Source organism: Streptomyces candidus (assembly GCF_014207445.1).
GTDB lineage: Bacteria > Actinomycetota > Actinomycetes > Streptomycetales > Streptomycetaceae > Streptomyces > Streptomyces candidus.
The window spans coordinates 57,672-115,342 of record NZ_JACHEM010000006.1 but is presented as its reverse complement, the minus strand read 5'-3'; the positions used below and the strand labels follow the sequence as shown (position 1 = coordinate 115,342).

Here is a 57,671-nt window from a genome sequence, read left to right as displayed (position 1 = left end):
TTGAGGCGGGACGGATGCCGTGCCCCACGCGCGTCACACCCGTCGCCTCGCGGCTCTAGGGGACCGATGACTGAGTATGGCCGGGGTCAGGGCTCCGAACCGTGGCACCCCCAGTACCCCGATCAGCAGCAGTACGGGGACCAGGGCGACCAGGGTTGGGGCGGGCAGCAGGCCGGACAGGGGCAGGTCCCGTACGACCAGACCTACGCCGGCCAGCAGCAGTACGGACACCAGGGGCAGCCCCAGCAGCCGTACTACGACAGCGGTCAGCATCCGCAGGCTCAGCAGAACGGGCAGTACCCCCAGGGCCACGACGGCGGCCGGCACCCGCAGGCGCACGACAGTGGTCAGTACCCGCAGACGCACGACGACAGCGGTCAGTACGCGCGGGTGCACGACGGCGGCCAGTACCAGCAGGCTCAGCAGCATCAGCAGTACCCGCAGCAGAATGGTTACGGCCAGCAGCACGACGACTGGGACACCGGCCAGGGCCAGGCGATTCCGTACGGCATGAACCCGGCCGACCCCTACAGCGGTCAGCAGCCCGGTTACGGCACCGGCGGCCAGGACCACTACGGCACCCCCGAGGCCTACCCGCCGCCGCAGCCCCCCGGCCAGCGGAAGGCGCCGCCGGAACCCGCCCCCGACTGGGACCCGGACGCGCCCGTCGAGGAGGAACACCCCTTCTTCACGGGCACCGACGACGGCCGTACCCCTCCCCGTGGCGACGGTGGCGACGAGGACTACGACGACGACCCGCGTGCCTCGCGGCGCGGCAAGGGCGGCAAGCCCGGCAAGGGCAAGAAGAAGAACCGCAACGGCTGCGCGTGCCTGGTGGTGGCGCTGGTCCTGGCCGGGGGACTCGGCGGGGTCGCCTACGTCGGCTACGACTTCTGGAAGGAGCGTTTCGGCCCCGCGGAGGACTACTCGGGCGCGGGCACCGGCTCGGTGGAGATCGAGGTCAAAAAGGGTGCCGGCGGCAACGAGATCGCCAACACGCTGAAGAAGGCGGGCGTGGTCAAGAGCGTCTCGGCGTTCACGGCCGCCTTGAAGAAGGACAAGCGGGGCGACAAGCTTCAGGTGGGCTTCTACACCTTGAAGAAGGAGATGTCCGCGAAGGCCGCTCTGGAGATGATGCTCGACCCCGCGAGCCGCAACGCTCTGATCATTCCCGAGGGCACGCGCAACGCGGCGGTCTACGCCAAGATCGACGACCGTCTGGGTCTCGACAAGGGCAGCACGGCGAAGGCGGCAAAGGAGCGGCTCGCCGCTCTCGGACTGCCGAAGTGGGCCACCGGGCACCCGAACCTCAAGGACCCCCTCGAAGGTTTCCTGTACCCGGCGAGCTACCCGGTGGCCAAGGGCTCCAAGCCGGAAGAAGTCCTCAAGCGGATGGTGGCCAGGGCCAACGAGGAGTACGAGAAGAAGGACCTCGCGGGAGAGGCGGCCAAGCTCAACCTCAAGTCGCCCTTCGAACTGCTCACCGTCGCCAGCCTCGTACAGGCCGAGGGCAAGACGCATACGGACTTCCGCCAGATGTCCGAGGTGGTCTACAACCGCCTCAAGAAGGACAACAAGGAGTCGTACGGAAAGCTGCAGTTCGACTCGACGTACAACTACGCCAAGGGTCAGAGCAAGATCCGCATCAGTCTCGCCGAGATCTACAAGGACCCGCACCCGTACAACACGTACTACCACACGGATCTGCCGCCGGGGCCGATCGGCAACCCGGGGGACGAGGCGCTGAGCGCAGCGGCGAGCCCGACGACGGACGGGTGGTACTACTTCGTGGCGACCGACGGCATGCACAAGACGGAGTTCGCCAAGACGCACGCCGAGTTCGAAAAGCTGAGGGACAAGTTCAATGCCAGTCAGCAAGGCCGCTGAATCGCGCCGGGCCGCCGTCCTCGGCAAGCCCATCGCCCATTCCCTCTCCCCGGTCCTGCACCGCGCCGCCTACGCGGAACTGGGTTTGGACGACTGGACATACGACAGGTTCGAGGTCGACGAGGCCCAGCTCCCCGCCTTCATCGGGGAGCTGGGGGAGGACTGGGCGGGCCTCTCGCTGACCATGCCGCTCAAGCGGGCGGTCATCCCGCTGCTCGACGAGGTCACCGACACGGCGGCCTCGGTGGAGGCGGTGAACACCGTCGTCCTCACCGACGACGGGCGCAGGCTCGGCGACAACACCGACATCCCGGGCATGGTCTCCGCCCTGCGCGAGCGCGGGGTCGAGAAGGTCGAGTCCGCCGCGATCCTCGGAGCCGGCGCCACGGCGTCCTCCGCGCTCGCCGCCCTGGCGCGGATCTGCGCCGGCCCGGTCACCGCCTACGTACGCAGCGAAGCACGCGCCGACGAGATGCGGACCTGGGGCGAGCGTCTCGGCGTCGACGTGCGGACCGTCGACTGGGCCGACGCCCGGGAGGCCTTCGCAGCGCCGCTGGTGATCGCGACCACGCCCGCCGGAACCACCGACGCGCTGGCCGAGGACGTGCCCGACACCACGGGAACGCTCTTCGACGTGCTGTACGACCCCTGGCCGACCGCTCTCGCCGCCGCCTGGTCCGCGCACGGGGGCTCGGTGGTCGGAGGGCTCGATCTCCTCGTCCACCAGGCGGTGTTGCAGGTCCAGCAGATGACGGGAGCGGCCGTCGCGCCGCTCGCGGTCATGCGCGCCGCGGGCGAACGTGCGTTGTCCGGCGGGTAGCCCGGCCTGTCCGGCGGGCGGGCGGGCGGTCCGAGTGCTGGACCGGGGGCAAGGTGGTGCGTCCGGACGTGGGAGGATCGGGGTTGGCGGGTCCGGGCCGCGCATCCGGGCTGCGTCGTTGCAGTTCAGGGCGCGAGCATGAGGAGCACCGTTGAGCAGGTTGCGCTGGCTGACCGCGGGGGAGTCCCACGGCCCCGCACTCGTCGCGACGCTGGAGGGTCTTCCCGCCGGCGTGCCGATCACCACGGAGATGGTGGCGGACGCGCTGGCGCGACGGCGGCTCGGTTACGGGCGCGGCGCCCGGATGAAGTTCGAGCAGGACGAGGTCACCTTTCTCGGCGGCGTACGGCACGGCCTGACCATGGGCGGGCCCGTCGCGATCATGGTGGGCAACACCGAGTGGCCCAAGTGGGAGAAGGTCATGTCGGCCGACCCCGTGGACCCCGAGGAACTGGCCAAGCTGGCGCGCAACGCGCCGCTGACCCGCCCCCGTCCCGGCCACGCGGACCTCGCGGGCATGCAGAAGTACGCACTGGACGAGGCCCGTCCGGTTCTCGAGCGGGCCAGTGCGCGGGAAACCGCGGCGCGTGTCGCCCTGGGCACGGTCGCCCGTTCGTACCTGAAGCAGACGACCGGCATCGAGATCGTCTCGCACGTCGTCGAACTGGCCGCCGCCAAGGCCCCGTACGGGGTGCTGCCCCAGCCCTCCGACGAGGCGAAGCTGGACGAGGACCCGGTGCGCTGCCTGGACGCGGACGCGTCGAAGGCGATGATCGCGGAGATCGACCAGGCCCACAAGGACGGCGACACCCTCGGCGGTGTGGTCGAGGTGCTGGCATACAACGTTCCCGTCGGTCTCGGCTCGTTCACCCACTGGGACCGCCGTCTCGACTCCCGTCTCGCGGGGGCGCTCATGGGCATCCAGGCCATCAAGGGCGTCGAGGTCGGCGATGGCTTCGATCTGGCGCGGGTGCCGGGCTCCCAGGCGCACGACGAGATCGTGCCGACGGCGGACGGAGTGAAGCGCACCACCGGACGGGCGGGCGGTACCGAGGGCGGCATGTCCACGGGCGAGCTGCTGCGTGTGCGGGCGGCGATGAAGCCGATCGCGACGGTGCCGCGTGCGCTGGCGACGATCGACGTGGCCACCGGCGAGGTCGCCGCGGCCCACCACCAGCGCTCCGACGTGTGCGCCGTCCCGGCGGCGGGCATCGTGGCCGAGGCCATGGTGGCGCTGGTGCTCGCGGACGCCGTCGCGGAAAAGTTCGGCGGGGACAGCGTCGGCGAGACGCGGCGCAACGTGCAGTCCTACCTCGACAACCTCCAGATCCGGTGACCGGCACACCGGACGGGCCCAGGATCGTCCTGATCGGCCCGATGGGGGTCGGCAAGACCACAGTCGGCGCGCTGCTCGCCGAGCGGCTCGGCGTGGCGCACCGCGACACCGACGCGGACATCGTCGCGGCTCAGGGGCGCGAGATCGCCGACATCTTCGTGGACGAGGGCGAGGCGTACTTCCGTGAGCTGGAGCGGGAGGCCGTGCGTGCGGCCGTCGCGCAGCACACGGGCGTGCTCGCGCTCGGCGGCGGCGCGATCCTCGACGCGTCCACCCGCGAGCTGCTCGCCGCGCACCCGGTCGTCTATTTGTCGATGGACGTCGAAGAGGCGGTCAGGCGCACCGGGCTCAACCAGGCCCGCCCGCTGCTCGCCGTCAACCCGCGCAAGCAGTGGCGCGAGCTGATGGACGCCCGCCGCAGTCTGTACACCGAAGTCGCCCGGGTGGTCGTCGCCACCGACGGGCGCACCCCCGATGAGGTCGCCCAGGCGGTCCTCGACGCACTGGAGTTGAAGGACGCATGACGGAGCAGGCAACAGCGCCCACCCGGATCACCGTCGGCGGCACGGACGGCACGGACGCCTACGACGTGCTGGTGGGACGGCAGCTGCTCGGCGAACTCCCCGGACTGATCGGGAAGAAGGCCAAGCGGGTCGCCGTACTGCACCCCGAGGCGCTCGCCGAGACCGGTGAGGCCGTACGGGAGGATCTCGCGTCCCAGGGCTACGACGTCATCGCCGTCCAGCTGCCCAACGCCGAGGAGTCCAAGACCGTCGAGGTCGCGGCGTACTGCTGGAAGGCGCTCGGACAGACCAACTTCACCCGCACCGACGTGATCGTCGGCGTCGGCGGAGGGGCCACCACCGACGTGGCCGGATTCGTGGCGGCGACCTGGCTGCGCGGGGTGCGCTGGATCGCCGTGCCGACGACCGTGCTGGGCATGGTGGACGCAGCGGTCGGCGGCAAGACCGGCATCAACACCGCCGAGGGCAAGAACCTGGTCGGCGCGTTCCACCCGCCGGCCGGGGTGCTGTGCGACCTGGCCGCGCTCGACTCGCTGCCCGTCAACGACTACGTCTCCGGGCTCGCCGAGGTCATCAAGGCCGGTTTCATCGCCGACCCGGTGATCCTCGACCTCATCGAGGAGGACCCGCAGGCAGCCCGCACGCCCGCCGGACCGCACACGGCCGAGCTGATCGTACGGTCGATCCGCGTCAAGGCCGACGTGGTGACCGGCGACCTCAAGGAGGCCGGCCGCCGGGAGATCCTCAACTACGGCCACACCCTCGGTCACGCCATCGAGAAGAACGAGCGCTACAACTGGCGGCACGGGGCGGCCGTCTCCGTGGGCATGGTCTTCGCCGCCGAACTCGGCCGGATCGCCGGGCGCCTGGACGACGCCACCGCCGACCGGCACCGTACCGTCCTGGAATCGGTCGGGCTGCCGCTCACCTACCGCGGCGACCAGTGGCCGAAGCTGGTGGAGAACATGAAGGTCGACAAGAAGTCCCGTGGCGACCTGCTGCGCTTCATCGTCCTGGACGGCCTCGGCAAGCCGACCGTGCTGGAGGGCCCCGACCCGGCGATGCTGCTGGCCGCCCACGCGGAGATCGCCGCGTGAGCGCCGTGAGCCGGGTGTTCGTCCTGAACGGGCCCAACCTCGGGCGGCTCGGCTCGCGCGAGCCCGACGTGTACGGAGCGACCTCGTACGCCGGACTCGTCCAGGCCTGCCAGGAACTCGGCAAGGAGCTCGGCTTCGACGTCGAGGTCCGCGAGACCAACGACGAGGGCGAGCTGATCCGCTGGCTCCACGAGGCGGCGGACGGGTCGATCCCGGTCGTTCTCAACCCCGGTGCCTTCACGCACTACTCCTACGGGATGCGGGACGCCGCGGCCCAGCGCACCGCCCCGCTGATCGAGGTGCACATCTCGAACCCGTACACCCGGGAGGAGTTCCGGCACACCTCGGTGGTGGCCGCCGTCGCCAGCGGCACGATCGCGGGCTTCGGTATCGGCTCGTACCTGTTGGCGCTTCGCGCGCTCGCGGAGGAACGGGACGCCTGACAAAGACGTCTGTCAGGACAGGGCACTTAGGATCGCTTCCGTCCGTTCATCGGGTGAACGGACGGAAGCGGTACCGTGCGAGGGTTCGAGAGGGCCCCCGCGGGTCAGGTACCTCACGGTTCGGTTCTGCCGCCGGGTGGGACCGACGGGCCCGGCAACAGTCGCCTGTACGAGACGGAGTGGCACCGGATGCAGCACGTAGTGGGGGCTCCGCTGCCGCTTCCCCACGGGACCGGCGCGGCGGGCCGGACGGGAGACGGCGCCGCGTACCTGCCGCAGGGCGCTCCGCCGCCGCCGGCGTCCGGCCTCCCGCCGGCACATCTGCCCGCGGGACCGCCGGCACCCCGGACCCTTCCCCCGGCGCCGCACGCGCCGCAGTCCCCGCCCCCGGTCCATGCCCAGCAGGAGCACGCGCGCCAGGACCCGGCGCCGCGACCGCCCGCCGCCGGCCGCGAAGGGCCGCAGGCGCCCCAGCCGCACACCCCCGAGGCCCAGCAGGGATCCGCCCCACAGCCTCCTGTTTCTCTGCCGTCCGCCGTCCCCGAGCCGCCGCACGCCCGCCAGGACCCGGCGCCGCAGCCGCCGTCCCACGCACCCCGCACGCACGCCCCCGGTTTCGCGACGCCCGCGCAGCACACCGGCAACGGCAACAGCGGTCACGCTCCCGTCGCCCCTGCCCACGCGACCCCGCCGCAGCAACCTCATCAGCCCCCGGCGCACCCGCAGCAGCCCCAAGCCCAGCACCCCCAGCTCCACCCACCACAGCACCACCAGCCCCCGTCGCCCCACCACGCGCCCGTTCCGCCCGGCGCGCGGGACACCACCGGGCACATCCAGTTGCCACCGGGCGGCCCCGTTGCCCTGCCCGCGCCTCCGCCCTCCGCGGCGCACGCCGGCACCGGCAGCACCACCCTCGCCGTGCTGCTCATAGGGCCCGCAGGGGCGGGCAAGACGACGGTCGCCAAGTACTGGGCGCAGAGTCGCCAAGTGCCGACCGCCCACATCAGCCTCGACGACGTCCGCGAGTGGGTCTGCTCCGGCTTCGCCGACCCGCAGGCCGGGTGGAACGACCACTCCGAGGCGCAGTACCGGCTCGCCCGCCGCACGTGCGGCTTCGCCGCGCGCAACTTCCTCGCCAACAACATCTCCTGCATCGTCGACGACGCCGTCTTCCCCGACCGCCCCGTGGTCGGTCTCGGTGGCTGGAAGCGGCACGTGGGCCCCGGGCTGCTCCCCGTGGTTCTGCTGCCCGGCCTGGAGGTCGTCCTGGAACGCAACGCCAAGCGCAGCGGCAACAGGCGGCTCAGCGACGAGGAAGTGGCCCGCATCCACGGGCGGATGGCCGGCTGGTACGGGTCCGGACTGCCGATCATCGACAACTCGCAGTACGACGTGGCCACCACCGCCCAGCTGCTCGACGAGACCCTCGCGCGGGCGGTCGCGAGCCCGCCCACCTGGTAGTCCCTGGCGCCGGCCGGCCCACCGTCCGTCGGCCGACCCCCGGTCGGACGCGCAGAAACGGCACGCGACCGCCCCGGTACCTACGCTCGGGGCATGTCCGATGCCCATGGAATCCGCCGCGGGCGGCTGCGCGACCGCGTCGCCGCCGCGGGCAGCGAGGCCGTGCTGGTCTCCCGGCCCGCCAACGTCCGCTACCTCGCGGGCAGCGCCCCGTCCGGCGCCGTACTGCTCATCGGCCCCGGCGGCCCGGAGAGCGACGCGCTGCTGTGCCCCCGTACCCCCGAGGGCGCGCCCGGCGAGGGGCGTTGCGACGAAGCCCTGCGCGTGCACGTCCTGCCCGCCCCGGGCGCGGACGCGGCCGTGGCGGCCGCGGGGATGGCGCAGGCCCAGGGGGCGCGTTCGCTGGCCGTCGAGGAGCACCACCTGACCGTCGCCCGCCACCGGGCACTCGGTTCGGTCGCACCGCGGCTGCGGCTCACCGGGCTCGGCTCCGCCGTCGAGCAGCAGCGCATCGTCAAGGACCAGGAGGAGATCTCCTGCCTGCGCACCGCCGCCGAGATCGCCGACCAGGCACTCGGTGAACTCCTCGAATCCATCCTCGTGGGACGTACCGAGCGGCACCTCGCGCTGGAACTGGAGCGCCGCCTCGTCGACCATGGCGCCGACGCCCCCGCCTTCGCGACGTCCGTCGGTACGGGACCCGATTCGGGCCGTGCGGGTCACCGGCCCACCGACCGCCGGGTCGAGGAGGGCGACTTCCTGTCCGTCTGCCTCGGCGCGGACTACCGGGGCTACCGCTGCGAGATCGGCCGCACCTTCGTCATCGGCTCCAGCCCCGCGGACTGGCAGATCGAGCTGTACGACCTGGTGTTCGCCGCTCAGCGGGCGGGCCGGGAGGCGCTCGCACCAGGCGTGGAGTACCGCGAAGTCGACCGCACCGCACGGCAGCCACTGGAGGCGGCAGGGTACGGCGAGGGCCTCCCCGCGTCCACCGGACACGGCGTCGGGCTCGAAATCGTGGAGGACCCGCAGTTCGCACCGTCGGCCATGGGTAAACTGGACGCTTGTGTGCCGGTCACCGTCGAACCGGGGGTTCACCTCCCTGGCCGGGGCGGAGTCCGGATCGATGACACTCTCGTCGTGCGCCCCGAGGCGGACGGCGGACCCGAGCTACTCACCATTACGACCAAGGAACTGCTCGCGCTGTAGCTTCCTGCTCGCCGAGGGCGTTCTTTCGGTCGTTCCACCAGTCCAGGAGATTCCGCAACCGTGGCTTCCACGAACGACCTCAAGAACGGCATGGTGCTCAAGCTCGACGGAGGCCAGCTCTGGTCCGTCGTCGAGTTCCAGCACGTCAAGCCCGGCAAGGGCCCCGCCTTCGTGCGCACCAAGCTCAAGAGCGTGATGTCCGGCAAGGTCGTCGACAAGACGTTCAACGCCGGCACGAAGGTCGAGACGGCCACCATCGACCGCCGCGACATGCAGTTCTCGTACATGGACGGCGACTACTTCGTCTTCATGGACATGGACACGTACGACCAGCTCATGGTCGACCGCAAGGCCGTCGGCAACACCGCCAATTTCCTGATCGAGGGCTTCACCGCCTCCGTCGCCCAGCACGAGGGCGAGGTGCTCTACGTCGAGCTGCCGGCCGCCGTCGAGCTGACGATCCAGCACACCGACCCCGGTGTCCAGGGTGACCGCTCCACCGGTGGCACCAAGCCCGCCACCCTGGAGACCGGTTACGAGATCGGCGTCCCGCTGTTCATCACGACCGGCGAGAAGATCAAGGTCGACACCCGCACGGGCGACTACCTCGGCCGGGTGAACAGCTAACCGTGGCTGCTCGCAACAACGCCCGCAAGCGCGCGTTCCAGATCCTCTTCGAGGCCGATCAGCGCGGCACGTCCGTGCAGAATGTCCTCGCGGACTGGGTCCGGCACTCGCGGAGCGACGAGCGCCAGCCGCCGGTGACCGAATACACGATGGAACTCGTCGAGGGGTACGCGCAGTACGCGCCGCGCATCGACGAGCTCATCGAGACCTATGCCGAGGGCTGGGACCTCGACCGCATGCCGGTCGTGGACCGCAACATCGTCCGGCTCAGTACGTACGAGCTGGTGTGGGTGGACGGGACCCCGGACGCGGTGGTGATCGACGAGGCGGTACAGCTCGCCAAGGAGTTCTCCACCGACGACTCCCCGTCGTTCGTGAACGGCCTGCTGGGCCGGTTCAAGGACCTGAAGCCGAAGCTCCGCCGCGAGGAGAGCTGACGCTCGCCGCCGGTGGGCTCTGATGCCACCGAAGGGCCCGCGGTGCGGATCATCCGTACCGCGGGCCCTTCGTCGTACCACGGACCGTTCACCCCGGAACGGAAAAACCGCCGGGGGCGGTGGGAACCAGCTGGTTCCCACCGCCCCCGGCGGGACGTTTCTTCTCTTGCGGCGCACGGGCCGAGAGCCGTGGATCAGACCTCTTCGTGGCCCACGGCGCGACGCGCGTCCGCGTCCAGTACGCCCCAGCTGATGAGCTGTTCGGTCAGGACCGAGGGGGACTGGTCGTAGATCACGGCGAGGGTGCGCAGGTCGTCCTGACGGATCGACAGCACCTTGCCGTTGTAGTCGCCGCGCTGCGACTGGATGGTGGCCGCGTACCGCTGGAGCGGGCCGGCCTTCTCCGCCGGAACGTGCGCGAGACGCTCCAGGTCGAGACGGAGCTTGGGCGGCGGCTCGGCGGCACCGCCGGGCGTGGTCCCCGGCAGCAGCTCCTGCACCGGAACCCCGTAGAAGTCCGCCAGCTCGGCAAGACGCTGCACGGTCACTGCGCGGTCGCCGCGCTCGTACGAACCCACCACGACCGCCTTCCAGCGGCCCTGGGACTTCTCCTCGACACCGTGGAGGGAAAGGCCCTGCTGGGTGCGGATCGCACGGAGCTTGGCTCCGAGCTGCTTGGCGTATTCGCTGGACATAAAGCTCCCCGGACGCTGGAACATTGCGGCTCCGCCGCGTGGCTGGTAACTCACTGTGAGGTTACGCAGCGTTACTTGGTTGCGTCAAGCCGAACGGGTGGGACCCCCGGGAATGAAGGGATCCGGGGCCCCTGCTACCGTGGAACGCGTACATCCGACGTCCTTTAAGAACCGTCCCGTGAGGCGGAGAAGGAGGTCCGTTTCATTATGGACACCAGCAGTACAGGCGTTACCGGCAGCAAAAGCGATGCAGATGCCGCGCGGGCCGTTCTCGAAGGCCCCGACATCGCCCGCATGCTGACCCGTATCGCGCACGAAATCGTCGAACGCGCCAAGGGCGCCGACGACTGCGTCCTTCTCGGCATTCCGACCCGCGGTGTCTTCCTCGCCCGCCGGCTCGGCGCCAAGCTCGAAGAGATCACCGGCCGCCCGGTGCCGGTCGGCTCCCTCGACATCACCATGTACCGCGACGACCTGCGGATGCGGCCCGCCCGCGCCCTCGCCCGGACCGAGATCCCCGGCGACGGCCTCGACGGCCGCCTCGTGGTCCTCGTCGACGACGTGCTCTTCTCCGGCCGGACCATCCGCGCCGCCCTCGACGCCCTCGGCGACCTGGGCCGCCCGCGCGCCGTCCAGCTGGCCGTCCTCGTCGACCGCGGCCACCGCGAACTGCCGATCCGCGCCGACTACGTCGGCAAGAACCTCCCCACGTCGCTGCGGGAGACGGTCAAGGTCCAGCTCGCCGAGGAGGACGGCCGCGACACCGTGCTGCTCGGCGTCAAGCAGACCTCCCCGGCCGACAAGTAGCAGTCCGCCTCCCCGTACGGCCCGCGATCCGGGTCGTACGGACGCTGCTGCCTGCTCGTACGCCTCCTCCCCGCCTCCGTACACCTGGAGAGAACCCAAGATGATGCGCCACCTCATCTCGGCCGCCGACCTCACCCGCGACGACGCCGTCCTGATCCTCGACACGGCCGAGGAGATGGCCCGGGTCGCCGACCGGCCGATCAAGAAGCTGCCCACCCTGCGCGGGCGCACCGTCGTCAACCTCTTCTTCGAGGACTCGACGCGCACCCGGATCTCCTTCGAGGCCGCCGAGAAGCGCCTGTCGGCGGACGTCATCAACTTCACCGCCAAGGGCTCGTCGGTCTCCAAGGGCGAATCGCTGAAGGACACCGCGCAGACCCTGGAGGCGATGGGCGTCGACGCCGTCGTCATCCGGCACGGCGCGAGCGGGGCCCCCTACCGCCTCGCGACCTCCGACTGGATCGACGCGACCGTCATCAACGCCGGCGACGGCACGCACCAGCACCCCACGCAGGCCCTGCTCGACGCCTTCACCATGCGCCGCCGCCTGGTCGGCCGGGACGCCGGACTCGGCCAGGACCTGGAGGGCAAGCGGATCACGCTCGTCGGCGACGTCCTGCACAGCCGGGTCGCCCGCTCCAACGTGGACCTGCTGCACACCCTGGGCGCCGAGGTCACCCTCGTAGCGCCGCCCACCCTGCTGCCGATCGGCGTCGAGCACTGGCCCGCGCACGTCTCGTACGACATCGACAGCGTCCTCGCGAAGTCCGACGCGGTGATGATGCTGCGCGTCCAGCGCGAGCGCATGAACGCCGCCTTCTTCCCGACCGAGCGCGAGTACTCGCGGCGGTACGGGCTCAACGGCGAGCGCATGGCGAAGATGCCCGAGCACGCCATCGTCATGCACCCCGGCCCCATGGTCCGTGGCATGGAGATCACCGCCGACGTCGCCGACTCCGACCGCTGCACGGTCGTCGAGCAGGTCGCCAACGGGGTGTCCGTCCGCATGGCCGTCCTCTATCTGCTCCTGGGCGGCAACGAGTCCGCCACCCCCGCCCCTGCCGCCCGTACCGAGGAGAGCAAGTAATCATGAGCAAGACCCTGATCCGTGGTGCGAAGGTGCTGGGCGGCGAGGCCCAGGACGTACTGATCGACGGCGAGACGATCGCTCAGGTCGGTACCGGGCTCGAAGCCGGGGACGCGACCGTCGTCGAGGCCGAGGGCAAGATCCTGCTGCCGGGCCTCGTCGACCTGCACACCCATCTGCGCGAGCCGGGCCGCGAGGACTCCGAGACCGTCCTCACCGGCACCCGCGCCGCCGCCTCCGGCGGCTACACCGCCGTGTTCGCCATGGCCAACACCTTCCCCGTCGCCGACACCGCCGGCGTCGTCGAGCAGGTCTGGCGGCTCGGCCAGGAGTCCGGCTACTGCGACGTGCAGCCCATCGGCGCGGTTACCGTCGGCCTGGAGGGCAAGCAGCTCGCCGAGCTCGGCGCGATGCACGACTCCGCCGCCGGCGTGAAGGTCTTCTCCGACGACGGCAAGTGCGTCGACGACGCCGTGATCATGCGCCGTGCCCTGGAGTACGTGAAGGCCTTCGGCGGCGTCGTCGCCCAGCACGCCCAGGAGCCCCGCCTCACTGAGGGCGCCCAGATGAACGAGGGCGTCGTCTCCGCGGAACTCGGACTCGGCGGCTGGCCCGCCGTCGCCGAGGAGTCGATCATCGCGCGCGACGTGCTGCTCGCCGAGCACGTCGGCTCGCGGGTGCACATCTGCCACCTGTCGACCGCCGGTTCGGTCGAGATCGTCCGGTGGGCGAAGTCGCGCGGTATCGACGTGACGGCCGAGGTCACCCCGCACCACCTGCTGCTCACCGACGAGCTGGTCCGCTCGTACAACCCCGTCTACAAGGTCAACCCGCCGCTGCGCACCGAGAAGGACGTCATGGCGCTGCGCGAGGCGCTGGCCGACGGCACGATCGACATCGTCGCCACCGACCACGCCCCGCACCCGCACGAGGACAAGGACTGCGAGTGGGCCGCCGCCGCCATGGGCATGGTGGGCCTGGAGACCGCGCTGTCCGTCGTCCAGCAGACGATGGTGGAGACCGGGCTGCTCGACTGGGCCGGTGTCGCCGAGCGCATGTCGTACGCCCCGGCCGTCATCGGACGGCTGGAGGGCCACGGCCGCCCCGTCGCGGCGGGCGAACCCGCGAACCTCACCCTCGTCGACGCCGCTTACCGTGGACAGGTGGACCCCGCGGGCTTCGCCTCCCGCAGCCGCAACACCCCCTACCAGGGGCGCGAGCTGCCGGGACGCGTCACCCACACCTTCCTGCGGGGCCGGGCAACGGTCGTGGACGGGAAACTCGCGTGACAACTCTCACTGTGCTGGCAATCGAAGCCGAGAAGAAGTCGGCGGAGGTGACCGACTGGGGCGCACGCATCGCCTGGGTGGTCGGCCTGCTGCTCTTCGTGGCCTTCGTGTACTGGCTGATGCGCCAGGGCTGGAAGTGGCGGGGCACCCTCCAGTCGGACCTGCCGCCCCTCCCCGAATCGCCGACCGGGCCCGGTGCGGCGAAGCTGAGCACAAGTGGCCGGTACCACGGGTCCACGACCGCCGGGCAGTGGCTCGACCGGATCGTGGCACGGGGTCTGGGCACCCGCAGCAGGGTCGAGCTGACGCTCACCGACCAGGGCATGGACGTCGTACGGCCCGGGGCGGACGACTTCTTCGTACCCCGCGCCCAGCTCGTCGGGGCCCGCCTCGACAAGGGCATCGCCGGAAAGGTCCTGGCGGAGGGCGGCCTCCTGGTCGTCACCTGGGAACACGGCGGCAGGCAGATCGACTCCGGCTTCCGCTCCGACAGGGCCGCCGAGCACAGGGCCTGGGTCGAGGCCATCAACTCCATGACCGTCAGCTCCACGACAGACAGTTCCACGACAGACAGCTCCATGAAGACCGCAGGCACTACGGAAGGCACCGCACGATGACGATCTCCACCCGGGGAGCCGGCCAGGCTCCCGCCGTACTCGTCCTGGAGGACGGCCGCAGCTTCCGCGGCCGCGCCTACGGGGCCGTGGGGGAGACCTTCGGCGAGGCGGTGTTCAACACCGGCATGACCGGCTACCAGGAAACCCTCACCGACCCCTCCTACCACCGTCAGGTCGTCGTGATGACCGCCCCGCACGTGGGCAACACCGGCGTCAACGACGAGGACGACGAGTCGAAGAAGATCTGGGTCGCGGGCTACGTCGTACGGGACCCCGCCCGCGTCCCGTCCAACTGGCGCGCGCGACGCACCCTGGACGACGAGCTGAGCGCCCAGGGCGTCGTCGGGATCTCCGGCATCGACACCCGCGCCCTCACCCGCCACCTGCGCGAGCGCGGCGCCATGCGCGTCGGCATCTTCTCCGGCGAGGCGCTGGCCGACGAGGCCACGCTCCTCGCGCGGGTCCAGCAGGCCCCGCAGATGAAGGGCGCCGACCTCTCCGCGGAGGTCGCCACCGAGGAGACCTACGTCGTCCCCGCGATCGGTGAGAAGCGCTTCACCGTCGCCGCCATCGACCTCGGCATCAAGGGCATGACCCCGCACCGGATGGCCGAGCGCGGCATCGAGGTGCACGTGATGCCCGCGAGCGCCACGGCCGAGGAGCTGTACGCCGTCGACCCCGACGGCGTCTTCCTCTCCAACGGCCCCGGCGACCCGTCGACCGTCGACCTCACCGTCATCAAGGCGGCGCTGGCGAGGAAGACCCCGCTGTTCGGCATCTGCTTCGGCAACCAGATCCTCGGCCGGGCGCTCGGCTTCGGCACGTACAAGCTCAAGTACGGCCACCGCGGCATCAACCAGCCGGTCCAGGACCGCACCACCGGCAAGGTGGAGATCACCGCGCACAACCACGGGTTCGCCGTCGACGCACCCCTCGACAAGGTCTCCGACACCCCCTACGGCCGGGCGGAGGTCTCCCACGTCTGCCTGAACGACAACGTGGTGGAGGGCCTGCGGCTCCTCGACCAGCCGGCCTTCAGCGTCCAGTACCACCCCGAGGCAGCAGCGGGTCCGCACGACGCCGCGTACCTGTTCGACCGCTTCGTAGAGCTCATGGAGGGCCAGCGTGCCTAAGCGCACCGATATCCAGTCCGTCCTGGTCATCGGCTCCGGCCCGATCGTCATCGGCCAGGCCGCGGAGTTCGACTACTCCGGCACCCAGGCCTGCCGCATCCTCAAGGCCGAGGGCCTGCGGGTCGTCCTGGTCAACTCGAACCCCGCGACGATCATGACCGACCCGGAGATCGCCGACGCCACGTACGTCGAGCCGATCACCCCGGAGTACGTCGAGAAGATCATCGCCAAGGAGCGCCCCGACGCCCTCCTGCCGACCCTCGGCGGCCAGACCGCGCTCAACACCGCGATCTCCATGCACGAGCAGGGCGTGCTGGAGAAGTACGGCGTGGAGCTGATCGGCGCCAACGTCGAGGCCATCAACAAGGGCGAGGACCGCGACCTCTTCAAGGGCGTCGTCGAGGCCGTCAAGGCGAAGATCGGGTACGGCGAGTCCGCCCGCTCGGTCATCTGCCACACCATGGACGAGGTCGTCGCGGGCGTCGACACGCTCGGCGGCTACCCCGTCGTCGTCCGCCCCTCCTTCACCATGGGCGGCGCCGGCTCCGGCTTCGCCCACAACGAGGAGGAACTGCGCCGCATCGCAGGACAGGGCCTGACGCTCTCCCCGACCACCGAGGTGCTCCTGGAGGAGTCCATCCTCGGCTGGAAGGAGTACGAGCTGGAGCTGATGCGCGACAAGAACGACAACGTCGTGGTCGTCTGCTCCATCGAGAACTTCGACCCGATGGGCGTGCACACCGGCGACTCCATCACCGTCGCCCCGGCGATGACGCTGACCGACCGCGAGTACCAGCGGCTGCGCGACATCGGCATCGCCATCATCCGCGAGGTCGGCGTCGACACCGGCGGCTGCAACATCCAGTTCGCGGTCAACCCCGACGACGGCCGCATCATCGTCATCGAGATGAACCCGCGCGTCTCCCGCTCCTCGGCGCTCGCCTCCAAGGCCACCGGCTTCCCGATCGCCAAGATCGCCGCCCGCCTGGCCGTCGGCTACACGCTGGACGAGATCCCCAACGACATCACCGAGAAGACCCCGGCCTCCTTCGAGCCGACCCTCGACTACGTCGTCGTCAAGGTCCCGCGGTTCGCGTTCGAGAAGTTCCCGGCCGCCGACGCCACCCTCACCACCACCATGAAGTCGGTGGGCGAGGCCATGGCCATCGGCCGCAACTTCACCGAGGCGCTCAACAAGGCGCTGCGCTCCCTGGAGAAGAAGGGCAGCCAGTTCAGCTTCGTCGGCGAGCCCGGCGACAAGGCCGAACTGCTCGAAATCTCCAAGGTCCCCACCGACGGCCGCATCAACACCGTCATGCAGGCCATCCGGGCCGGCGCCACCCAGGAGGAGGTCTTCGACGCCACGAAGATCGACCCCTGGTTCGTCGACCAGCTGTTCCTGATCAACGAGTACGCGGTCGAGCTCGCCGCCGCCGACAAGCTCGACCCCGAGCTGCTCGCCGACGCCAAGCGGCACGGCTTCTCCGACGTCCAGATCGCCGAGATCCGCGGCCTGCGCGAGGACGTCGTCCGCGAGGTCCGCCACGCGCTGGGCGTGCGCCCGGTCTACAAGACGGTCGACACCTGCGCCGCCGAGTTCGCCGCGAAGACGCCGTACTTCTACTCCTCGTACGACGAGGAGTCCGAGGTCGCGCCCCGCGAGAAGCCCGCCGTGATCATCCTGGGCTCCGGCCCGAACCGCATCGGCCAGGGCATCGAGTTCGACTACTCCTGCGTCCACGCCTCCTTCGCGCTCAGCGACGCGGGGTACGAGACCGTGATGGTCAACTGCAACCCGGAGACCGTCTCCACCGACTACGACACCTCCGACCGCCTGTACTTCGAGCCGCTCACCCTCGAAGACGTGCTGGAGATCGTCCACGCGGAGTCCCTCGCGGGCCCGATCGCCGGCGTCATCGTCCAGCTCGGCGGCCAGACCCCCCTCGGCCTCGCCCAGGCGCTCAAGGACAACGGCGTCCCCGTCGTCGGCACCCCGCCGGAGGCCATCCACGCCGCCGAGGACCGCGGCGCGTTCGGCCGCGTGCTCGCCGAGGCCGGTCTGCCCGCCCCCAAGCACGGCACCGCGACCACGTTCGACGAGGCCAAGGCCATCGCCGACGAGATCGGCTACCCCGTGCTGGTGCGCCCGTCGTACGTGCTCGGCGGCCGCGGCATGGAGATCGTCTACGACGAGACCCGGCTCTCCTCGTACATCGAGGAGTCCACCGAGATCGGCCCGGACCGCCCGGTCCTGGTCGACCGCTTCCTCGACGACGCCATCGAGATCGACGTCGACGCCCTCTACGACGGCCACGAGCTCTACCTCGGCGGCGTCATGGAGCACATCGAGGAAGCCGGCATCCACTCCGGCGACTCGGCCTGCGCACTGCCCCCGATCACCCTCGGCGGCTTCGACATCAAGCGGCTGCGGATCTCCACGGAGGCCATCGCCAAGGGCGTCGGGGTGCGCGGGCTGATCAACATCCAGTTCGCCATGGCCGGGGACATCCTCTACGTCCTGGAAGCCAACCCGCGCGCCTCCCGCACCGTCCCCTTCACCTCGAAGGCGACCGCGGTGCCGCTGGCGAAGGCCGCCGCCCGCATCTCGCTGGGCGCCACCGTCGCCGAGCTGCGCGCCGAGGGCATGCTGCCGAAGACCGGCGACGGCGGCACGCTGCCGCCCGACGCGCCGATCTCCGTCAAGGAGGCCGTGATGCCGTGGAGCCGCTTCCGCGACATGCACGGACGCGGCGTCGACACCGTGCTCGGCCCGGAGATGCGCTCCACCGGCGAGGTCATGGGCATCGACTCCGTCTTCGGCACCGCCTACGCCAAGTCGCAGGCCGGCGCGTACGGCCCGCTGCCCACCAAGGGCCGCACCTTCATCTCGGTCGCCAACCGGGACAAGCGCTCGATGATCTTCCCGGCGCGCGAACTCGTCGCCCACGGCTTCGAGCTGCTCGCCACCTCCGGCACCGCCGAGGTCCTCAAGCGCAACGGCATCAACGCCACCGTCGTGCGCAAGCAGTCCGAGGGCGAGGGCCCGAACGGCGAGAAGACCATCGTCCAGCTCATCCACGACGGCGAGGTCGACCTCATCATCAACACCCCGTACGGCACGGGCGGCCGACTCGACGGCTACGAGATCCGCACTGCCGCCGTGGCCCGCTCCGTGCCCTGCCTCACCACGGTCCAGGCGCTCGCCGCCGCCGTGCAGGGCATCGACGCGCTCAACCGCGGCGACGTGGGGGTCCGCTCCCTCCAGGAACACGCGGAACGGCTGACCGCGGCCCGCGAGGACTGAGTCGCTGGCGAGGGGGACACCGGGAGCATCCGGTGTCCCCCTCTTCGCGAGCCCTCTTCTCCCCACCACGCGCCCGGAGGCGTCCCGTGTACAAGTTCTTCTTCCAGCTCGTCTTCCAGCGGATGGACCCCGAGAAGGCCCACTACCTGGCCTTCCGCTGGATCCGCCTGGCGGCCCGCGTCCCGGTCCTGCGCACCTTCGTCGCCGCAGCCCTCGCGCCCCGGTACAAGGAGCTGCGCACCGAGGCCCTGGGCCTGCGCATGCACGGCCCCTTCGGCCTGGCCGCCGGCTTCGACAAGAACGCCGTCGCCATCGACGGCATGACGATGCTCGGCTTCGACCACATCGAGATCGGCACCGTCACCGCCCAGCCGCAGCCCGGCAACCCCAGGAAGCGTCTCTTCCGTCTGGTCGCCGACCGCGCGCTGATCAACCGCATGGGCTTCAACAACGAGGGCTCCGAGGCGGTCGCCGCCCGCCTGGCCGCCCGCAACCCCGTCTTCAGGGCCACCGTGGGCGTCAACATCGGCAAGACGAAGGCCGTACCGGAGAAGGAGACGGTCGCCGACTACGTGACCTCCACCGAGCGCCTCGCGGCCCACGCCGACTACCTCGTCGTGAACGTGTCGTCCCCGAACACCCCCGGCCTGCGCAACCTCCAGGCCGCCGAGTCGCTGCGCCCGCTGCTGACCGCCGTACGGGAGGCAGCCGACCGCACCGTCACCGACCGCCGCGTCCCGCTCCTGGTCAAGATCGCCCCCGACCTCGCGGACGAGGACGTCGACGCCGTCGCCGACCTGGCCCTGGAGCTCGGCCTGGACGGAATCATCGCCACCAACACCACCATCGCCCGCGAAACCCTCGGCCTGAAGTCCTCCCCGGAGCTGTACCAGGAGACCGGCGGTCTCTCGGGGGCGCCCGTCAAGGCCCGCTCCCTGGAGGTCCTGCGCCGCCTGTACGCCCGCGTGGGCGACGACCTCGTGCTCGTCGGGGTGGGCGGCATCGAGGACGCCGAGGACGCCTGGCAGCGCATCCTCGCGGGCGCGACCCTCGTCCAGGGCTACAGCGCCTTCGTCTACGAGGGTCCGTTCTACGCCCGCGCGATCCACAAGGGCCTGGCCGCGCGCCTGGCCAACAGCCCGTACACGACCCTCGCCGAGGCCGTCGGCGCCGATGTGAAGAAGGCCGCCGCATGATTCCCTTCGGTACCCGTCTGCGCGCCGCCATGGACACCCGTGGCCCCCTCTGCGTCGGCATCGACCCGCACGCCTCCCTCCTGGACGCCTGGGGCCTGGCCGACGACATCAAGGGCCTGGAGACCTTCACCCGCAGCGCCGTGGAGGCGCTCGCCGACCGGGTCGCCGTCCTCAAGCCGCAGTCCGCGTTCTTCGAGCGGTTCGGTTCGCGCGGCATCGCCGTCCTGGAGAAGGCCGTCGAAGAGGCCCGCGCGGCCGGGGCACTGGTCCTGATGGACGCCAAACGCGGCGACATCGGCTCCACGATGGGCGCGTACGCCGCCACCTACCTCGACCCCGGGTCCCCGCTGTTCTCGGACGCGGTCACCGTCTCCCCGTACCTGGGCTTCGGTTCGCTGCGTCCGGCGCTCGACCTGGCCGCCGCGAACGGCGCGGGCGTCTTCGTCCTCGCCCTCACCTCCAATCCGGAGGGCGCCGAGGTGCAGCGCGCCACCGCGGCCGACGGCCGCTCGCTGGCCCAGCTGATGCTGGACCACATGGCCGCCGAGAACGCGGGCGCCGACCCGATGGGCTCCGTCGGCGCGGTCGTCGGCGCGACGCTGGGCGACGCGGGCGCGAACCTCGCGATCAACGGCCCGCTGCTCGCCCCGGGCATCGGCGCGCAGGGCGCGACCCCCGCCGATCTGCCCGGAGTCTTCGGTTCCGCGGTCGGCAACGTCGTGCCGAGTGTGAGCCGGGGGGTTCTGCGCCACGGACCCGGCGCGAGCGGACTGCGGGACGCCGCCCAGCGGTTCGCGGACGAGGTGCGCGAGGCCGTTTCGGCGGCCTGACCACCCGGCCGGGAGTGCTTCGAGTGCCAAGTTGACGAATTCATAGGCAAAAACTCGGTCGGTATCGGCGGAAATGTCCAGCTCGTCTGAGGCTGACCAGGACTTTTGGTCCGTTCTCACTGACGGGAGCGGCCATCCCCGCTAGTCTCCGACGAGAGCAAACACACAGCTCCACCGTGTGTTTGGTCACCGAGTGCGGGGTTACTAGCTCCACACCGGTCCGTATCCGACAGTTCGACATCCGAGGTGACGTAGGCGTGGCTCTTCCGCCCCTTACCCCTGAACAGCGCGCAGCCGCGCTCGAAAAGGCCGCCGCGGCTCGCCGGGAGCGGGCCGAGGTCAAGAATCGACTCAAGCACTCCGGCGCTTCCCTCCACGAGGTCATCAAGCAGGGCCAGGAGAACGACGTCATCGGGAAGATGAAGGTCTCCGCGCTCCTGGAGTCCCTGCCCGGCGTCGGCAAGGTCCGCGCGAAGCAGATCATGGAGCGGCTCGGCATCTCCGAGAGCCGCCGGGTGCGCGGTCTGGGCTCCAATCAGATCGCATCCCTGGAGCGGGAGTTCGGCGGCAGCGCCGCCTGAGCGTCCCCCGTGGACGCCCCGGCGGTTCTCCCCGTCCTCGCGCAAGGCGGTTGACTCGCGGTCCGGGCATGCCCGGGAAGCTGGAATAATCGCTCCATGGCTGCAACATCCCGGGGGACGACCCCCGCACCCCCGGACGCACGTCCGCGGCTGACCGTGCTCTCCGGCCCCTCCGGGGTCGGCAAGAGCACGGTCGTCGCGCACATGCGCAAGGTCCACCCCGAGGTCTGGCTCTCCGTCTCGGCCACGACCCGCAAGCCGCGTCCCGGCGAGCGGCACGGCGTCCAGTACTTCTTCGTCTCCGACGAGGAGTTCGACAAGCTGGTCGCCAACGGGGAACTGCTGGAGTGGGCCGAGTTCGCGGGCAATCGTTACGGCACCCCGCGCGCCGCCGTCTCCGAGCGCCTGGAGGCCGGCGAGCCCGTACTCCTGGAGATCGACCTCCAGGGGGCACGCCAGGTCAAGGAGTCGCTCGCCGACTCCCAGCTGGTCTTCCTCGCTCCGCCGAGCTGGGACGAACTGGTCCGCCGCCTGACCGGCCGCGGCACCGAGTCGTCCGAGGTCATCGAGCGCCGACTGGCCGCCGCCAAGATCGAACTCGCCGCCGAGGCGGAGTTCGACACCACCCTTGTCAACACCTCCGTCGAGGACGTAGCACGTGAGCTGCTAGCCTTGATGGAAGTTGTTTGATCTTTGTCCACTTTTTTCGGGCGGCCCAGAAGACCGGTTCTCCGGAAGCCGGGTGTCCCGGAAGTTTTCGGAAGGTAGAGCGTGTCCTCTTCCATCACCACGCCCGAGGGCATCATCAACCCGCCGATCGATGAGCTGCTTGAGGCCACGGACTCCAAGTACAGCCTCGTGATCTACGCGGCCAAGCGCGCGCGCCAGATCAACGCGTACTACTCCCAGCTCGGCGAAGGCCTGCTGGAGTACGTCGGTCCGCTGGTGGACACCCACGTCCACGAGAAGCCCCTCTCGATCGCCCTGCGTGAGATCAACGCGGGTCTGCTGACGTCCGAGGCCATCGAGGGCCCCGCGCAGTAGGCATAACAGAGCGTCTTCACCACAGGCCCGACGGCACGCCCGTCGGGCCTGTGGTGTGTGATGGGTCCAGTACGTACGTGTGCCGATGCGGGGAGCTGTGACTGTGGAGAAGCCGAAGGTCGTCCTGGGGGTCAGCGGGGGCATCGCCGCCTACAAGGCGTGCGAGCTGCTGCGCCGGCTGACGGAGTCGGGCCACGACGTACGGGTCGTGCCGACGGAGGCCTCCCTGCACTTCGTGGGCGCGGCCACCTGGTCGGCGCTGTCCGGCAACCCGGTCTCCGCCGAGGTCTGGGACTCCGTCCACGAGGTCCCGCACGTCCGCATCGGCCAGCACGCGGACCTCGTCGTCGTCGCCCCCGCCACCGCGGACATGCTCGCCAAGGCCGCCCACGGCCTCGCCGACGACCTCCTCACCAACACCCTCCTCACCGCCCGCTGCCCGGTCCTCTTCGCCCCGGCCATGCACACCGAGATGTGGGAGCACCCAGCGACCCAGGAGAACGTGGCGACGCTGCGCCGCCGCGGCGCGGTCGTCCTGGAACCGGCCGTCGGCCGACTGACCGGCGTCGACACCGGCAAGGGGCGCTTCCCGGACCCGGCCGAGATCTTCGAGACGTGTCGCCGGGTACTGGCCCGCGGGGTCGCCGCGCCCGACCTCTCCGGCCGTCACGTCGTCGTCAGCGCGGGCGGCACCCGCGAGCCCCTGGACCCGGTGCGCTTTCTGGGGAACCGTTCCTCCGGCAAGCAGGGGTACGCCCTCGCGCGCACCGCCCTCGCCCGTGGTGCCCGGGTCACGCTCATCGAGGCGAACACCGGGCTGCCCGACCCGGCCGGCGCCGACATCGTCCGCGTAGGAACGGCGGTGCAGCTCCGCGAGGCGGTTCTGAAGGCCGCGGCGGACGCCGACGCGGTGGTGATGGCCGCGGCCGTCGCCGACTTCCGTCCCGAGACCTACGCCACGGGCAAGATCAAGAAGCGGGACGGCCACGAGCCCGAGCCGATCGCCCTGGTCCGCAACCCGGACATCCTCGCCGAGATCGCCGGTGGCGGCACCGGAGAGCGGCCGCGTCCCGGACAGGTCGTCGTCGGATTCGCCGCCGAGACCGACGACGTCCTCGCCAACGGGCGCAGGAAGCTCCGGCGCAAGGGCTGCGATCTGCTCGTCGTCAATGAGGTGGGGGAGCGCAAGACCTTCGGCTCGGAGGAGAACGAGGCCGTGGTGCTCGGAGCGGACGGGACCCAGACCCCGGTGCCGCACGGCCCCAAGGACACTCTCGCGGACCTCGTGTGGGACTTGGTCGTCCCTCGGCTCGACCCGAGCCGCCGGTAGAGCCGCGAGATCTCCGCTCACCCCGGACGCCCCAAAACCCGTAATAGCGGGATTTTCGGCCCCTGGCGGAGATCGCTCGCCGTGCTGCACAATGCAGTGCCGCCGATCACATGACTCCCATTCGGTGAGACACGTGGTCCGGCGGGCAGGCACGACCGATAAAGTGATGGCGGACCGATGCCGGGCGCAGCTCCCGTGCCGGTCCGCCAATGATCAGCCAGCAGCCGCTGCAACCCCAGGGAGCGTTGTGTCCCGTCGTCTGTTCACCTCGGAGTCTGTGACCGAGGGCCACCCCGACAAGATCGCTGACCAGATCAGCGACACGATCCTCGACGCGCTCCTGCGGGAGGACCCGACATCCCGGGTCGCCGTGGAGACCCTGATCACGACGGGCCTCGTGCACGTCGCCGGCGAGGTCACCACGAAGGCGTACGCGCCGATCGCACAGCTCGTGCGCGAGAAGATCCTCGACATCGGCTACGACTCCTCGAAGAAGGGCTTCGACGGCGCCTCCTGCGGCGTGTCGGTGTCCATCGGCGCCCAGTCCCCGGACATCGCGCAGGGCGTCGACACCGCGTACGAGAAGCGGGTCGAGGGCGACGAGGACGAGCTCGACAAGCAGGGCGCGGGCGACCAGGGCCTGATGTTCGGCTACGCCTGCGACGAGACCCCGGAGCTGATGCCGCTCCCGATCCACCTCGCGCACCGGCTGTCGCGCCGCCTCTCGGAGGTCCGCAAGAACGGGACGATCCCCTACCTGCGCCCCGACGGCAAGACCCAGGTCACCATCGAGTACGACGGTGACAAGGCCGTCCGCCTCGACACGGTCGTCGTCTCCTCGCAGCACGCCTCGGACATCGACCTGGAGTCCCTGCTCGCCCCGGACATCCGCGAGTTCGTCGTCGAGCACGTCCTCAAGCAGCTCGTCGAGGACGGCATCAAGCTCGACACCGAGGGCTACCGCCTCCTGGTCAACCCGACCGGCCGCTTCGAGATCGGCGGCCCGATGGGTGACGCCGGCCTGACCGGCCGCAAGATCATCATCGACACGTACGGCGGCATGGCCCGCCACGGCGGCGGCGCCTTCTCGGGCAAGGACCCGTCCAAGGTCGACCGCTCGGCCGCGTACGCGATGCGCTGGGTCGCCAAGAACGTCGTCGCGGCCGGCCTCGCAGCCCGCTGCGAGGTCCAGGTCGCGTACGCGATCGGCAAGGCCGAGCCGGTCGGTCTGTTCGTCGAGACCTTCGGCACCGCCACCGTCGACACCGACAAGATCGAGCACGCCATCGCGGAGGTCTTCGACCTGCGCCCGGCCGCGATCATCCGCGACCTGGACCTGCTGCGCCCGATCTACTCCCAGACCGCCGCCTACGGCCACTTCGGCCGCGAGCTGCCGGACTTCACCTGGGAGCGCACCGACCGCGTGGACGCGCTGAAGCAGGCCGCGGGCGTCTGAGTCCCGCCCGGCCCGGTCACTTCCCGGGCTTGCGGGTCCCGTACGGCTGAGGGTCGCCGCCGGTTCCGTTTCGCGAGGGCCCCGGACCGCTGGATGCGGTCCGGGGCCCTCGCGTCTTCCCGTACGGTGCGGAGAATGCCACCGCCGGGCCCCGCCGCCCGTCGTCCGGGGCCGGTGCGGCCGGGGGCCTGCCGCGGTCCGAGCATGCGTCGGGTGCCGACGGCGCCCCCGGCCCGGGGCGCCGTTCCGGGCCCCCGGCGCGGCGGGTCTCGCCGCGCTGGACGACGATCACCGCCGCGAGACCCATCGCCAGTCCGGCGGCGGTCTGCGGACCGAAGTGATCACCGAAGGCGGCGGCTCCCCAGAGCGCGGTGACCGGAGCCATCAGAAACATCAGAGTGTTGACCCGGGTGATGCCGGAGCGCCGCAGGATCAGCCAGTACAGGCCGTAGCCGCCGAAGGTGGAGAGCAGGACGAGCCAGGCGGTCGCCAGCCAGAACGACGATTCCGCGGGCGGCACGGCCGCACCCGTTGCCACCGCGAGCGTCGTGAAGACGACGGCGCTCACGGTGCAGTGGACCGTCATCGACACCAGCGCAGACACCGTGCGCCGGGAGCGGCCCTGCAGGAAGGTGGCCGCCACCAGCGAGAGCATGCCGAGGAACGGGATGCCGTAGGCCCACCAGACGACGGTGCCGCCCGTCGCGTCGGCGTCGGCGAGGGTGACCAGCACGACGCCGCCCGCCCCCAGCGCGAGCCCCAGCCACTGGCTGCGGGAGACGTACGCCCCGAGCAGCGGGCCCGCGAGTGCGCCGGCCACGAGGGGCTGCACCCCGTCGATGAGGGCGGTGGCCCCACTGGAGACTCCCAGCTGGATCGCGTAGTACACGGTGAGGAGGTACCCGCTCTGGGAGAGGACGCCGATGAGCGCCTGCCGGGCGAGGGTGCGGGCGTCCAGGCCGCGCCAGGCCCTTCCGGTGACGGCGGCGGCGCACAGCAGCACCACCGCCAGCGGCAGGAAGCGCCACATCAGGACGGTGACCGCCGATGCGCTGCCCGCGTCGAGCGCGGCACCGATGAACCCCGAACTCCAGCAGAGCACGAAGGCGGCCGAGAGCAGGAGGTTCGCTCCAGGGCCTCGCAGTAAACCGATCGGTATAGTCATGTGAGACGACTATACCGATCGGTTTAAAGTGGGGGCATGGGCGCTGACGCTGCGGGAACACCGCGCCGGATCGTGATGACACCCGCCTCCCGGCGCGTACTGGAGGCCGCGGGGCGGCTCTTCTACGCGCACGGGATCCACGCGGTGGGGGTGGACCGGATCGCCGCCGAGGCGGGAGTCACCAAGAAGACGCTGTACGACAGGTACGGCTCCAAGGAACAGCTGGTCGTGGAGTACCTCGCGGACCGGGACGAGCGCTGGCGGGACTTCCTGGGCCGGCGGCTGGAAGCGGTGGGCGAGGAACCCGCGGCGCGCGTCCTGGCGGTGTTCGACGCCTCGCACGCCTGGGCCCTGGAACGCGGGGGCAAGGGGTGCGGCATGGTCAACGCGCATGCCGAGCTCAGCGGTCCCGATCACCTCGCGCACCCGGTCGTGACCGGTCAGAAGGCGTGGATGCTCGACCTGTTCACCACGCTCGCCGCCGGACTCGCCCCCGAGCGGCGTGAGGAACTCGGCCGGGCCCTCCTGCTGCTGCACGAGGGAGGGCTCGTCGCACACGGAATGGGCGTGTTCCCTGAGCCGTTGCTGTGTGCGCGGGAGCAGGCACGCGCACTGCTCGCGAGCGTCTGAGCGGCAGGACGCCGACGGTGGCGACGGAGGCCGACTGTCAGTGGCGTCTGGTAGGTATGGGGCTGTGAGCAGCGAGAACGAGGGGCAGCGTGGTGGGCAGGGCGGTCCGCAGGACGGGCCGCCCGAGCAGCTCGCGCTGATGCGGGAGTTCCTGCGGCACGAGAAGCAGGTGCCGAAGGCGAAGCCGCGGACCTGGCGGGGAGCGCCGCTGGCCAAGGAGCTGCCCGTCGCGCGGGTCATGGTCAACAAGGGCGTGCTGCATCTCGACCGGTACTTCGACTACGCGGTGACCGAGGAACTCGACGCGGACGCGCAGCCGGGGGTGCGGGTGCGCGTGCGGTTCGGGGCGGGCGCGCACCGGGTGCGGGACGGGAGGCGGGAGGGCGGCGGGCTGATCGACGGGTTCCTGGTCGAGCGGGTCGCCGAGTCGGACTACCACGGGCCGCTGGCGGCGCTGGCCCAGGTGGTGTCGCCGGAGCCGGTGCTGAGCCCCGAGTTGCTGGGGCTGGCCCGGTCGGTGGCCGACCGGTACGCGGGCAGCCTGGCGGACGTGCTGCAACTCGCGATCCCGCCGCGGAACGCGAAGGCGGAGAAGAAGGAGTTCCCGGCCGCCCTCCCCGCCCCGGAGCCTCCCGGCACGGGGAGCTGGGGCCGGTACGAGCAGGGGGCGGCGTTCCTGGAATCGCTGGCCCGGGGCGGGGCTCCGCGTGCCGTGTGGACCGCGCTGCCGGGGCCTTCCTGGGCCGAGGAGATCGCGCGGGCGGTCACGGCGACGCTCGCGTCCGGGCGGGGGGCGCTCGTCGTGGTGCCCGACGGGCGGAGCGTGGAGCGGGTGCACTCGGCGCTCGGCGAGGTTCTGGGGGAGGGACGGCACGCGGTGCTGACCGCCGACGCCGGGCCCGAGAAACGCTACCGGGAGTGGCTGGCCGTGCGGCGGGGGGCGGTGCGCGCCGTGGTGGGGACCAGGTCGGCGATGTTCGCGCCGGTCAGGGACCTCGGTCTGGTCGTGGTGTGGGACGACGGGGACGGGAACCTCAGCGAACAGCACGCCCCGCTGCCGCATGCGCGGGAGGTGCTGGAACTGCGGGCCACGCAGGACAGGTGCGCCTTCCTGCTGGGAAGCACGAGCTGCACGGTCGAGGCCGCGCAACTGGTGGCGAGCGGCTGGGCCCGGCCGTTGACGGCCTCGCGCGAGGTGGTTCGGCAGACGGCCCCGCTGGTACGGACCGTGGGGGACCTGGAGCTGGCCCGGGACGGTGCGGCGCGGGCCGCACGGCTGCCGAGCCTCGCCTGGCAGGCCGTACGGGACGGGCTGAAGTCCGGGCCGGTGCTGGTGCAGGTGCCGCGCCGGGGGTACGTGCCGCGGCTGGCGTGCGAGCGGTGCCGGACGCCCGCTCGGTGCACGCACTGTGCGGGGCCGCTGGAAGCGGCCGACGCGCGGGAACTGCACTGCGGCTGGTGCGGACAGGGGGAGGCGGAGTGGCGGTGCGCGGAGTGCGCGTTCCAACGGCTGCGGGCGCAGATCGTGGGAGCGCGGCGGACCGCCGAGGAGCTGGGGCGGGCGTTCCCGGCCGTGCCGGTGCGGACCTCGGGGCGGGACCATGTGCTCGACGTGGTGCCGGGGGTGCCCGCGCTGGTGGTGAGTACGCCGGGGGCCGAGCCGGTCGCCGAGGGCGGATACGCGGCGGCGCTGCTGCTGGACGGATGGGCCATGCTCGGACGGCCCGACCTGCGTGCCGGGGAGGAGGCGCTGCGGCGGTGGATCGCGGCGGCCTCGCTCGTCCGCGGACAGGCCCAGGGCGGCACGGTCGTGATCATGGCGGAGCCGACGTTGCGGCCCGTCCAGGCGCTGGTGCGCTGGGACCCGGTGGGCAGTGCCCAGCGCGAGCTGGCCGAGCGCGCGGAGCTGGGCTTCCCGCCGGTGTCGCGGATGGCGGCGGTGAGCGGAAAGCCCGAGGAGGTCGCGGAGTTCCTGCGGGTCGCCGAACTCCCGCAGGACGCCGAGGTGCTGGGGCCCATTCCGCTGCCGGTGACCGACGCGGGACGGCCCCGCCGTCCGCAGGACCCACCGGTGGGGGAGCGGTGGGACCGGGCGCTGGTACGGGTGCCGCCCGGGCGGGGAGCGGGGCTGGCGGCGGCGCTGAAGGCGGCACAGGCGGCACGGCTGGCACGGGGCGGGAGCGCAGGGCCGGGGGAAGGGGTGCGGATCCGGGTGGACCCGCCGGACATCGGGTGAGGGTGCGGGGCACGGGCCCCCGCCGTGGGGCAGGGGCCCGGGGTGCGACGCGGTGGGGTCAGCCGTTGCGGGGAGCCGGGAAGGGGCGGGACTCGTCGCGGAGGGACTGGCCGCCCGCCGTCGGCTGAGGCGGCATGGAGCGTGCGGCGGGGACCGCGGGCAGGACTCCGGGCACGGTCCGCTTCGCGATCGGGGCGGCGGGTGCCATGGTTCCGGTCCCCGTGCTCCCGGCGGTGAGCGGGCCGGCCGACGTGCTCGCGGCGGACGGGCCCGCCACAGGGGCGGCGAGCGGCGCGGACCCGGGGTCCGCGCCGTGCAGGTCCGGGGTGGGGGCCTGGGCGGACTGGGGCGCGGTCCGGCGTGCGCCGTAACGGCGGTGCACGGCCTGCTTGGTGACCCCCAGCGCCGAGCCCACCGCGTCCCACGAGAATCCGAGTGAGCGGTCGAAGTCCACGGCGGCGGTCACCAGTGTCTCGACGCTGTCGCGCAGTTCCTGCGCGAGGCGGACGGTCGGGGCGGGCGCCCGCCCGTACACGACGAAGCCCGTGGAGGGGCCGGAGCGACGCGGGCGGTAGACATTGCCCAGCTGGGCGGTGAGGGTACGCAGCGCGTCCACCTGCCGGCGGACCCGCTCGATGTCCCGTACCAACAGGTGCAGGCTGGCCCGCGCTTGGGCGTCGTGGGTTGCGTGGTCGGCCATGAAAAAGCCTCTCGAACCGGCGTTGATGAAGAAGGACGAAGAAGGACGGGGCCGCCGCTGCGGCGACCCGTTTCGGTCAATCTCTTTTGACCAACGCGCCACCGGGTGTTGGGGTCACGCTCCAGGGGCGTGTCCGCATATGCGCGGGGCGCACGGACGTGCGTACGCCCCCTCGGGCGGGTGCCGTGCCGCGCCCATAGACTGGTGCGCTGCCCGATTCCGTACCACCGTCGGCCGCCCGGCAGTGCCGTCGGCGGCCCTCCCGGCCGCCCGAACGAGAGGCTCGTACACCTATGAAGCTCGTCTTCGCCGGTACCCCCGAGGTCGCCGTGCCCGCCCTGGACGCCCTGATCGACTCCCGGCACGAGGTCGTCGCCGTCGTCACGCGGCCTGACGCCCCGGCCGGCCGCGGCCGGCGACTGGTCGCCAGCCCCGTCGCGGAGCGGGCGGAGGAGGCCGGGATCGAGGTGCTCAAGCCGGTGAAGCCGCGCGACGAGGAGTTCCTGGCACGACTGCGCGAGATCGGACCGGACTGCTGCCCGGTCGTCGCGTACGGGGCGCTGCTGCCGAAGGCCGCGCTGGAGGTGCCTCGGCAGGGGTGGGTCAACCTGCACTTCTCGCTGCTGCCCGCCTGGCGCGGCGCCGCTCCCGTACAGCACTCCCTGATGGCGGGCGACGAGGTGACCGGTGCGTCGACCTTCCAGATCGAGCAGGGACTCGACTCGGGGCCGGTGTACGGCGTGATCACCGAGGACGTACGGCCGACCGACACGAGCGGCGACCTGCTGACCCGCCTGGCCTTCGCCGGCGCCGGGTTGCTGGTCGCCACGATGGACGGCATCGAGGACGGCACGCTCAAGCCCGTGCCGCAGCCCGCCGACGGCATCACCCTCGCCCCGAAGATCACCGTCGAGGACGCCAGGATCGACTGGCACGCGCCCGCACTGCGCGTGGACCGGGTCGTGCGGGGCTGCACGCCCGCCCCCGGCGCGTGGACCGTCTTCCGCGGCGAGCGGCTCAAGCTGGTGCAGGCGGCGCTGGCGGCCGACCGGACCGGCCTCGCACCCGGCGAGATCGCGGCCGGCAAGAACAACGTCTGGGTCGGGACCGGTTCGCACGCCGTCGAGCTGCTCTGGGTGCAGCCGCAGGGCAAGAAGCCGATGCGGGCCGCCGACTGGGCGCGCGGCGTGCGGATCGCCCCCGGGGAGACGCTGACCACGGCGGAAGTACGCTGAGGGGGTTCGACCCTGACGACACGCGGAGCACCTTGTGAGCGACCAGAAACCCCGGCAGTCCCATGCGAAGGCCGGTAACAGCGGGCCCCGCAAGCCGTACAAGCCGCACCGCAAGCCCCAGAAGGACCCCGTCCGTTTCCTCGCGTTCGAGGCCCTGCGCGCCGTCGACGAGCGGGACGCCTACGCCAACCTGGTGCTGCCGCCGCTGCTGAGGAAGGCGCGCGAGAAGAACGAGGGCTTCGACGGGCGCGACGCCGCGCTCGCCACCGAGCTGGTCTACGGGACGCTGCGCAGGCAGGGCACGTACGACTCGGTCATCGCGGCCTGCATCGACCGGCCGCTGCGCGAGGTCGACCCGCCCGTTCTCGACGTGCTGGCGCTGGGCGCGCACCAGCTGCTCGGCACCCGCATCCCCACCCACGCCGCCGTCTCGGCGAGCGTGGAGCTGGCGCGGGTGGTGCTCGGCGAGGGACGGGCCAAGTTCGTCAACGCGGTGCTCCGCAAGATCTCCAAGCAGGACCTGGACACCTGGGTGCAACAGGTCGCTCCGCCGTACGAGGACGATGCCGAGCAGCACCTCGCCGTCGTCCACTCGCACCCCCGCTGGATCGTTTCCGCCCTGTGGGACGCGCTGGGCGGCGGCCGGGCGGGCATCGAGGACCTCCTGGAGGCGGACAACGAGCGGCCCGAGGTGACCCTGGTGGCCCGGCCGGGCCGCTCCACCACCGAAGAGCTGCTGGACGTACTGGGCGAGGAGTCCGGTCTGCCGGGCCGCTGGTCGCCGTACGCGGTACGGATGGCCGAGGGCGGCGAGCCGGGGGCGCTGGACGCCGTGCGGGACGGGCGCGCGGGCGTGCAGGACGAGGGCAGCCAGCTCGTCGCGGCGGCGCTCGCCAACGCGCCGGTCGAGGGGCGCGACGAGCGGTGGCTCGACGGGTGCGCCGGCCCCGGCGGCAAGGCCGCCCTGCTGGCCGCGCTCGCGTCCGAGCGGGGCGCGGTGCTGCTGGCCTCCGAGAAGCAGCCGCACCGGGCCCGGCTCGTCGAGCAGGCGCTCGCCGGGAACCCGGGCCCCTACCAGGTCATCACGGCGGACGGAACCCGGCCGCCGTGGCTGCCGGGGACCTTCGACCGGGTGCTGATGGACGTGCCTTGCTCGGGTCTCGGCGCGCTGCGCCGCCGCCCGGAGTCGCGGTGGCGTCGCCGTCCGGAGGACCTGGAGGGCTTCGCGCCCCTGCAGCGGGAACTGCTGCGGCAGGCGCTGAAGGCGGTACGGATCGGGGGTGTCGTCGGGTACGCGACGTGCTCGCCGCACCTCGCGGAGACGCGCGTCGTGGTGGACGACGTGATCCGGGGCAAGGGGGCGGGCAACGAGCCCTTCGAGGTGGAGTGGGTGGACGCGCGGCCGCTGATGCCGGGGGTTTCGGTGCTGGGTGAGGGACCGGATGTGCAGTTGTGGCCGCATGTGCATGGGACGGATGCGATGTATCTGGCGGTGTTGAGGCGGGTGGGGTAGGGGGTGCGCGGGGTGTGAGCGTGCGGGGGCGTGGGCGTACGTCGGGGTGGCGGGGCGTGGGGTGGGGGCGCCGTCCGGTGGAGGCCGCCCCCTTGCCCGCCCTTTCCGCCCCCGGGGGGCGGCTCCGCCGCCCAAGGGGGCTGACGTAGGGCGGCCCGCCGCTCCGGGGGGATACGGCGTGCGGCCCCGCCGTCCGAGGGGGCGCTTCGTGGCCAGAGGGGGCTACCGGGGGCGGGGGCGGGGGTGGGGCATGGCACGCTTGGGGCATGGCAGCGCAGATCAATCCCAGCATCCTGTCCGCGGACTTCGCCCGGCTCGCCGAGGAGGCAAAGGCCGTCGAAGGGGCCGACTGGCTCCATGTCGACGTCATGGACAACCACTTCGTGCCGAACCTCACCCTGGGCGTTCCCATCGTCGAGTCGCTGAGCAGGGCCACGGACATTCCGCTGGACTGCCACCTGATGATCGAGGACCCGGACCGCTGGGCCCCGCAGTACGTGGAGGCGGGTGCGGGATCGGTGACCTTCCACGCCGAGGCCGCCGCGGCCCCCGTCCGTACCGCCCGCGAGATCAGGGCCAAGGGTGCCCGTGCCTCCATGGCGCTCAAGCCCGCGACGCCGATCGAGCCGTACGAGGACCTGCTTCCCGAGCTGGACATGCTGCTGATCATGACCGTCGAGCCCGGCTTCGGCGGCCAGTCCTTCCTCGACATCATGCTGCCGAAGATCCGCCGCACCCGGCAGCTCATCGCCAAGCACGGCCTCCAGCTGTGGCTCCAGGTGGACGGCGGGGTCTCCGCGGCCACGATCGAGCGGTGCGCGGAGGCGGGAGCGGACGTGTTCGTCGCGGGTTCGGCCGTCTACAACACCGATGACCCGGCCGCCGCCGTACGCATGCTCCGCCACCAGGCCGACGAGGCCACCGCGAAGGCTCCCTGGGCCTGCGCCCACTGAGTGGCACCGCGTCGGCGAAACGGCCACGGTAATAAGAAGGCAAAATGAACGTGGCCCGCAGGGCTGATCAAGGTCCGTCGCATCTGACAGGATGAACGACGAACCATTGTGTGAACCTGAAGCAGAGGTAAGGAGATCGCGGTGTCTGCGATGTCAGCGGGCCGGTCGGCCATGCGGATGGGACCCGCTGAGCTGGTGCAGGCGGCGGCCATGGCCCGCCGTTTCTACTTGGAGGGAAAGTCCAAGATCCAGATCGCCGAGGAGTTCGGCGTGAGCCGCTTCAAGGTGGCCCGGGTCCTGGAGACCGCCCTGGAGCGCGATCTCGTGCGGATCGAGATCCGGGTCCCGGCCGAACTGGACGCGGAGCGCTCCGACGCTCTGCGCGCCCGGTACGGTCTGCGGCACGCGGTGGTCGTCGAGTCCCCGGCGGACGCCGCCGACGACGCCCCCGATCCGGAGAACCTGGGCGAGGTCGCGGCCGACCTGCTCGGCGAACTCGTCAACGAGGGCGACGTACTCGGTCTGGCCTGGGGCCGGTCCACCATTCACATGGCCGCGGCCCTGCACCACCTCCCGCCGTGCACGGTCGTGCAGCTGACCGGCGTGTACGACGCGGGGACGGCCGAGCGCGGCTCCGTCGAAGCGGTCCGGCGGGCCGCGCAGGTCTCCGGCGGCGAGGCGCACCCCATCTACGCGCCGATGCTGCTGCCGGACCCCGCCACCGCCGCCGCCCTGCGCAACCAGACCGGCATCGCGCGCGCCTTCGACTACTTCGACAAGGTGACCGTCGCGTGCGTGTCCATCGGCTCCTGGGAGCGGGGAATCTCCACCGTCCACGACATGCTCACCGACGAGGAGCGCGCCCACTACGCGTCCCTCGGTGTCGCGGCCGAGACCTCCGCGCACCTCTTCGACGCGGAGGGCCGCCGGGTCGGCCGGGACCTCGGCGAGCGCTGCATCACCGTCGAGGCGGACCGGCTCCGGCGCATACCGGAGGTGGTGGCCATCGCGGGCGGGCTCCGCAAGGCGGCCGCGATCGACGCCGTGCTCCGTTCCGGTCTCGTCACCAGCCTGGTCACGGACACCGCGGCCGCGGACTACCTGCTCGGTGCGGGCGGCCCGCCACCGCGTCCCGCCCTGGACAGGTCCGACCCGGACGACTGAACCGGCCGCGCCCCGTACGCGCGTGAGGTGCTCGGGGGACGCGCGAAGGGCCGTACGTACACGGGCCGTACGCAGGAAAGAGGGGGGCGACCGGCGGCAGACCGGGCGTCCCCGTCGGAGCATCCGCCCACGTGGCGCTCCCCGGCCTGGAGGATCCCCCGGGTCGCGAACCCGGACAGTCGTGGGAGAATCAAGTACGTGCGTTTTCCCCCGGGCTGAAATGCCCCGGGGCCAACACCGAACGACTGGATGTTCCGCGCGTGCGTTTCCTCAACGATCTCAAGCCGCCGTACGACCTCACGTACGACGACGTCTTCATGGTGCCGAGCCGCTCCGCGGTCGGTTCCCGCCAGGGTGTGGACCTGTCCTCGCCCGACGGCACCGGCACCACGATCCCGCTGGTCGTCGCCAACATGACCGCCATCGCCGGCCGCCGCATGGCGGAGACGCTGGCCCGCCGCGGCGGGCTCGTCGTCATCCCGCAGGACATTCCGATGGAGGTCGTCACCGAGGTCGTCTCCTGGGTGAAGACCCGGCACCTCGTGCTCGACACCCCGATCGTGCTGGCCCCCACCCAGACCGTCGCCGAGGCGCTGTCCCTGCTGACCAAGCGGGCGCACAACGCGGGCGTCGTCGTGGACGACGACCAGAAGCCCGTCGGCGTCGTCACCGACCAGGACCTGACCGGCGTCGACCGCTTCACGCAGCTCTCCGAGGTCATGTCCAAGGACCTGCTGCTGCTGGACGCGGACATCGACCCGCGCCAGGCGTTCCACACCCTCGACGCGGCCAATCGCCGCTACGCCCCGGCCGTCGACGAGGACGGCCGCCTCGCCGGCATCCTGACGCGCAAGGGCGCCCTGCGCGCCACCCTCTACACGCCCGCCGTCGACGCGCAGGGCAAGCTGCGCATCGCCGCCGCCGTCGGCATCAACGGCGACGTCGCGGGCAAGGCCAAGCAGCTCCTCGACGCGGGCGTGGACACGCTCGTCGTGGACACCGCGCACGGCCACCAGGAGTCGATGATCGCCGCGGTGAAGGCCGTGCGCGCGCTCGACCCCCAGGTGCCGATCGTGGCGGGCAACATCGTCGCCGCCGAGGGAGTCCGGGACCTGATCGAGGCGGGCGCCGACATCATCAAGGTCGGTGTGGGTCCGGGCGCGATGTGTACGACGCGCATGATGACCGGCGTCGGCCGGCCGCAGTTCTCCGCGGTGATGGAGTGCGCCGCCGAGGCCAAGAAGCACGGCAAGCACGTATGGGCCGACGGCGGCGTACGGCACCCCCGCGACGTGGCCATGGCGCTCGCCGCCGGTGCGTCCAACGTGATGATCGGTTCCTGGTTCGCCGGAACGTACGAGTCCCCGGGCGACCTTCAGCAGACCGCCGACGGACGCTGGTACAAGGAGTCCTTCGGCATGGCCTCCGCGCGCGCGGTGAAGAACCGTACGAGCGAGGAGTCGGCGTACGACCGGGCCCGCAAGGCGCTCTTCGAGGAGGGCATCTCCACCTCGCGCATGTTCCTCGACCCGGCCCGGCCGGGCGTCGAGGACCTGATCGACTCGATCATCGCGGGCGTCCGGTCCTCCTGCACGTACGCGGGAGCGGCCTCCCTGGAGGAGTTCGCCGAGAAGGCGATCGTGGGCGTGCAGAGCGCGGCCGGCTACGCGGAGGGCAAGCCCCTGCACGCGAGCTGGAGCTAGGCGCCGGCCCGGGCGGTCCGGCGCGGGCCGTTCCCCGGATGGGGGAGAACGGCCCGCGTCCGCCCGGCCACGCCGCACGTCACGGACGGCTCCGCGGTTCCGGAAGAGGCCCGTCCCCGCCGGGGGACGGGCCTCTTCGTGTGGGCGCCCGGTAGCCTGCGGGGGAGACCGGGGCGGGGCCACCGCCCCGAGGTCTGCCTCCTGGACATCCGGATGCCCAAACTGGACGGGCTCGGGGCCGCCGAGGAACTGCGGCGGGTGCTGCCGCAGACCGCCGTCATGATGCTCACGACGTTCTCCGAGGACGAGTACATCGCGAGCGCGCTCGGTTCGGGGGCCGCCGGATTCGTCCTTAAGTCCGGCGACCCCCGCGAGCTGATCGCCGGAGTGCAGGCGGTCGCCGGGGGCGGCGCGTACCTCTCGCCGAGCGTCGCGCGGCGCGTCATTTCCCACCTCGGGACGGGACAGTTGGGCAAGCGGGCGACGGCCCGCGCCCGGATCGAGGGACTGACCGTACGGGAACGCGAGGTGCTCGCACTGGTCGGCGAGGGCCTCTCCAACGCGGAGATCGCACGGCGGCTGCACGTGGTGGAGGGGACGGTGAAGGCGTACGTCAGCCAGATCCTGGCCCGGCTCGACTTCCGGAACCGGGTGCAGGCGGCGATCCTGGCGTACGAGGCGGGGCTCGTCCCGCAGACGTGAGGGCCGGCGCCTCGGAGCGCCCGTACCGCAGCGGTGCCCCCAACAGGCCCGGCCGGAGGCTGCTTTGGTGGGCTGCGGCGGGCCGGAGGATCAGCAAAGCTGGGGCGCATGGACGACAGAGTGCGAGCCCGCTGGTACGACCTGGGGCTGTGGCTCGCGGTGAGCGCGCCGCCGGTCATGGCCGCCGACGCCCTGCGCGGCAGGGCGGCCCTGATGGCGGCCGTCGGCGTTCCGCTGCTCGCCCTTGCGGTGGCGGCGGCCAGGCGGTGGCCGCTGGGCGTACTGGTCGTGCCGTTGGCGCTGAACCTCGCCCACGACGTCGAGCTGCTCACGCTGCCGTTCCTGCCCGCGCTGACCGCTTTCGCCTTCCTCGCCGGGGTGCGGGCGGGGGAGGTCCGGGCGGCGGCGCGATTCTTCGGGGCGACGGCGGCAGCCGGCCTGCCGGTGTGCGTGCTGGGGCGTGACCTGTGGTCCTGGCCCTCGCAGCTGCTCATGCTGTTGCTCACGGTGGGACTGCCGTGGCTGCTGGGCCGCTGGTGGCGGCAGTACGCCGAACTCGTCCGGTCCGGCTGGCGGCTCGCCGACCGCATGGAGCGCGAGCAGCGGGCAGTCGCCGACCGGACGCGGATGCGTGAGCGGGCCCGCATCGCGAGCGACATGCACGACTCCCTCGGCCACGACCTGACCCTGCTCGCCGTACGGGCGGCGGCCCTTGAGGTGGACCGCTCCCTGGACGCCCGGCAACAGGCAGCCGTCGGGGAACTGCGCGAGGCCGCCGCCGACGCGACGGGGCGGCTGCGCGAGATCATCGGCGTCCTGCGCACGGACGAGGCTGTGGACGGCACGGTGCAGGGCGCGGCGGAGACCCCGGAGGCGGTGGTCGAACGGGCCCGGTCCTCGGGTCTCGACGTCGCACTGGAGCAACGGGGCGAGTGGGACGGGCTGCCGCCCATGGTGGGGCCCGCCGTGCACCGGGTCCTGCAGGAGGCCCTGACCAACGCCGCGAAGCACGCGCCGGGGGCGCCGATCCGGGTCGAGGCCGCGCGGGACGGCGACACCCTGCGGGTCACGGTCGCCAACGGGCCCGCGGGCAGCGGCGCCCCGTCCCCCGGGCTCGCCTCCGGGGGCGCCGGCCTCGTCGGGCTGGACGAGCGGGTACGGCTCGCGGGCGGCACCCTGCGGGCCGGCGCCGTGGCGGACGGCGGGTTCGAGGTGCACGCCCGGCTGCCGGCGGTGGAGGGGGCCGTGGCGCGGGAGCGGGGGGCCGTCGAGGACTCACTGTCCGTACGGGAGTTGCAGCGGGCCCGGAAGCGGGTGCGGCGCAGCGGCAGGCAGGCCGTGCTCGCCCCGCTCGCGGTGCTGGCCGGGATCTGCGTCGTGCTCCTCCCCGTCTCGTTGACCAGCTCCGCCCTGTCGGTTCTGGACCGGGAGGGGTTCGACGGGCTGCGGGTGGGGGAGACGAGGGAAGAAGTGGCCGAGCGGCTACCGGTGTTCGACCGGGACGGGGCGCCCGAAGGCGCGCCGGAGGAGCCACCGGGTGCGCAGTGCGCGTACTTCCACACGCGATTGATGTCGGACGAGGCGTACCGATTGTGCTTTTCCGGTGGGAGACTGGTGTCCCGGGGGGTTGTGCCGGATTTGTGATGATCGAGGAAGGGGAGAGCCGGTAAGCCGCGCAGCGAAACCGGTGTGGAATAAATTCGCGGTGCGTGAACACGAATGTCCTGCGGCCTTGCGGGTACACGCGCCCTTGCGCTGATATGTCAATGAAGGGGAGGACACCGTGTCCATGGCGACCGCAGTCCCGACTGGAGCCACGCTGGAGACGTCCGCGGCCGAACAGGCCGAGCTGGGACTTCCGGTGGTGGAGAACCCGTCGGAGGTAGCCCCGAAGGACGCGAGGGAGCTGTCGAGGCTTTTCTTCGCCCGGCTCGCCGTCCTTGAGGAGGGCACGCACGAGTACCAGTACGCCCGCAACACGCTGATCGAGCTGAACCTGGCGCTCGTGAAGTACGCGGCCACCCGCTTCCGCAACCGCTCCGACCAGATGGAGGACATCGTCCAGGTCGGCACGATCGGCCTGATCAAGGCCATCGACCGGTTCGAGCTGACCCGCGAGGTGGAGTTCGCCACCTTCGCGATGCCGTGCATCGTCGGTGAGATCAAGCGGTTCTTCCGCGACACCAGCTGGTCGGTGCACGTGCCGCGTCGGCTCCAGGAGCTGCGGATAGACCTCGCGAAGGCGTCCGACGTGCTGTTCCAGCAGTTCGACCGCTCGCCGACCACCGCCGAGCTGGCCGCCTACCTCGACATGGAGGAGGAGGAGATCGTCGAAGGTCTCGTCGCCTCCAACGGGTACACGGCGGGCTCGATCGACATCCCGCTCGACGACGGCTCGGAGTCCGGCTCGCAGACCCTCGCCGACCGGCTCGGCGACACCGACGCCGACCTGGAGATCGTCGAGAACGTGCAGGCGCTGAAGCCGCTCATCGAGGAACTCGACGAGCGCGACAAGCAGATCCTGAGCATGCGCTACGGCGCGGAGATGACGCAGTCGCAGATCGGGGCCGAGCTGGGAGTCTCCCAGATGCAGGTCTCCCGGCTGCTGACGCGCATCACCAAGCGGCTGCGGGAAGGCCTCCTCACCCAGGAGTGAGACGTCACAGGCTTCCACGTACGAGAGTCCGGCCACCCCCTCGGGGGGGCCGGACTCTCGTACGTGCGGTCCCGGGCACCTCAGCACTGGCCGACGGCCGAGCGCAGCCAGGTGGCTCGTACCCGCTTGCCCTCCGGCAGCGGTCGCACCTCCACCTGACCGGCCAGCCGTTGCACCATGTGCCAGCCGAAGCCTCCGCCGCCGGCGAAGTCCGGTTCGCGGGGCACCGGCGGCTGAGGGCTGGAGTCGTCCATCTCGACCACCAGGCGCTCGTGCCCGGCACGCAGTCTCAGCCGCCACCAGCCGGAGGTGTGCCGGACGGCATTGGTGACCAGCTCGCTCACCACCAGCAGTACGGCGTCGAGATCGGCCCAGGCGCAGTGCTGGGTCAGATAGGCGGCAGCGGTCTCCCTCGCGGAGGCGCTGTCTTCGTTTGCTCCCTGCGGAGAATCCAGGACAACCACGGGCGGCTCCTCAGTCATCAATCACCCGCGTACCCCGAGTTCACCGTCCCACCGGCCTCCCACCCGTTCAGTTCTGCGCGGCGGCCGCGAACGCCGCCGAGGGGTCGGGATAGGACCGGAAGACCATGTCGAGCCCGGTGATGTGGAATATCTTCGCCACCATCGGCCCCACCCCGCTCACCGCGACGTCCGCCCCCGCCGCCAGCGCCACCTTCCGGGCGATGACCAGCATCGTGATCCCGCTGGAGTCGAAGAAGGTCAGTCCGGACAGGTCGAGCACCAGCAGCCGTCCGGGGGACAGGGCGAGCCGGCCGATCACGCTGCGCAGCTCGGGCGAGTTGTCGAAGTCGAGATCGCCGCCGATGGCGAGCACCACCCCGGCGGGCCCCTCGGTCACGTCCACGGTGAGTTCGTTGTCGAGGCCTCGGTCGCGGCTCATGAGACGTCCTCGTGTGTTCTGCGTACGGTCAGTGCCACGGTGTCGTCCGGGTGCAGGATGACGGTGTGCATGTCGGCGGCGATGGCGCCGGGGATCTTCTCTATCGGCAGGTGCCGGTGACGGCGGGCCGCCTCCAGAAGCCGCTGCTCGCCCTCGCGGGGGTCGCGTCTGCTCTCGGTCAGCCCGTCGGTGTACAGCACCAGCAGGTCTCCCGGGGCCAGCTGGTCGTACAGCACTTGCTCACTGCCCGGCAGCGGGTAGCCGATGCCGCGGCCACGCACCTCCAGGTACTCCGCCTCGCCGTTCTCCCGCACCAGCAGGGCCGGCGGGTGGGAGCCGTTCGCGAGCTTGAGGGCGCCGCTCCGCGGGTTGATCCGGGCGAGCAGCACGGTCGCCATCAGCTCGCGGTCGAAGGGCAGCAGGATCTCGTCTGTGCGCTCCACGATCGAGTCCATCGGGTGGCCCTCCAGGGCCAGGGTCCGTACGGCGTGCGTGACGTTGAGAGCGCTGCGGGTACTGGTCACACCGTGCCCCAGGGCGTCCACCAGCGTGATGTGGACCCGGCCGTCGGGCAGCAGGAACCAGTCGTAGAGGTCGCCGCCGGTCGGGGCGTCGGTCCCGGCCGGCTCGTAGTGCACCGCCATCTCCAGGCCGGGCACACGCACCGGGGCAGGGCGCAGGGCGTCCTCCAGCTCGCGCAGCATCTGACCGTGCGCGCGCCGCAACTGCTCGTCGCGCTCGTCGAGTTGGACGTACAGGGCGAGGACGCCGCTGTTGGTCTCGGCCAGTTCGTCCTTGAGCCGCTCGCGGTCCTGGGCGAGTGCGTCGGCGCGGGCGACGGCGGCGCGCAGCTCCTCCTCCAGGAGGTCGGCCACGTCGGGGCCCCGGCCGTTGTCCGCCACCGTGGGCGTCTGCACGTGCACGTCGTTCTGCTCCTGGTCCGGTGGGGGGAGGCGCCAGAGAGCCGCCGCGCCCGGGGTCCGCTCGGCGGGCAGCGGGAGGTTCCTGAGCGCGGGCGGGCGCGGGGCGAGGGGGGTGCGCAGTCTTATGGCCAGCACGGGCCGCCCGGTGTCGGGATCGGTCTCCCGGCAGGCGTGCAGGGACACCGCCCGGCCCGCGCCCAGTTCCCCGGCGGCCACCTGGGACACCGCGAGAGCGAGCCGGGCCCGCAGCTCGACCGGCAGCCGCAGCTGGTGCGCGAGACGCCGCAGGGCGTTGCGCAACCCGGGGAGGGTGTGGTGGGTGGTGCTGTGGGGGATCATGCGTCTCTCTTCGGGCTGCTCGGCTCAGGGCTGCCCGGCAGCGGGGAGCCGGTGCGGCTGCCCCCGCCCGGCCGCGCGTCCGGCGGCGGAACCAGGGCGCCGGTGGCGAGCACGGTCGCGTCGTCGCGGCTGCGCCGGAAGTCGTGCGCCAGCGACGCCACCAGCAGGGGCGGCGGCAGCCGCAGCAGGAAGCGGGTCGGATCGTGCGTCCACCGGGGGTCGACACCGTCGCTGTGCAGGACGAGCAGGGAGCCGGGCGGGACGGGGATCCGCTGCACGCGGGGCAGCGGCATGTTCCAGCCGACCACCCCCGGCTGGCCGGAGAGGCGCGAGCGCACCCCGTCGAACCCGACCGCCTGGGCCCGCACGTTGCCCACCGAGCAGTGGTCGGCGTGCCCGTCGGGCCGCAGCCGCAGCAGTCCCACGGCCGCCCCGCGGGTGCGCCGCAGCGACTTGTGCAGGGAGGTCATCAGGGCGGGCAGCGGAAGGTCCGGGTCGCGGCGGAACGCGCGCAGCGCCGTGTCGGCGGCCTCCGCGGCGGGCGGGCCGTGCCCGAGGCCGTCCACCACCACCACGGTGCGCTGCGGCAGGTCCGTGGCAACGTCGCCGGTGTCGGAGACGGCCCAGCCGTCGCCGCAGCTGTCCTCGCTCTCCCGGGGCAGGCACAGGGCGGCCAGATCCGGGCCCCGGGCGGCCGGCGCCCCGGGCGCGGTGAGCCGGGCGCAGATCACGGTGCCCGTGCCCGGATTCGTCCGGAGGGTGAACTCGGACGCGATGCGGCGGACCGCGCCGAGCCCCGAACCGAGGGTGTTCGTGGTCGTCCAGCCGTCGGTGAAGGCCGCCTCCAGGTCCGGGATGCCCGGACCCCGGTCGGACGCCAGGATCTCCACTCCCGGCCGCAGTGGCAGCGACTGGACGAACACCGAGCCCTCCTGCGCGTGCTTGGCGATGTTGCTGGCCAGTTCGCTCGCCAGGACCGCGGCCCGGTCCGGCAGGGCTCCGGGCAGGCCGCTGTCCAACGCGATCTGCCGGGCCGTCGCCGCCGCCAGGTGGACCGCGCTGTAGTGGTCGATCCGGATGCGCGCGGCGACCGTCGGCGGAGGGCCCGGCGGGCTGCCGGCCGGCTGCGGGGTGACGGACATCAGCGGCCGTTCCACCGGGTGACGACGACCGTGGTCCCCTCGCCCGTGGTGCTGTGCACCGAGAACTCGTGCATCAGCCGCTGCGCACCGCCGAGGCCGTGCCCGAGTCCGGCACCGGTCGTGAAACCGTCCGTGAGGGCCGACTCCAGGTCCGGGATGCCGGGCCCCTCGTCGCGCACGGTCAGCCGCAGCCCGCGCCGGCCGCCCTGCTGCGGCGGCTGGCGCAGCTGCTCGATGGTCAGGCTGCCGCCACCGCCGTGGATGTAGGCGTTGCGGGCCAGCTCGCTCGCCGCGGTGACGATGCGGGTCTGGTCCACCAGGCCGAAACCGGCCTCCACGGTGGCCGCCCGCACCGCGTGACGGACCGTCAGCAGATCCTCCTCGGAGGAGACGGAGTACGTCGCGGAGCCGGCCCGGACCGGGCTTCGTTGCGGGCCCAGTCCCGCGCTGCGGGTCAGCTGTTCATCGTAGAGAGTCACGTGGGGCCTCCCCGGAAGGCCGGGGCATCTGCTGCCAGCCCAGCGCGAGAAGGCCCGCTTCCGCGTTGAGCGCCGTCTCCACTCCGGTCAGCTGGAGGCCGAGTTCGACCAGTGTGATCGCCACCGCGGGCCGCATGCCCGCCACGATCACCCGGGCGCCCAACAGCCTTGCCATGGTGGTGAGTTCCATCAGCGTGCGGGCCACGAACGAGTCGATGACCTCCAGCCGCGAGATGTCGATCAGGACGCCACGAGCCGCGTCGCCCACGATCCGTGTCGTCAGCTCCTCGGTGAAGGCGACGGCCGACTTGTCGTCCAGCTCGTTGAGAAGCCCGGTGACCAGGACGTCGCCGAGCCGCAGGATCGGCACGCCGGCCGGTTGCGGGACCGGCGGCGGGGGCGATGATCCGGCGGGGGCGCCCGGCGCGCTCAGGGGGCCGTTCATGGGCCCGCCGGTGAGTACGAGCCGGAGACCGAGGGCTGGTCGGTGAGGTGTACCGCGGCGGCCAGCGCGTCGGCGAGCGTCGCCCGGGTCAGGATGGTGGACAGGTCGATGCCGAGCTGGGCGATGGTCTGCGCGATGGGCGGCCGGATGCCGGAGATCACACAGTCCGCGCCCATCAGCCGTACCGCGTTCACCGTGTGCATCAGGTGCTGCGCGACGGCGGTGTCCACGGCCGGGACGCCGGTGATGTCGATGATGGCGACCTTCGCCTCGTGGTCCTGGATGCCCTGGAGCAGGTTCTCCATCACCACCTGGGTGCGGGCGGTGTCCAGCGTGCCGATCAGCGGCACGGCCAGGACGTGGTGCCACAGCCGTACGACCGGGGTGGAGAGTTCCATCAGCTGCCGCGACTGCCGCTGGATGATCTCCTCGCGGCCCTCGACGTACGTCTCGAAGGACAGCGCCCCCGCCGCGTCCAGCAGCCGGTTCACCAGCACGGCGGCGGAGAACAGCTCGGCGGTGTCCCGGGTGGTGTGCTGCATCGCCTCCAGGAGCACCTCCTTGAGGGAGAGGACGGCCAGGGAGGTGGCCGTCGGCGTCGCACCCGCGCGGGCCCGGCGCAGGGACAGTTCTATGACCGTCCTGCGCAGCTCGTGCTGAGAGGTCACCAGCCGCTCCACGGGCACGTCGCTGGCGAGTCCCGTGCGGAGCGCGGAGATCAGCAGGTCCGCCTCCTCACGCAGCTCGTGCTCGTTCATGTCGGTGTCGAGGGTCGACTGCTCCAGCTGGAGCCGGACCCAGCGGTCCGCGATCTCCTGCTCCCGCTCGCGCAAAGCCTCCAGAAGGCCGTCCCGCACGCTTGTCTCGCTGGTACTCACACACACCTCTCGCGGTTGGCGTTGGCTTGCCGGGTCCGGCAGCGCGCCGGGCCGCCCGGCCGTCCGGCCGCGTAGCCCACGGGGCCCCGGTTACCCCGCGGAAAACGAACCATGCCTCCGTCCTTGGAAGCCGTGAGCCACGTCACCGCGGACGGCTTCACGCCATCAGTTTCCCCAGCGCCGTCGCGACCGCCCCGGCGAGGGCCGCGTGCCCCGCGTCGTTGGGATGCAGGCCGTCCGCGAGGTGCTCGGGGCCGAGCAGCCCGAGGCCGGGCAGCAGCGCCAGCCTCCCGTCCCCGGCGGCGATCTCCTTGCGCACGGCGTCCTCCAGTGCCGTTCGCAGTGCGGCGAGCGTCGCGCCGAGGGCGTTCGGGGTGTGCTCGGCGTCGGGGCGCAGTACGGGGGAGAGGACCAGCAGAGGGGCGTGCGGATGTCCCTGCCGTACGAGGGCGACACAGGCCCGCAGCGTCTCGCCCAGCAGGGCCGGGGTGAAGGGGGTGCGGCCCCAGCAGTTGGTGCCGAAGGCCAGGGTGAGCGCGTCCGCGGGCAGGGTGGCCAGCTGCTGGGCGGTCGCCAGTTCGCCGCGGGCGGCGCCCGCGTACCCGAGGTTCACGGTGTCCAGGCCGAGGAGCCGGCCGGCCGCGGCGGGCCAGGCGTGCGCGGGCCGGGTGGACCACCAGCCCTCGGTGACGGAATCGCCGTGCACCACCCAGCGCGGGCGGGGCCCGGCCGGCTCGATGCGGCCGCCGACGGCGCGGATCCCGAGGAAGCGCGGCGACTGCGACTCGGGCGGGTAGACGGTGAACGGGCCCTCCCGGGGCGGCAGCCGCAGCCGTACGACCGCCTCGTCGGCCGGGTCGGCCAGCGTCTCCGAGACCTGCCGTCCGTCCGTCCAGAGCCCGAATGCGTGCGGAACCTCGCCCGCTTCGGCCCGGTAGTGCAACTCGACGGCCTCCGCCCCGTACGCCGCGAACTCCAGCCGCACCCCGACAGGGACCCGGGCCCGCTCCAGTACGTCCCACGGCAACCGGCCCAGGTCGTCGGGGTCCGCGCGCACGGGTCGTCCGTCCGCGTCCCGCCACGCGACTCCGCGCAGAAAGAGCCCCGCATCCAGCCAGTTCATCGGCGCCTCCTCCTCGGTCGTGCCGCCCGTGCGGCAGGTCTCCGACACCCTGCCCGCCAGCGGCCGGGCCATGAGCGGACGGGCTGTGGGGTCCGCCTCGCGTACCGGGCATAAGGGATATCGAAAACTGGGGCGCAACAAAATCCCATCGGTGGCGATTGCGCGCAAGGATCATCCGCCCATGCGCAAGGTTGCTGCATTACGAGCGGGAAGACACCCCCATAGGCTTCACGGCTGTACGTGGAGTGGCGGGGACCGCCTGCTCGGCGGTTCCCGGGCTTTCGGCTGCTTCGCCGCGCCCTCGGAACCTGTGCCGCGGGGGTCGCCGCCGTCCGATCGGAAGTGAGCAAGGAGCCCCCTCGTGTTGGACCAAGGCGCAGCACCTCCCGTCGCCACCCCACCCCCTTCGCCGGGCCGCAACGGCGGCACCGGCGTGATGCGCCGGAAGCCGGTCGAGCTGCTGGTCAGCGAGGGAGGAAAGGGCGAGGGCGGCTCGCTGCGGCGTACCCTCTCGATGTGGCAGCTGACGATGATCAGCATCGGCGCCACCCTCGGCACCGGCATCTTCGTCGTCCTCGGCGAGGCAGTGCCCAAGGCCGGCCCCGCCGTCACGATCTCGTTCGTGATCGCCGGTCTCACCGCTCTCTTCTCGGCCCTCTCGTACGCCGAACTCGCGGGCAGCATCCCGGTCGCCGGGTCCTCGTACTCGTATGCGTACGCAACAATGGGTGAACTCATCGCCTGGGTCTGCGGCTGGTGCCTGGTCCTGGAGTACGGCGTCTCGGTCGCGGCGGTGGCCGTCGGCTGGGGCGAGTACCTCAACGAACTCCTCGACGGGACGTTCGGCTTCACCATCCCCGACGCGCTGTCCGCGCCGCCCGGCGACGGCGGGATCTTCAACCTGCCCGCGCTGATCGTCGTCCTGCTGGCGATGGTCTTCCTGCTCGGTGGGGCGCGTGAGTCCGCCCGCATCAACACGATCATGGTCGCCATCAAGATCGGCGCCCTGCTGCTCTTCTGCGTGATCGGCTTCATGGGCTTCAAGTCCGGCAACTACGAGGACTTCATGCCGCTCGGCATGGCGGGCGTCAGCGCCGCGGGCGCCACCCTCTTCTTCTCGTACATCGGCTTCGACGCCGCCTCCACGGCCGGCGAGGAGGCGAAGAACCCGCAGCGCGACCTGCCGCGCGCGATCATGCTGTCGCTGATCATCGTCACCGCCCTGTACGTGCTGGTCGCGGCCGTCGCCGTCGGCGCGCAGGACTGGGAGGCCTTCGAGGGCTCCGAAGCCGCCCTCGCCGGGATCATGAAGGACGTCACCGGGCAGGCCTTCTGGGGCACCCTCCTCGCGGCGGGCGCGGTCATCGCCATCGCGAGCGTCGTCCTGACCGTCCTGTACGGACAGACCCGCATCCTCTTCGCGATGTCCCGCGACGGGCTCGTGCCGAAGGCCTTCTCGAAGGTCAGCCCGCGCACCGGCACGCCCCGCGTGAACACCGTCATCGTCTCGCTCTTCTGCGGCGTCCTGGCTGCCGCGATCCCGCTCGGCAAGCTCGTCGAAGCCACCAGCATCGGCACGCTCTTCGCGTTCGCGCTGGTCAACGTCGCGGTCGTCATCCTGCGGGTGCGGCGTCCCGACATGAACCGGACGTTCCGGGTGCCGCTGGGTCCCGTTTTCCCGGTGCTCGGCTTCGCTTTCTGCGCGTACAACATGTTCAGCCTCGACACCGCGACCTGGGTGGTCTTCGGGGTCTGGATGGCGGCAGGACTCGTGTTCTACTTCGGATACGGCTTCCGCCGTTCCCGCCTGGCGAAGAACCCGGGCGCAGGAGCATCCGTGACCGCAGAAAAGTGACCCACCCGCAGTGCGACTCAACGATCTCGACGAGCGAATCGTCCACGCCCTGGCGGAGGACGCCCGGCGTTCGTACGCCGACATCGGCTCCCTCGTAGGCCTCTCCGCCCCCGCCGTGAAGCGCCGGGTCGACCGGCTGCGGGCGGAAGGCGCCATCACCGGGTTCACCGTGCGGGTGGACCCGGCGGCGCTGGGCTGGGAGACCGAGGGGTTCATCGAGATCTACTGCCGCCGCAACACCTCGCCCGAGGCGATCAACCGGGGTCTTGAGCGGTACCCGGAGGTCGCGTCCGCGTCCACCGTCACGGGGGACGCGGACGCGATCGTCCAGGTCTTCGCCTCGGACATGCGGCACTTCGAAAGGGTGCTGGAGCGGATCGCGGGGGAGCCGTTCGTGGAGCGCACGAAGTCGGTGCTGGTCCTGTCCCCCCTCCTGCGCCGCTTCTCCTCCGGCTCCCCGGCCTGACCCCCCGGTGGCCCTCTTGAGCAAGGGGTCCGCTTCCCCCCGCGATCTCCCGTAGGCGGCGAGCCCGGTCTCCCCCTCCGTGAGCCGCCCCGGCCACCGGGCCCCGGCCCTCACCCCAGGTGAGCCTCCTTCGGCGGCGGGACAGCCCTCCGGGGGGCGGAACGGGCGGGCTAGGGGGCGGCCCCCAGCGGACGGTGCCCCCCCGCTCCGTACCTGCACCACCCCGTACGCGCCCCTTCGCTTCCCACGCGTACACGCGCCCGCCCTCACGCAACAAATCACCCCCGTACCCCCCTCGCACGCAACAGATCGACGGTCAGCGCGCAACGGTCGCGCCTTGTCCGCCCCGCACACCGCCCCGTACCGTCAATACGTCTTCCACCCCGCCCTCCCCACCCGCCCGAGGTCCGCCATGCCGTCGTCCCCTGCGTCGCCGCAGCCGCTCCGTATCGCCCTCCTCCAGAGCTCCGGGCGGCCCGGTTCCGTGGCCGCGAACCTCAAGGTGCTGGACGAGGCCGCGGGACGGGCGGCCGCCGCCGGGGCCGCGCTGCTGGTCTGCTCCGAGATGTTCCTCACCGGTTACGCCATCGGCGAGGACGTCCGCCGCCTCGCGGAGAGCGCGGACGGGGACGCCGCCGACGCGGTCGCCGACATCGCCGCACGGCACGGCCTCGCGATCGTCTACGGCTACCCGGAACGGGACGGCGCGGGCGGCGAGCGGGTCTTCAACTCGGCGCAGCTGATCGACTCGTCCGGCACGCGCCTCGCCAACTACCGCAAGACCCACCTCTTCGGCGGCTTCGAGCAGGACCACTTCACCCCGGGCGAACAGTCCGTCGTCCAGGCCGACCTGGGCGGCCTGCGGGTCGGCCTGATGATCTGCTACGACGTGGAGTTCCCGGAGAACGTCCGCGCCCACGCCCTCGCCGGCACCGACCTCCTGCTGGTGCCCACCGCCCAGATGCACCCCTTCCAGTTCGTCGCCGAGTCCCTCGTCCCGGTGCGCGCCTTCGAGAACCAGATGTACGTCGCGTACGTCAACCGCACGGGCCCCGAGGGCGAGGGCGCGGAGGCCTTCGACTTCGTCGGGCTGAGCTGCCTCGCGAGCCCCGACGGCGCCACCCGGCTGCGTGCCGGACGCGGCGAGGAACTCGTCGTGGGCGAGGTGGATCCCGAGCTGCTCCGCAGCTCGCGGGAGACGAACCCGTACCTGCGCGACCGCCGCCCCGGCCTCTACGCGTCGCTGGTCTGATCCGGCTTCCGCGCACGCCGCGCCGGCCCGAACAGACCGGGCCGCTTCCCCCCAACTTCTCACCGCCCAGCTAGGAGTCCGTACCCCATGACGTCCACGGTGCCCACCGCTGTCCAGCACACCGACGCGCAGCCGCCGATCACCATGTTCGGGCCGGACTTCCCGTACGCCTACGACGACTTCCTCGCCCACCCGGCGGGCCTCGGCCAGATACCCGCGACCGCGCACGGCACCGAGGTCGCCGTCATCGGCGGCGGGCTGTCCGGCATCGTCGCCGCGTACGAGCTGATGAAGATGGGCCTCAAGCCCGTCGTGTACGAGGCCGACCAGATCGGCGGCCGGCTGCGCACCGTGGGTTTCGACGGGCCCAGCACCGAGGGCCTGACCGCGGAGATGGGCGCGATGCGCTTCCCGCCGTCGTCGACCGCGCTCCAGCACTACATCGACCTGGTGGGCCTGCAGACCCGGCCGTTCCCGAACCCGCTCGCCCCGGAGACCCCCTCCACGGTCGTCGACCTCAAGGGCGAGTCGCACTACGCGGAGACCGTCGAGGACCTTCCGCAGGTCTACCGCGACGTCGCCGCCGCCTGGGCCGCCTGCCTGGAAGAGGGCGCCGACTTCTCCGACATGAACCAGGCCATGCGCGAGCGCGACGTACCGCGCATCCGCGAGATCTGGGCGAAGCTCGTCGAGAAGCTCGACAACCAGACCTTCTACGGCTTCCTCTGCGAATCGGAGGCCTTCAAGTCCTTCCGGCACCGCGAGATCTTCGGACAGGTCGGCTTCGGCACCGGCGGCTGGGACACCGACTTCCCGAACTCCATCCTGGAGATCCTGCGCGTCGTCTACACCGAGGCCGACGACCACCACCGCGGCATCGTCGGCGGCAGCCAGCAGCTCCCGCTGCGGCTGTGGGAGCGCGAGCCGCAGAAGCTGGTGCACTGGCCGCTGGGCACCTCGCTGAAGTCCCTGCACGAGGGCGACCCGAAGCCGGCCGTCACCCGGCTGAACCGCACCGCGGGCAACCGCATCACCGTGACGGACTCCTCCGGTGACATCCGCACGTACCAGGCGGCGATCTTCACCGCCCAGTCCTGGCTCCTCCTGTCGAAGATCGACTGCGACGACTCGCTCTTCCCCATCGACCACTGGACGGCGATGGAGCGCACCCACTACATGGAGTCCTCGAAGCTCTTCGTGCCCGTGGACCGGCCGTTCTGGCTGGACAAGGACGAGGAGACCGGGCGCGACGTGATGTCGATGACGCTCACCGACCGGATGACGCGCGGCACGTACCTGCTGGACGACGGACCGGACAAGCCCGCCGTGATCTGCCTCTCGTACACCTGGTGCGACGACAGCCTCAAGTGGCTGCCGCTGTCCGCGCAGGAGCGCATGGAGGTCATGCTCAAGTCGCTCGGCGAGATCTACCCGAAGGTCGACATCCGCAGTCACATCATCGGCAACCCGGTGACCGTGTCGTGGGAGAACGAGCCGTACTTCATGGGCGCCTTCAAGGCGAACCTGCCCGGCCACTACCGTTACCAGCGCCGCCTGTTCACCCACTTCATGCAGGACCGCCTGCCCGAGGACAAGCGCGGCATCTTCCTCGCGGGCGACGACATCTCGTGGACGGCCGGCTGGGCCGAGGGCGCGATCCAGACGGCGCTCAACGCGGTCTGGGGCGTCATGCACCACTTCGGCGGCACCACGGACACCACCAACCCGGGCCCCGGCGACGTCTACGACGAGATCGCCCCTCTGGAGCTCCCGGAGGACTGAGGGCCCGCCCTCCGTCGCCCCGCAGCCCCCTCCGGGCCGCGGGGCGGCAGCACGTCGGCCCCGCCCCTAGCGCAACGGCGTCAGCAGGCACCTGCCCACCAGGCCCGCCCCGGCGTCCATCCGCTCCACGAACTCCTCCGCCAGGTCGGGCAGCGCGCGCAGCCCCCACATCACCCGCGCCGCCGCCCACGCCGCCTCGCGCGCCCGCTCCAGACTCCACGTCCCCAGCAGATGCGTCAGCGGGTCCGCGATCTCCAGCAGGTCGGGGCCCGGCATCAGGTCCTCCCTGATCCGTTCCTCCAGGGCGACCAGCGTGTCCCCGACCCGGTCGAAGTCCCCTTCCACGTCGGCCGGTTCGCACCCCAGCACCTCGCACGTGTCGACGACCGCCCGCGCCAGGTCGTGCCCGATGTGCGCGTTGATCCCCGCGAGCGCGAACTGGAGCGGCCGTACGCCCGGATGGCGCCGGTACTGGAACAGCGGCCGCCAGCAGGCGGGCGTACGGAGCCCCGCGGCGGCGGCGTCGACGGCGGCCAGATATCTTTCCGCGAACAGCACATCGAGCGTGGCCGCGGCGTGCGGGTCGGCGAAGCGGCCGGTGTCGATCTGCCGGACGATCTCCTCGGTGACCGTCAGATAGACGCGGTTGAAGACCGCGACCCCGTCGCTGGGGTGCCAGCCGGCGCGGAAGGCACGCATCCGCCGCACCACACCGTGCACGGGGCCCGCACCGCCGGTGCGTTCCGTGCCGTCCACGGGCGGCCGAGGAGTGAGCAGTCCGGAGAGCCGTGTACGGTCCCTCTCAACTGTGAAGTGCTCGATCTGTGCCATGGGGGCAGCGTCCCAGTCATAGGCTTCCTGCGACGCAGCCGGGCCGGGGCTTCCCCAGAACGAGGGAATCCGGAGCCCCCGGTACCCGGGGGGAAGGGGGGAGTGACAGGGTGTCAGGCATACGAGGCCAACGCCGGAAGAACCGCGTCGAGGGCCGGCGCGGCGACAGCCGGAGCGACCACGGCGGAGACAACGGCCGACGCGACGACGGCGGAGCCTTCCCCCTGGCCGCCGAACAGGTGCTGACCGGCCCCCTCGCGGGCGAGGGACGCGCGGCGCGACGGGGCCGCGGCCGCGGCCGCAAGCGGGTGAACGGCGGCGCCCTGCGCGGCGCGATGGCCGTCGTCGCCTCGGCCGTGGTCGCCGTCGGCACGGTCACCGGCGTGGTCTCGGCCACCTCCGGTGAGCGGGAGCGCGCCACGGCGGCCCCGGAGATCACGAAGACCCCCGACATGCCGCCGCTGCCCGGGGCGCCGACCCCGTCGGCGACCACGGCGTCTCCCTCCGCCTCCATTTCGGCGTCCGCCACTGCGACGAAGCGGCCCGCACCCACGAAGACGCCGCCGCCCGCGGCGAAGAAGCCGCCGGCCCGGCAGCAGAGCGCACCGGTCTCGGCGAACCTCTACCTGCACCCGCAGTCCCAGGTACTGGACTGGGTGCGTGCCCACCGCGGCGACCCGCGGCACGCCCTGATCCAAGCGAAGATCGCCGCCCAGCCGGCCGCCGTCTGGTTCGCCGAGTACAAGCCCTCCACCATCACCAACGAGGTCCGCAAGGTCACCGCCGGGGCGGCGGCCGCGGGCCGGGTGCCGGTCGTCGTGCCGTACGCGATCCCCGAACGGGACTGCGGCGGCGCCTCGCAGGGCGGCGCGCCGGACTTCGGGTCCTACGACAGCTGGATACGCAGCTTCGGGGCGGGCCTCGGCAAGGGCGACGTCATCGTCATCCTGGAGCCCGACGCCATCGCCCAGACCGACTGCCTGAACGACGCGCAGCGCGCCACCCGCTTCGCCGCGCTCTCCCGCGCGGGCAAGGCCCTGCGCGCGGCGAACCCGAACGCCCGCGTCTACTTCGACGCCGGCCACTCGGGCTGGCACGCGGCCTCGAAGATGGCGGGCTATCTGCGCCAGGCAGGCGCGGCCACCAACAGCGACGGCATCTTCACCAATGTCTCGAACTTCCACCGGACCGCGGACGAGGTGGCGTACGCCCGCCAGGTCCTGTCGGCCCTCGGCGGGCCGTCCTCCCTGGGCGCGGTCATCGACACCAGTCGCAACGGGAACGGCGCCCCGGCGGCAGGCCAGTGGTGCGACCCCGCGGGACGCGCCCTGGGCCGCCCCCCGACGACGCGGACGGGCACATCCCGCATCGACGCGTACCTGTGGGTCAAGCTGCCGGGCGAGTCGGACGGCTGCAAGGGAGCGGCGGGCAGCTTCACACCGGACTACGCGGTGGACCTGGCGAACGGGTAGGGCAGGCAGCGGGTCCGGCGGTCCGGCGAAGGGGCGGGACGCGCCGATACGGGGCAGGTGCGGGACGCGCGGGATGCGGCGAACGAGGACGCCGACGGCCGGGGCGTCGGGCAGGACGGCACGGGGCCGGCGTGCGGGGCCGACCGCTGGGGCGAGGGGCCCGGCGGCGGAGCGGGAGCGCTCGTCTCCGCTTCGTACAGCCGCACCGCGCAGGGCTCGCCCCGACCGTTCCGCCCGTCCCGCGGGGCGGGCCGCGTGGCCTCCCTCAGTCCTTCCCCGGCCTCTCCTGGCCCGCCGGCTCCTCGTCGTACGAGGAGGTCCCCGCGTCGAGCAGCGGCTCGCGCTCCTTCATGTGCGCCGGCGCCAGTGCCCGCAGTACGTGGTACCCGGTGATGACCACGATCGTTCCCAGCGCGATCCCGCTCAGCTCGAAGCTGTCGGTGAACTTCAGGCTCACCCCGCCCACTCCGATGATGATCCCCGCCGCCGCCGGCACCAGATTCAGAGGATTGCGCAGATCGACCTTCGCGTTGATCCAGATCTGCGCGCCGAGCAGCCCGATCATGCCGTACAGGATGACCGTGATGCCGCCGAGCACCCCGCCCGGGATCGCCGCCACCACGGCGCCGAACTTCGGGCACAGTCCGAACAGCAGCGCGAAGAACGCCGCGGCCCAATAGGCGGCGGTGGAGTACACCCGGGTGGCCGCCATCACTCCGATGTTCTCGGAGTAGGTCGTGTTGGGCGGCCCACCGACCGCCGTGGACAGCATCGACGCGGCACCGTCCGCCGCGATCGCGGTGCCCAGCTTGTCGTCGAGGTCGTCACCGGTCATCTCGCCGACAGCCTTCACGTGCCCGGCGTTCTCGGCGATGAGCGCGATGACGACCGGCAGGGCGACCAGGATCGCCGACCACTGGAAGCTCGGCGCATGGAACGAGGGCAGCCCGATCCAGTCCGCCTCGGCGACCCCGGACAGGTCCAGCCGCCAGTGGTCCGCCGGGGCACCGCCGCCCACCGGCGAGTGAATTTTGCCGAAGACCAGGTCGAAGACCCACGAGATCCCGTACCCGAAGAGCAGCCCGAGGAAGATCGCGATGCGTGAGAGGAAGCCGCGCAGTGCCACCACGGCCAGTCCGGTGAAGAGCATGACCAGCAGCGCCGTCCACTGGTCCTGCGGCCAGTACGTGGACGCCGTCACCGGCGCCAGGTTGAAACCGATCAGCATGACCACGGCGCCGGTCACCACCGGGGGCATCGCCGCATGGATGATCCGCGCGCCGAACCTCTGCACCGCGAGCCCCGACAGGAACAGCGCCCCGCCCACCACGAACACCGCGCCGGTGACCGTCGCGCTGTCGCCGCCGCTCGCCCGGATCGCGGCGGCCACGCCCACGAAGGACAGGGAACAGCCCAGGTAGGAGGGGACGCGGCCCTTGGTCGCGAGCAGGAAGATGGCGGTCGCGACACCGGACATCATGATGGCGAGGTTCGGATCGAGACCCATCAGGACGGGCGCGACGAACGACGCGCCGAACATCGCCACCACGTGCTGCGCACCCAGCCCCGCCGTCCGGGGCCACGACAGCCGCTCGTCGGGTCGGACGACGGCTCCGGGCGCGGGGGTGCGCCCGTCCCCGTGCAAGGTCCAGCGGACACCGAGGCCCATGGGTGCTCCCGTTCAGCTCTGTTCAGTCTGCTTCTGATCCGAATTGATCGGATCCGAATGGATCGAAGCAAATGCTAGAGCCGAAAAGGGACGCTCACTTCCCGGTGGGCGCCGCTTCCGCTGCCGCCGCCGCGCCCTCCCGGCCCGCACCCCGCAGCACGTGCGCCCCTACCACGAGACCGAACGCCAGCACCGTCACCAGACCGAACGACACCACCAGTGATGTCACGTCCGCGACCGCGCCGATGGCGGAGGGTGCGATCAGGCCCGAGGTGTACGTGATGGTCGCCACGCCGGCGATGGCCTGGCTGGGGTTCGGCCCGCTGCGCCCGGCCGCGGCGAAGGCCAGCGGGACGACGACCGCGATCCCGAGGCCGATGAGCGCGAACCCCGTCAGGGCCAGCGGCACGTTCGGTGCCACGACCACCAGCGCGCCGCCCAGGGTCGCCGCCACACCGCCGACGCGCACGGTGGGTACCGGACCGAACCGGTCCACCACCCGGTCGCCGGTCAGCCGGGCCGCCGCCATGGTCGCCGCGAACGCCGTGGTGGACGCCGCCGCCAGGCCGGGGTCGGTGTTCAGGACGTCCCGCAGGTACACCGCCGACCAGTCCAGACTGGCCCCCTCCGCGAACACCGCGCAGAATCCCACCGCGCCGATGACCAGCGCCGACTTGGGCGGCAGGGCGAAGCGCGGCGGCGCCTCCGCTTCCGGAGCGCTGCGCAGGTCCAGTACGCCCTGGCAGGCGGCCAGGCCCAGCGCGGTCAGCACGAGCGCGGCGAGCAGGTGGTGCAGCCGCGCGTCGCTGCCCAGGTGCGCGGCGAGGGTGCCGGCGGCCGAACCGATCAGCGCGCCCACGCTCCACATGCCGTGCAGCCCCGACATGATCGACCTGTTGAGCCGGTTCTCGACGTCCACGCCGAGTGCGTTCATCGCCACGTCCGACATCCCGGCGGTGGCTCCGTACACGAAGAGCGCCGCGCACAGCGTCCAGATGTTCGGCGCGAGGGAGGGCAGGATCAGCGCGAGCGTCCACAGCGTCAGCAGGCCGCGCAGCGCGTTGCGGGCCCCGAAGCGGTGCGAGACCGCTCCTGCCAGCGGCATCGCCAGCGACGCGCCGATCGCGGGGAAGGCCAGCGCCAGGCCGAGCTGCCCCGCGCCGACCGAGGCGTGGTCCTGGATCCACGGGATGCGGGTGGCGAAGCTGCCGGTCACCGCCCCGTGGACGCAGAACACGGCCGCGACGGCGTACCGCGCCCGCTTCAACCGCTCTGTACCGAGTTCCATGCTTCCCCTCACGCCCGCTTCGGTCCCGTGTCGCGCCGTAAACTATCAGGAAGCCTGCCTGATAAATAGATCTGAAAGGATCCGGCCCATGCCCGCCTCTCCGAGCACCGCCCGCGCCCTGAACGACCGGCGCGCCCTGCAACTGCTCCAGGAGGAGGGTCCGTTGACGGCAGGACAGCTCAAGAACCTCACCGGCCTCTCCCGTCCCTCGGTCGCCGATCTCGTCGAACGCCTTCAGGACGGCGGCCTGATCACCGTCGTGGGGGAGAGCGGAGCCCAACGGCGGGGCCCCAACGCCCGGGTGTACGGAATCGTCGCCGACCGCGCCTACCTCGCGGCCCTGGACGTACGGACCGACAGCGTCGGCGTCGGCGTCGCCGACCTGCTCGGCCGTACCCTCGCCGAAGCGACCCTCTCCGTGGAGGAGGACGTACCCACCGAACAGGCGGTGGAAGCGGCCGTCGCGCTGCTGGAGCGCACCGCCCGCGAAGCGGGAGCCGCCCCCCTGCACACCGTCGGCATCGGCGCCCCCGGGCTCGTCGATCCGGCCACCGGAGAACTGCGCGACTCCACGGGACTGCCCGCCTGGCACCGCGGCCTGGTCCGGGTGCTCCAGGAGCGGCTGCCCGCGACCGTGCTCGTCGAGAACGAGACCAATCTCGCCGCCGTCGCCGAACAGCGTCGGGGCGGGGCGCGTGCCCACGGCACCTTCGTCCTGCTGTGGCTGGGGGCGGGCGTCGGGGCGGCCTTGGTGCTGGACGGGAAACTCCGCAGAGGGGCGTCCGGCGGCGCCGGCGAGATCGGCTTCCTGCCGATGCCGGGCACCCGCGGGCTGCCGTCGGCCATCCACTGCGACGGCGGCTTCCACTCACTGGCCGGCGGTGCGGCGGTCCAGGAACTGGCCGCCGCACACGGCGTGACGACCGGTCCGGACGCACCCGCCACGCTCGCCGCGGC

Annotated in this window: 51 protein-coding genes and 2 pseudogenes (1 of these 53 only partly in view); 39 read left to right on the top strand and 14 right to left on the bottom strand. The window is 71.8% G+C overall.

Features of this window, described 5'->3' with window-relative positions:
• Positions 1-66: 66 nt before the first annotated feature.
• The 10 genes from mltG to nusB all read left to right on the top strand — a co-directional run bounded on the left by mltG (position 67) and on the right by nusB (position 9,841).
• Positions 67-1,887, top strand: coding sequence for an endolytic transglycosylase MltG (gene mltG / locus HNQ79_RS13590; protein ID WP_185030613.1), 1,821 nt, complete (start codon positions 67-69; stop codon positions 1,885-1,887).
• Positions 1,865-2,707 carry a shikimate dehydrogenase gene (locus HNQ79_RS13585; protein WP_185030612.1) on the top strand — a complete coding sequence of 281 codons (843 nt, stop codon included), beginning with the start codon at positions 1,865-1,867 and terminating at the stop codon, positions 2,705-2,707. Before mltG ends, HNQ79_RS13585 begins: the two co-directional genes overlap by 23 nt.
• Positions 2,708-2,858: 151 nt before the next feature.
• Positions 2,859-4,043 (top strand): chorismate synthase, encoded by a 1,185-nt coding sequence (gene aroC, locus HNQ79_RS13580; RefSeq protein ID WP_185030610.1) that lies wholly within the window; start codon positions 2,859-2,861, stop codon positions 4,041-4,043.
• Positions 4,044-4,084: 41 nt separating this feature from the next.
• Positions 4,085-4,567 carry a shikimate kinase gene (locus HNQ79_RS13575; protein ID WP_185031105.1) on the top strand — a complete coding sequence of 161 codons (483 nt, stop codon included), beginning with the start codon at positions 4,085-4,087 and terminating at the stop codon, positions 4,565-4,567.
• On the top strand, positions 4,564-5,664 hold the full coding sequence (gene aroB / locus HNQ79_RS13570; RefSeq protein WP_185030608.1) for a 3-dehydroquinate synthase: 1,101 nt from the start codon (positions 4,564-4,566) through the stop codon (positions 5,662-5,664). Before HNQ79_RS13575 ends, aroB begins: the two co-directional genes overlap by 4 nt.
• Positions 5,665-5,669: 5 nt before the next feature.
• Positions 5,670-6,107: a type II 3-dehydroquinate dehydratase gene (gene aroQ / locus HNQ79_RS13565; protein WP_185031102.1), complete on the top strand. Its 438-nt coding sequence runs from the start codon at positions 5,670-5,672 to the stop codon at positions 6,105-6,107.
• Between the two features lie 525 nt (positions 6,108-6,632).
• Entirely contained in the window at positions 6,633-7,568 is a 936-nt protein-coding gene (locus HNQ79_RS13560) for an AAA family ATPase (RefSeq protein ID WP_185031100.1), read from the top strand.
• Positions 7,569-7,661: 93 nt separating this feature from the next.
• A complete protein-coding gene (locus HNQ79_RS13555; protein WP_185030605.1) occupies positions 7,662-8,777 on the top strand; it encodes an aminopeptidase P family protein in 1,116 nt (371 codons plus the stop codon).
• Between the two features lie 60 nt (positions 8,778-8,837).
• Positions 8,838-9,404, top strand: coding sequence for an elongation factor P (efp, locus tag HNQ79_RS13550; RefSeq protein WP_185030603.1), 567 nt, complete (start codon positions 8,838-8,840; stop codon positions 9,402-9,404).
• A gap of 2 nt (positions 9,405-9,406) precedes the next feature.
• A complete protein-coding gene (gene nusB, locus HNQ79_RS13545) occupies positions 9,407-9,841 on the top strand; it encodes a transcription antitermination factor NusB (protein WP_185030601.1) in 435 nt (144 codons plus the stop codon).
• 194 nt (positions 9,842-10,035) lie between these two features.
• Here the strand turns inward: nusB and bldD are convergent, their stop codons facing one another.
• Positions 10,036-10,536, bottom strand: a complete 501-nt coding sequence (gene bldD, locus HNQ79_RS13540) for a transcriptional regulator BldD (RefSeq protein WP_185030598.1) — start codon at positions 10,534-10,536, stop codon at positions 10,036-10,038.
• A gap of 207 nt (positions 10,537-10,743) precedes the next feature.
• Here bldD and pyrR point away from each other — a divergent pair, with 207 nt between their 5' ends.
• The 13 genes from pyrR (at position 10,744) to metK (ending at position 25,210) form a co-directional block, all read left to right on the top strand.
• Complete coding sequence (gene pyrR / locus HNQ79_RS13535) at positions 10,744-11,343, top strand: bifunctional pyr operon transcriptional regulator/uracil phosphoribosyltransferase PyrR (protein ID WP_185030595.1); 600 nt, start codon at positions 10,744-10,746, stop codon at positions 11,341-11,343.
• Positions 11,344-11,443: 100 nt separating this feature from the next.
• Positions 11,444-12,430 carry an aspartate carbamoyltransferase catalytic subunit gene (locus HNQ79_RS13530; protein WP_185030593.1) on the top strand — a complete coding sequence of 329 codons (987 nt, stop codon included), beginning with the start codon at positions 11,444-11,446 and terminating at the stop codon, positions 12,428-12,430.
• 2 nt (positions 12,431-12,432) lie between these two features.
• The gene (locus HNQ79_RS13525; RefSeq protein WP_185030590.1) at positions 12,433-13,719 is read left to right on the top strand and encodes a dihydroorotase; all 1,287 of its coding nucleotides are present in this window, start codon (positions 12,433-12,435) and stop codon (positions 13,717-13,719) included.
• Positions 13,716-14,336: a PH-like domain-containing protein gene (locus HNQ79_RS13520; protein WP_185030588.1), complete on the top strand. Its 621-nt coding sequence runs from the start codon at positions 13,716-13,718 to the stop codon at positions 14,334-14,336. The genes HNQ79_RS13525 and HNQ79_RS13520 overlap by 4 nt, the downstream gene beginning before the upstream one ends.
• Positions 14,333-15,469, top strand: a complete 1,137-nt coding sequence (gene carA / locus HNQ79_RS13515; RefSeq protein ID WP_185030586.1) for a glutamine-hydrolyzing carbamoyl-phosphate synthase small subunit — start codon at positions 14,333-14,335, stop codon at positions 15,467-15,469. Before HNQ79_RS13520 ends, carA begins: the two co-directional genes overlap by 4 nt.
• The gene (carB, locus tag HNQ79_RS13510; protein ID WP_185030584.1) at positions 15,462-18,773 is read left to right on the top strand and encodes a carbamoyl-phosphate synthase large subunit; all 3,312 of its coding nucleotides are present in this window, start codon (positions 15,462-15,464) and stop codon (positions 18,771-18,773) included. Before carA ends, carB begins: the two co-directional genes overlap by 8 nt.
• An 86-nt stretch (positions 18,774-18,859) precedes the next feature.
• A complete protein-coding gene (locus HNQ79_RS13505) occupies positions 18,860-19,969 on the top strand; it encodes a quinone-dependent dihydroorotate dehydrogenase (RefSeq protein ID WP_185030571.1) in 1,110 nt (369 codons plus the stop codon).
• Positions 19,966-20,799 carry an orotidine-5'-phosphate decarboxylase gene (pyrF, locus tag HNQ79_RS13500; RefSeq protein WP_185030569.1) on the top strand — a complete coding sequence of 278 codons (834 nt, stop codon included), beginning with the start codon at positions 19,966-19,968 and terminating at the stop codon, positions 20,797-20,799. The genes HNQ79_RS13505 and pyrF overlap by 4 nt, the downstream gene beginning before the upstream one ends.
• A gap of 257 nt (positions 20,800-21,056) precedes the next feature.
• The gene (locus HNQ79_RS13495; RefSeq protein ID WP_014157387.1) at positions 21,057-21,380 is read left to right on the top strand and encodes an integration host factor; all 324 of its coding nucleotides are present in this window, start codon (positions 21,057-21,059) and stop codon (positions 21,378-21,380) included.
• Between the two features lie 96 nt (positions 21,381-21,476).
• Positions 21,477-22,070, top strand: coding sequence for a guanylate kinase (gene gmk / locus HNQ79_RS13490; protein WP_185030567.1), 594 nt, complete (start codon positions 21,477-21,479; stop codon positions 22,068-22,070).
• 81 nt (positions 22,071-22,151) lie between these two features.
• Positions 22,152-22,424 (top strand): DNA-directed RNA polymerase subunit omega, encoded by a 273-nt coding sequence (gene rpoZ / locus HNQ79_RS13485; protein WP_003970369.1) that lies wholly within the window; start codon positions 22,152-22,154, stop codon positions 22,422-22,424.
• A 103-nt stretch (positions 22,425-22,527) separates the two neighbouring features.
• Positions 22,528-23,754, top strand: a complete 1,227-nt coding sequence (coaBC, locus tag HNQ79_RS13480; RefSeq protein ID WP_185030565.1) for a bifunctional phosphopantothenoylcysteine decarboxylase/phosphopantothenate--cysteine ligase CoaBC — start codon at positions 22,528-22,530, stop codon at positions 23,752-23,754.
• 247 nt (positions 23,755-24,001) lie between these two features.
• Complete coding sequence (metK, locus tag HNQ79_RS13475; protein WP_185030562.1) at positions 24,002-25,210, top strand: methionine adenosyltransferase; 1,209 nt, start codon at positions 24,002-24,004, stop codon at positions 25,208-25,210.
• 187 nt (positions 25,211-25,397) lie between these two features.
• Here the strand turns inward: metK and HNQ79_RS13470 are convergent.
• Positions 25,398-26,375: pseudogene (locus HNQ79_RS13470) on the bottom strand (DMT family transporter); the annotation flags it as partial.
• A gap of 36 nt (positions 26,376-26,411) precedes the next feature.
• Between HNQ79_RS13470 and HNQ79_RS13465 the strand changes: the two are divergent.
• Both HNQ79_RS13465 and HNQ79_RS13460 read left to right on the top strand, forming a co-directional pair.
• Positions 26,412-27,005 (top strand): TetR/AcrR family transcriptional regulator, encoded by a 594-nt coding sequence (locus HNQ79_RS13465; protein ID WP_229923568.1) that lies wholly within the window; start codon positions 26,412-26,414, stop codon positions 27,003-27,005.
• Between the two features lie 64 nt (positions 27,006-27,069).
• On the top strand, positions 27,070-29,241 hold the full coding sequence (locus tag HNQ79_RS13460; protein WP_185030555.1) for a primosomal protein N': 2,172 nt from the start codon (positions 27,070-27,072) through the stop codon (positions 29,239-29,241).
• A gap of 58 nt (positions 29,242-29,299) precedes the next feature.
• Here HNQ79_RS13460 and HNQ79_RS13455 read toward each other — a convergent pair whose 3' ends face one another.
• A complete protein-coding gene (locus HNQ79_RS13455) occupies positions 29,300-29,941 on the bottom strand; it encodes a hypothetical protein (protein WP_185030552.1) in 642 nt (213 codons plus the stop codon).
• 293 nt (positions 29,942-30,234) lie between these two features.
• Here HNQ79_RS13455 and fmt point away from each other — a divergent pair, with 293 nt between their 5' ends.
• The 8 genes and pseudogenes from fmt (at position 30,235) to HNQ79_RS13415 (ending at position 39,867) form a co-directional block, all read left to right on the top strand.
• A complete protein-coding gene (gene fmt / locus HNQ79_RS13450) occupies positions 30,235-31,176 on the top strand; it encodes a methionyl-tRNA formyltransferase (protein WP_185030549.1) in 942 nt (313 codons plus the stop codon).
• Positions 31,177-31,210: 34 nt separating this feature from the next.
• Entirely contained in the window at positions 31,211-32,689 is a 1,479-nt protein-coding gene (locus HNQ79_RS13445; protein ID WP_185030546.1) for an RsmB/NOP family class I SAM-dependent RNA methyltransferase, read from the top strand.
• A 266-nt stretch (positions 32,690-32,955) separates the two neighbouring features.
• A complete protein-coding gene (rpe, locus tag HNQ79_RS13440) occupies positions 32,956-33,642 on the top strand; it encodes a ribulose-phosphate 3-epimerase (RefSeq protein ID WP_185030543.1) in 687 nt (228 codons plus the stop codon).
• A gap of 150 nt (positions 33,643-33,792) precedes the next feature.
• Positions 33,793-34,806 carry a sugar-binding transcriptional regulator gene (locus tag HNQ79_RS13435; protein WP_185031096.1) on the top strand — a complete coding sequence of 338 codons (1,014 nt, stop codon included), beginning with the start codon at positions 33,793-33,795 and terminating at the stop codon, positions 34,804-34,806.
• A 260-nt stretch (positions 34,807-35,066) separates the two neighbouring features.
• Positions 35,067-36,509, top strand: coding sequence for a GuaB1 family IMP dehydrogenase-related protein (locus HNQ79_RS13430; protein WP_185030540.1), 1,443 nt, complete (start codon positions 35,067-35,069; stop codon positions 36,507-36,509).
• Positions 36,510-36,683: 174 nt separating this feature from the next.
• Positions 36,684-37,211 (top strand): annotated as a pseudogene (locus tag HNQ79_RS13425) (LuxR C-terminal-related transcriptional regulator); the annotation flags it as partial.
• A 108-nt stretch (positions 37,212-37,319) separates the two neighbouring features.
• Positions 37,320-38,855 carry a sensor histidine kinase gene (locus HNQ79_RS13420; protein WP_185030534.1) on the top strand — a complete coding sequence of 512 codons (1,536 nt, stop codon included), beginning with the start codon at positions 37,320-37,322 and terminating at the stop codon, positions 38,853-38,855.
• Between the two features lie 145 nt (positions 38,856-39,000).
• Positions 39,001-39,867, top strand: a complete 867-nt coding sequence (locus HNQ79_RS13415; protein WP_185030531.1) for an RNA polymerase sigma factor SigF — start codon at positions 39,001-39,003, stop codon at positions 39,865-39,867.
• Positions 39,868-39,947: 80 nt separating this feature from the next.
• Here the strand turns inward: HNQ79_RS13415 and HNQ79_RS13410 are convergent, their stop codons facing one another.
• The 8 genes from HNQ79_RS13410 to HNQ79_RS13375 form a co-directional block, all read right to left on the bottom strand.
• On the bottom strand, positions 39,948-40,331 hold the full coding sequence (locus HNQ79_RS13410; RefSeq protein WP_229923567.1) for an ATP-binding protein: 384 nt from the start codon (positions 40,329-40,331) through the stop codon (positions 39,948-39,950).
• Positions 40,332-40,398: 67 nt separating this feature from the next.
• Positions 40,399-40,770, bottom strand: a complete 372-nt coding sequence (locus HNQ79_RS13405; RefSeq protein ID WP_185030525.1) for an STAS domain-containing protein — start codon at positions 40,768-40,770, stop codon at positions 40,399-40,401.
• Entirely contained in the window at positions 40,767-42,032 is a 1,266-nt protein-coding gene (locus tag HNQ79_RS13400) for a PP2C family protein-serine/threonine phosphatase (RefSeq protein WP_185030522.1), read from the bottom strand. Before HNQ79_RS13400 ends, HNQ79_RS13405 begins: the two co-directional genes overlap by 4 nt.
• On the bottom strand, positions 42,029-43,174 hold the full coding sequence (locus HNQ79_RS13395; protein WP_185030519.1) for an ATP-binding protein: 1,146 nt from the start codon (positions 43,172-43,174) through the stop codon (positions 42,029-42,031). Before HNQ79_RS13395 ends, HNQ79_RS13400 begins: the two co-directional genes overlap by 4 nt.
• Entirely contained in the window at positions 43,174-43,614 is a 441-nt protein-coding gene (locus tag HNQ79_RS13390) for an anti-sigma regulatory factor (protein ID WP_229923586.1), read from the bottom strand. Before HNQ79_RS13390 ends, HNQ79_RS13395 begins: the two co-directional genes overlap by 1 nt.
• A 22-nt stretch (positions 43,615-43,636) precedes the next feature.
• Positions 43,637-44,098: an STAS domain-containing protein gene (locus tag HNQ79_RS13385; protein ID WP_229923566.1), complete on the bottom strand. Its 462-nt coding sequence runs from the start codon at positions 44,096-44,098 to the stop codon at positions 43,637-43,639.
• Positions 44,095-44,976 carry an STAS domain-containing protein gene (locus HNQ79_RS13380; protein ID WP_185030516.1) on the bottom strand — a complete coding sequence of 294 codons (882 nt, stop codon included), beginning with the start codon at positions 44,974-44,976 and terminating at the stop codon, positions 44,095-44,097. The genes HNQ79_RS13385 and HNQ79_RS13380 overlap by 4 nt, the downstream gene beginning before the upstream one ends.
• A gap of 157 nt (positions 44,977-45,133) precedes the next feature.
• On the bottom strand, positions 45,134-46,099 hold the full coding sequence (locus tag HNQ79_RS13375; RefSeq protein ID WP_185030513.1) for a GDSL-type esterase/lipase family protein: 966 nt from the start codon (positions 46,097-46,099) through the stop codon (positions 45,134-45,136).
• A gap of 361 nt (positions 46,100-46,460) precedes the next feature.
• Here HNQ79_RS13375 and HNQ79_RS13370 point away from each other — a divergent pair, with 361 nt between their 5' ends.
• The 4 genes from HNQ79_RS13370 to HNQ79_RS13355 all read left to right on the top strand — a co-directional run bounded on the left by HNQ79_RS13370 (position 46,461) and on the right by HNQ79_RS13355 (position 51,454).
• Positions 46,461-47,954, top strand: coding sequence for an amino acid permease (locus HNQ79_RS13370; RefSeq protein WP_185030511.1), 1,494 nt, complete (start codon positions 46,461-46,463; stop codon positions 47,952-47,954).
• Positions 47,955-47,964: 10 nt separating this feature from the next.
• On the top strand, positions 47,965-48,420 hold the full coding sequence (locus tag HNQ79_RS13365; protein WP_185030508.1) for an Lrp/AsnC family transcriptional regulator: 456 nt from the start codon (positions 47,965-47,967) through the stop codon (positions 48,418-48,420).
• Positions 48,421-48,832: 412 nt separating this feature from the next.
• Positions 48,833-49,672 (top strand): carbon-nitrogen hydrolase family protein, encoded by an 840-nt coding sequence (locus tag HNQ79_RS13360; protein ID WP_185031090.1) that lies wholly within the window; start codon positions 48,833-48,835, stop codon positions 49,670-49,672.
• Positions 49,673-49,759: 87 nt separating this feature from the next.
• On the top strand, positions 49,760-51,454 hold the full coding sequence (locus tag HNQ79_RS13355; protein ID WP_185030506.1) for a flavin monoamine oxidase family protein: 1,695 nt from the start codon (positions 49,760-49,762) through the stop codon (positions 51,452-51,454).
• A gap of 66 nt (positions 51,455-51,520) precedes the next feature.
• Here HNQ79_RS13355 and HNQ79_RS13350 read toward each other — a convergent pair whose 3' ends face one another.
• A complete protein-coding gene (locus HNQ79_RS13350) occupies positions 51,521-52,285 on the bottom strand; it encodes a DUF5995 family protein (RefSeq protein WP_221507680.1) in 765 nt (254 codons plus the stop codon).
• Positions 52,286-52,620: 335 nt separating this feature from the next.
• On the opposite strand from HNQ79_RS13350, the gene HNQ79_RS13345 reads away from it, so the two are divergent.
• Positions 52,621-53,757 carry a glycoside hydrolase family 6 protein gene (locus tag HNQ79_RS13345; RefSeq protein ID WP_185031086.1) on the top strand — a complete coding sequence of 379 codons (1,137 nt, stop codon included), beginning with the start codon at positions 52,621-52,623 and terminating at the stop codon, positions 53,755-53,757.
• A 265-nt stretch (positions 53,758-54,022) separates the two neighbouring features.
• On the opposite strand, the gene HNQ79_RS13340 is transcribed toward HNQ79_RS13345, so the two are convergent.
• Together HNQ79_RS13340 and HNQ79_RS13335 are read right to left on the bottom strand one after the other, a co-directional pair.
• Positions 54,023-55,426 carry a uracil-xanthine permease family protein gene (locus tag HNQ79_RS13340; protein ID WP_185030503.1) on the bottom strand — a complete coding sequence of 468 codons (1,404 nt, stop codon included), beginning with the start codon at positions 55,424-55,426 and terminating at the stop codon, positions 54,023-54,025.
• A gap of 94 nt (positions 55,427-55,520) precedes the next feature.
• The gene (locus HNQ79_RS13335; RefSeq protein ID WP_185030500.1) at positions 55,521-56,714 is read right to left on the bottom strand and encodes an MFS transporter; all 1,194 of its coding nucleotides are present in this window, start codon (positions 56,712-56,714) and stop codon (positions 55,521-55,523) included.
• An 88-nt stretch (positions 56,715-56,802) separates the two neighbouring features.
• On the opposite strand from HNQ79_RS13335, the gene HNQ79_RS13330 reads away from it, so the two are divergent.
• Positions 56,803-57,671: the 5' portion of an ROK family transcriptional regulator gene (locus tag HNQ79_RS13330; protein WP_185030496.1), read on the top strand. The gene runs 295 nt beyond the window's last position; only the first 869 of its 1,164 coding nucleotides appear in the window; it begins with the start codon at positions 56,803-56,805; the stop codon falls past the right edge of the window.

Coding starts and splice junctions, on each gene's coding strand:
- HNQ79_RS13415 (WP_185030531.1), top strand. CDS start 39,001: ATGGCGACCGCAGTCCCGACTGGAGCCACGCTGGAGACGTCCGCGGCC.
- pyrF (WP_185030569.1), top strand. CDS start 19,966: ATGATTCCCTTCGGTACCCGTCTGCGCGCCGCCATGGACACCCGTGGC.
- HNQ79_RS13350 (WP_221507680.1), bottom strand. CDS start 52,285: ATGGCACAGATCGAGCACTTCACAGTTGAGAGGGACCGTACACGGCTC.
- HNQ79_RS13340 (WP_185030503.1), bottom strand. CDS start 55,426: ATGGGCCTCGGTGTCCGCTGGACCTTGCACGGGGACGGGCGCACCCCC.
- HNQ79_RS13360 (WP_185031090.1), top strand. CDS start 48,833: ATGCCGTCGTCCCCTGCGTCGCCGCAGCCGCTCCGTATCGCCCTCCTC.
- mltG (WP_185030613.1), top strand. CDS start 67: ATGACTGAGTATGGCCGGGGTCAGGGCTCCGAACCGTGGCACCCCCAG.
- aroB (WP_185030608.1), top strand. CDS start 4,564: ATGACGGAGCAGGCAACAGCGCCCACCCGGATCACCGTCGGCGGCACG.
- carA (WP_185030586.1), top strand. CDS start 14,333: ATGACGATCTCCACCCGGGGAGCCGGCCAGGCTCCCGCCGTACTCGTC.
- fmt (WP_185030549.1), top strand. CDS start 30,235: ATGAAGCTCGTCTTCGCCGGTACCCCCGAGGTCGCCGTGCCCGCCCTG.
- pyrR (WP_185030595.1), top strand. CDS start 10,744: ATGGACACCAGCAGTACAGGCGTTACCGGCAGCAAAAGCGATGCAGAT.
- bldD (WP_185030598.1), bottom strand. CDS start 10,536: ATGTCCAGCGAATACGCCAAGCAGCTCGGAGCCAAGCTCCGTGCGATC.
- HNQ79_RS13465 (WP_229923568.1), top strand. CDS start 26,412: ATGGGCGCTGACGCTGCGGGAACACCGCGCCGGATCGTGATGACACCC.
- HNQ79_RS13455 (WP_185030552.1), bottom strand. CDS start 29,941: ATGGCCGACCACGCAACCCACGACGCCCAAGCGCGGGCCAGCCTGCAC.
- HNQ79_RS13420 (WP_185030534.1), top strand. CDS start 37,320: ATGGACGACAGAGTGCGAGCCCGCTGGTACGACCTGGGGCTGTGGCTC.
- HNQ79_RS13335 (WP_185030500.1), bottom strand. CDS start 56,714: ATGGAACTCGGTACAGAGCGGTTGAAGCGGGCGCGGTACGCCGTCGCG.
- HNQ79_RS13435 (WP_185031096.1), top strand. CDS start 33,793: ATGTCAGCGGGCCGGTCGGCCATGCGGATGGGACCCGCTGAGCTGGTG.
- HNQ79_RS13525 (WP_185030590.1), top strand. CDS start 12,433: ATGAGCAAGACCCTGATCCGTGGTGCGAAGGTGCTGGGCGGCGAGGCC.
- HNQ79_RS13555 (WP_185030605.1), top strand. CDS start 7,662: ATGTCCGATGCCCATGGAATCCGCCGCGGGCGGCTGCGCGACCGCGTC.
- HNQ79_RS13405 (WP_185030525.1), bottom strand. CDS start 40,770: ATGAGCCGCGACCGAGGCCTCGACAACGAACTCACCGTGGACGTGACC.
- rpe (WP_185030543.1), top strand. CDS start 32,956: ATGGCAGCGCAGATCAATCCCAGCATCCTGTCCGCGGACTTCGCCCGG.
- HNQ79_RS13395 (WP_185030519.1), bottom strand. CDS start 43,174: ATGTCCGTCACCCCGCAGCCGGCCGGCAGCCCGCCGGGCCCTCCGCCG.
- HNQ79_RS13375 (WP_185030513.1), bottom strand. CDS start 46,099: ATGAACTGGCTGGATGCGGGGCTCTTTCTGCGCGGAGTCGCGTGGCGG.
- HNQ79_RS13400 (WP_185030522.1), bottom strand. CDS start 42,032: ATGATCCCCCACAGCACCACCCACCACACCCTCCCCGGGTTGCGCAAC.
- HNQ79_RS13355 (WP_185030506.1), top strand. CDS start 49,760: ATGACGTCCACGGTGCCCACCGCTGTCCAGCACACCGACGCGCAGCCG.
- HNQ79_RS13345 (WP_185031086.1), top strand. CDS start 52,621: ATGGCCGTCGTCGCCTCGGCCGTGGTCGCCGTCGGCACGGTCACCGGC.
- HNQ79_RS13385 (WP_229923566.1), bottom strand. CDS start 44,098: ATGAACGGCCCCCTGAGCGCGCCGGGCGCCCCCGCCGGATCATCGCCC.
- HNQ79_RS13585 (WP_185030612.1), top strand. CDS start 1,865: ATGCCAGTCAGCAAGGCCGCTGAATCGCGCCGGGCCGCCGTCCTCGGC.
- HNQ79_RS13575 (WP_185031105.1), top strand. CDS start 4,085: ATGGGGGTCGGCAAGACCACAGTCGGCGCGCTGCTCGCCGAGCGGCTC.
- gmk (WP_185030567.1), top strand. CDS start 21,477: ATGGCTGCAACATCCCGGGGGACGACCCCCGCACCCCCGGACGCACGT.
- HNQ79_RS13530 (WP_185030593.1), top strand. CDS start 11,444: ATGATGCGCCACCTCATCTCGGCCGCCGACCTCACCCGCGACGACGCC.